The organism is Paramesorhizobium leguminum (assembly GCF_003217235.1).
Taxonomy (GTDB): Bacteria; Pseudomonadota; Alphaproteobacteria; order Rhizobiales; family Rhizobiaceae; genus Paramesorhizobium; species Paramesorhizobium leguminum.
This window is the reverse complement of record NZ_QJTF01000009.1, coordinates 57672-115342: the sequence shown is the minus strand read 5'-3', so window position 1 is coordinate 115342 and position 57671 is coordinate 57672. Positions and strand designations below refer to the sequence as shown.

55 protein-coding genes and 2 tRNA genes (1 of these 57 only partly in view) are annotated in these 57671 nt (G+C 60.3%); 37 read left to right on the top strand and 20 right to left on the bottom strand.

The annotated features are described in order from the left end of the window. Positions 1–13: 13 nt before the first annotated feature. The 4 genes from C7477_RS09715 to C7477_RS09705 all read right to left on the bottom strand — a co-directional run bounded on the left by C7477_RS09715 (position 14) and on the right by C7477_RS09705 (position 4770). A tRNA-Ser gene (locus C7477_RS09715) sits at positions 14–103 on the bottom strand. Positions 104–259: 156 nt separating this feature from the next. After that, on the bottom strand, positions 260–1288 hold the full coding sequence (locus C7477_RS19425; RefSeq protein ID WP_342633269.1) for a DNA methyltransferase family protein: 1029 nt from the start codon (positions 1286–1288) through the stop codon (positions 260–262). A gap of 74 nt (positions 1289–1362) precedes the next feature. Beyond that, a complete protein-coding gene (locus C7477_RS09710) occupies positions 1363–3672 on the bottom strand; it encodes a class I SAM-dependent DNA methyltransferase (RefSeq protein WP_342633268.1) in 2310 nt (769 codons plus the stop codon). Between the two features lie 99 nt (positions 3673–3771). Beyond that, complete coding sequence (locus C7477_RS09705; RefSeq protein ID WP_245411793.1) at positions 3772–4770, bottom strand: restriction endonuclease; 999 nt, start codon at positions 4768–4770, stop codon at positions 3772–3774. A 214-nt stretch (positions 4771–4984) separates the two neighbouring features. Here C7477_RS09705 and C7477_RS09700 point away from each other — a divergent pair, with 214 nt between their 5' ends. Beyond that, positions 4985–5479 carry a hypothetical protein gene (locus C7477_RS09700; RefSeq protein ID WP_110751510.1) on the top strand — a complete coding sequence of 165 codons (495 nt, stop codon included), beginning with the start codon at positions 4985–4987 and terminating at the stop codon, positions 5477–5479. Between the two features lie 18 nt (positions 5480–5497). Here the strand turns inward: C7477_RS09700 and C7477_RS09695 are convergent, their stop codons facing one another. Next, on the bottom strand, positions 5498–6067 hold the full coding sequence (locus C7477_RS09695; protein ID WP_110751508.1) for a hypothetical protein: 570 nt from the start codon (positions 6065–6067) through the stop codon (positions 5498–5500). Between the two features lie 224 nt (positions 6068–6291). On the opposite strand from C7477_RS09695, the gene C7477_RS09690 reads away from it, so the two are divergent. Next, on the top strand, positions 6292–6870 hold the full coding sequence (locus C7477_RS09690) for a recombinase family protein (protein WP_110751580.1): 579 nt from the start codon (positions 6292–6294) through the stop codon (positions 6868–6870). A gap of 9 nt (positions 6871–6879) precedes the next feature. Here C7477_RS09690 and C7477_RS09685 read toward each other — a convergent pair whose 3' ends face one another. Together C7477_RS09685 and C7477_RS09680 are read right to left on the bottom strand one after the other, a co-directional pair. Next, entirely contained in the window at positions 6880–7428 is a 549-nt protein-coding gene (locus tag C7477_RS09685) for a hypothetical protein (protein ID WP_110751506.1), read from the bottom strand. A gap of 1247 nt (positions 7429–8675) precedes the next feature. Continuing rightward, entirely contained in the window at positions 8676–9668 is a 993-nt protein-coding gene (locus tag C7477_RS09680; RefSeq protein WP_110751504.1) for a site-specific integrase, read from the bottom strand. Between the two features lie 158 nt (positions 9669–9826). Here C7477_RS09680 and C7477_RS09675 point away from each other — a divergent pair, with 158 nt between their 5' ends. From C7477_RS09675 to C7477_RS18740, 3 genes are all read left to right on the top strand, one after another. Beyond that, the gene (locus C7477_RS09675) at positions 9827–10507 is read left to right on the top strand and encodes a hypothetical protein (RefSeq protein WP_110751502.1); all 681 of its coding nucleotides are present in this window, start codon (positions 9827–9829) and stop codon (positions 10505–10507) included. Between the two features lie 354 nt (positions 10508–10861). Then, a complete protein-coding gene (locus tag C7477_RS09670) occupies positions 10862–11401 on the top strand; it encodes a Panacea domain-containing protein (protein ID WP_181418386.1) in 540 nt (179 codons plus the stop codon). Next, complete coding sequence (locus C7477_RS18740; protein ID WP_146226085.1) at positions 11370–11750, top strand: hypothetical protein; 381 nt, start codon at positions 11370–11372, stop codon at positions 11748–11750. The genes C7477_RS09670 and C7477_RS18740 overlap by 32 nt, the downstream gene beginning before the upstream one ends. 122 nt (positions 11751–11872) lie before the next feature. On the opposite strand, the gene C7477_RS09665 is transcribed toward C7477_RS18740, so the two are convergent. Then, positions 11873–11962: transfer RNA gene (locus C7477_RS09665), tRNA-Ser, on the bottom strand. A gap of 342 nt (positions 11963–12304) precedes the next feature. Between C7477_RS09665 and rplU the strand changes: the two genes are divergently transcribed. The 13 genes from rplU (at position 12305) to C7477_RS09590 (ending at position 24165) form a co-directional block, all read left to right on the top strand. Next, positions 12305–12715, top strand: a complete 411-nt coding sequence (rplU, locus tag C7477_RS09660; RefSeq protein ID WP_110751498.1) for a 50S ribosomal protein L21 — start codon at positions 12305–12307, stop codon at positions 12713–12715. An 84-nt stretch (positions 12716–12799) separates the two neighbouring features. Next, the gene (gene rpmA / locus C7477_RS09655; RefSeq protein ID WP_110751496.1) at positions 12800–13069 is read left to right on the top strand and encodes a 50S ribosomal protein L27; all 270 of its coding nucleotides are present in this window, start codon (positions 12800–12802) and stop codon (positions 13067–13069) included. Between the two features lie 128 nt (positions 13070–13197). Beyond that, positions 13198–13794, top strand: coding sequence for a GNAT family N-acetyltransferase (locus C7477_RS09650; RefSeq protein WP_110751494.1), 597 nt, complete (start codon positions 13198–13200; stop codon positions 13792–13794). 120 nt (positions 13795–13914) lie between these two features. After that, positions 13915–14943 (top strand): GTPase ObgE, encoded by a 1029-nt coding sequence (gene obgE / locus C7477_RS09645; RefSeq protein ID WP_110751492.1) that lies wholly within the window; start codon positions 13915–13917, stop codon positions 14941–14943. Positions 14944–14952: 9 nt separating this feature from the next. Continuing rightward, positions 14953–16101 carry a glutamate 5-kinase gene (gene proB, locus C7477_RS09640; RefSeq protein ID WP_110751490.1) on the top strand — a complete coding sequence of 383 codons (1149 nt, stop codon included), beginning with the start codon at positions 14953–14955 and terminating at the stop codon, positions 16099–16101. A 4-nt stretch (positions 16102–16105) separates the two neighbouring features. Continuing rightward, positions 16106–17389, top strand: coding sequence for a glutamate-5-semialdehyde dehydrogenase (locus C7477_RS09635; protein WP_110751488.1), 1284 nt, complete (start codon positions 16106–16108; stop codon positions 17387–17389). A gap of 56 nt (positions 17390–17445) precedes the next feature. Further along, positions 17446–18033 (top strand): nicotinate-nucleotide adenylyltransferase, encoded by a 588-nt coding sequence (locus C7477_RS09630; protein WP_110751578.1) that lies wholly within the window; start codon positions 17446–17448, stop codon positions 18031–18033. Between the two features lie 92 nt (positions 18034–18125). After that, the gene (gene rsfS / locus C7477_RS09625) at positions 18126–18593 is read left to right on the top strand and encodes a ribosome silencing factor (protein ID WP_110751576.1); all 468 of its coding nucleotides are present in this window, start codon (positions 18126–18128) and stop codon (positions 18591–18593) included. 77 nt (positions 18594–18670) lie between these two features. Continuing rightward, a complete protein-coding gene (rlmH, locus tag C7477_RS09620) occupies positions 18671–19156 on the top strand; it encodes a 23S rRNA (pseudouridine(1915)-N(3))-methyltransferase RlmH (RefSeq protein ID WP_110751486.1) in 486 nt (161 codons plus the stop codon). A gap of 376 nt (positions 19157–19532) precedes the next feature. Beyond that, on the top strand, positions 19533–20903 hold the full coding sequence (locus C7477_RS09610) for a murein hydrolase activator EnvC family protein (RefSeq protein ID WP_110751484.1): 1371 nt from the start codon (positions 19533–19535) through the stop codon (positions 20901–20903). Further along, positions 20893–22218 carry a S41 family peptidase gene (locus tag C7477_RS09605; protein WP_110751482.1) on the top strand — a complete coding sequence of 442 codons (1326 nt, stop codon included), beginning with the start codon at positions 20893–20895 and terminating at the stop codon, positions 22216–22218. The genes C7477_RS09610 and C7477_RS09605 overlap by 11 nt, the downstream gene beginning before the upstream one ends. A 238-nt stretch (positions 22219–22456) precedes the next feature. Next, positions 22457–23611 carry a divergent polysaccharide deacetylase family protein gene (locus C7477_RS09595; RefSeq protein WP_110751480.1) on the top strand — a complete coding sequence of 385 codons (1155 nt, stop codon included), beginning with the start codon at positions 22457–22459 and terminating at the stop codon, positions 23609–23611. A 32-nt stretch (positions 23612–23643) separates the two neighbouring features. Beyond that, positions 23644–24165, top strand: a complete 522-nt coding sequence (locus tag C7477_RS09590; protein WP_110751478.1) for an RNA pyrophosphohydrolase — start codon at positions 23644–23646, stop codon at positions 24163–24165. A gap of 216 nt (positions 24166–24381) precedes the next feature. Here C7477_RS09590 and C7477_RS09580 read toward each other — a convergent pair whose 3' ends face one another. After that, positions 24382–25224 (bottom strand): amidohydrolase family protein, encoded by an 843-nt coding sequence (locus tag C7477_RS09580; protein ID WP_110751476.1) that lies wholly within the window; start codon positions 25222–25224, stop codon positions 24382–24384. Positions 25225–25257: 33 nt separating this feature from the next. After that, positions 25258–26034, bottom strand: coding sequence for an IclR family transcriptional regulator (locus C7477_RS09575; protein ID WP_110751474.1), 777 nt, complete (start codon positions 26032–26034; stop codon positions 25258–25260). A 165-nt stretch (positions 26035–26199) separates the two neighbouring features. Between C7477_RS09575 and C7477_RS09570 the strand changes: the two genes are divergently transcribed. From C7477_RS09570 to C7477_RS09515, 11 genes are all read left to right on the top strand, one after another. Then, positions 26200–27516 carry an ABC transporter substrate-binding protein gene (locus tag C7477_RS09570; RefSeq protein ID WP_110751574.1) on the top strand — a complete coding sequence of 439 codons (1317 nt, stop codon included), beginning with the start codon at positions 26200–26202 and terminating at the stop codon, positions 27514–27516. A gap of 179 nt (positions 27517–27695) precedes the next feature. Beyond that, positions 27696–28589 (top strand): carbohydrate ABC transporter permease, encoded by an 894-nt coding sequence (locus tag C7477_RS09565; protein WP_110751472.1) that lies wholly within the window; start codon positions 27696–27698, stop codon positions 28587–28589. Position 28590: 1 nt separating this feature from the next. Continuing rightward, positions 28591–29460 (top strand): carbohydrate ABC transporter permease, encoded by an 870-nt coding sequence (locus tag C7477_RS09560; protein ID WP_110751470.1) that lies wholly within the window; start codon positions 28591–28593, stop codon positions 29458–29460. A gap of 6 nt (positions 29461–29466) precedes the next feature. Beyond that, entirely contained in the window at positions 29467–30564 is a 1098-nt protein-coding gene (locus C7477_RS09555; protein ID WP_110751468.1) for an ABC transporter ATP-binding protein, read from the top strand. A 1-nt stretch (position 30565) separates the two neighbouring features. Then, positions 30566–31678, top strand: a complete 1113-nt coding sequence (locus C7477_RS09550; RefSeq protein WP_110751466.1) for a mandelate racemase/muconate lactonizing enzyme family protein — start codon at positions 30566–30568, stop codon at positions 31676–31678. Between the two features lie 3 nt (positions 31679–31681). Further along, complete coding sequence (locus C7477_RS09545) at positions 31682–32011, top strand: L-rhamnose mutarotase (protein WP_110751464.1); 330 nt, start codon at positions 31682–31684, stop codon at positions 32009–32011. A gap of 237 nt (positions 32012–32248) precedes the next feature. Next, positions 32249–33331, top strand: a complete 1083-nt coding sequence (locus tag C7477_RS09540) for a Gfo/Idh/MocA family protein (protein WP_110751462.1) — start codon at positions 32249–32251, stop codon at positions 33329–33331. After that, the gene (locus C7477_RS09535) at positions 33332–33784 is read left to right on the top strand and encodes a MaoC/PaaZ C-terminal domain-containing protein (RefSeq protein WP_110751460.1); all 453 of its coding nucleotides are present in this window, start codon (positions 33332–33334) and stop codon (positions 33782–33784) included. A gap of 2 nt (positions 33785–33786) precedes the next feature. Next, positions 33787–34521, top strand: a complete 735-nt coding sequence (locus C7477_RS09530) for an SDR family oxidoreductase (RefSeq protein WP_110751458.1) — start codon at positions 33787–33789, stop codon at positions 34519–34521. A gap of 116 nt (positions 34522–34637) precedes the next feature. Next, entirely contained in the window at positions 34638–35483 is an 846-nt protein-coding gene (locus tag C7477_RS09525; RefSeq protein WP_110751456.1) for a fumarylacetoacetate hydrolase family protein, read from the top strand. A 261-nt stretch (positions 35484–35744) separates the two neighbouring features. Beyond that, positions 35745–37022, top strand: coding sequence for an L-fuconate dehydratase (locus C7477_RS09515; protein WP_110751454.1), 1278 nt, complete (start codon positions 35745–35747; stop codon positions 37020–37022). A gap of 327 nt (positions 37023–37349) precedes the next feature. On the opposite strand, the gene C7477_RS09510 is transcribed toward C7477_RS09515, so the two are convergent. The 7 genes from C7477_RS09510 to C7477_RS09480 all read right to left on the bottom strand — a co-directional run bounded on the left by C7477_RS09510 (position 37350) and on the right by C7477_RS09480 (position 46236). After that, entirely contained in the window at positions 37350–38519 is a 1170-nt protein-coding gene (locus tag C7477_RS09510; RefSeq protein ID WP_110751452.1) for a Gfo/Idh/MocA family protein, read from the bottom strand. Between the two features lie 9 nt (positions 38520–38528). Then, positions 38529–39314 (bottom strand): ThuA domain-containing protein, encoded by a 786-nt coding sequence (locus tag C7477_RS09505; RefSeq protein WP_110751450.1) that lies wholly within the window; start codon positions 39312–39314, stop codon positions 38529–38531. 93 nt (positions 39315–39407) lie between these two features. Continuing rightward, positions 39408–39863, bottom strand: a complete 456-nt coding sequence (gene cueR / locus C7477_RS09500; protein WP_110751448.1) for a Cu(I)-responsive transcriptional regulator — start codon at positions 39861–39863, stop codon at positions 39408–39410. Between the two features lie 65 nt (positions 39864–39928). After that, positions 39929–41908: a Fe(3+)-hydroxamate ABC transporter permease FhuB gene (gene fhuB / locus C7477_RS09495; protein ID WP_110751446.1), complete on the bottom strand. Its 1980-nt coding sequence runs from the start codon at positions 41906–41908 to the stop codon at positions 39929–39931. Beyond that, complete coding sequence (locus tag C7477_RS09490; RefSeq protein WP_245411792.1) at positions 41901–42830, bottom strand: ABC transporter substrate-binding protein; 930 nt, start codon at positions 42828–42830, stop codon at positions 41901–41903. Before C7477_RS09490 ends, fhuB begins: the two co-directional genes overlap by 8 nt. A gap of 202 nt (positions 42831–43032) precedes the next feature. Further along, the gene (locus C7477_RS09485) at positions 43033–45231 is read right to left on the bottom strand and encodes a TonB-dependent siderophore receptor (RefSeq protein WP_245411791.1); all 2199 of its coding nucleotides are present in this window, start codon (positions 45229–45231) and stop codon (positions 43033–43035) included. 120 nt (positions 45232–45351) lie between these two features. Then, a complete protein-coding gene (locus C7477_RS09480; RefSeq protein WP_110751568.1) occupies positions 45352–46236 on the bottom strand; it encodes a helix-turn-helix domain-containing protein in 885 nt (294 codons plus the stop codon). A gap of 329 nt (positions 46237–46565) precedes the next feature. On the opposite strand from C7477_RS09480, the gene C7477_RS09470 reads away from it, so the two are divergent. The 8 genes from C7477_RS09470 (at position 46566) to C7477_RS09430 (ending at position 55650) form a co-directional block, all read left to right on the top strand. After that, positions 46566–47528 carry a sugar-binding transcriptional regulator gene (locus C7477_RS09470; protein ID WP_110751445.1) on the top strand — a complete coding sequence of 321 codons (963 nt, stop codon included), beginning with the start codon at positions 46566–46568 and terminating at the stop codon, positions 47526–47528. Positions 47529–47652: 124 nt separating this feature from the next. Continuing rightward, on the top strand, positions 47653–48969 hold the full coding sequence (locus tag C7477_RS09465) for an ABC transporter substrate-binding protein (protein ID WP_110751443.1): 1317 nt from the start codon (positions 47653–47655) through the stop codon (positions 48967–48969). Positions 48970–49197: 228 nt separating this feature from the next. After that, entirely contained in the window at positions 49198–50070 is an 873-nt protein-coding gene (locus C7477_RS09455) for a carbohydrate ABC transporter permease (protein WP_110751441.1), read from the top strand. Positions 50071–50072: 2 nt separating this feature from the next. Beyond that, the gene (locus C7477_RS09450) at positions 50073–50903 is read left to right on the top strand and encodes a carbohydrate ABC transporter permease (RefSeq protein ID WP_110751439.1); all 831 of its coding nucleotides are present in this window, start codon (positions 50073–50075) and stop codon (positions 50901–50903) included. Positions 50904–51093: 190 nt separating this feature from the next. Continuing rightward, complete coding sequence (locus C7477_RS09445) at positions 51094–52092, top strand: ABC transporter ATP-binding protein (protein WP_110751437.1); 999 nt, start codon at positions 51094–51096, stop codon at positions 52090–52092. Continuing rightward, complete coding sequence (locus tag C7477_RS09440; RefSeq protein WP_110751435.1) at positions 52089–52865, top strand: L-iditol 2-dehydrogenase; 777 nt, start codon at positions 52089–52091, stop codon at positions 52863–52865. The genes C7477_RS09445 and C7477_RS09440 overlap by 4 nt, the downstream gene beginning before the upstream one ends. Before the next feature lie 13 nt (positions 52866–52878). Further along, positions 52879–53655, top strand: coding sequence for an SDR family NAD(P)-dependent oxidoreductase (locus C7477_RS09435; RefSeq protein WP_110751433.1), 777 nt, complete (start codon positions 52879–52881; stop codon positions 53653–53655). A 414-nt stretch (positions 53656–54069) separates the two neighbouring features. Continuing rightward, complete coding sequence (locus C7477_RS09430) at positions 54070–55650, top strand: FGGY-family carbohydrate kinase (RefSeq protein WP_110751431.1); 1581 nt, start codon at positions 54070–54072, stop codon at positions 55648–55650. Here C7477_RS09430 and C7477_RS09425 read toward each other — a convergent pair. The 3 genes from C7477_RS09425 to C7477_RS09410 all read right to left on the bottom strand — a co-directional run. Then, positions 55607–57088, bottom strand: coding sequence for an FGGY-family carbohydrate kinase (locus tag C7477_RS09425; protein ID WP_110751429.1), 1482 nt, complete (start codon positions 57086–57088; stop codon positions 55607–55609). The genes C7477_RS09430 and C7477_RS09425 overlap by 44 nt on opposite strands. A 232-nt stretch (positions 57089–57320) precedes the next feature. Then, complete coding sequence (gene rhaM, locus C7477_RS09415; protein WP_110751427.1) at positions 57321–57638, bottom strand: L-rhamnose mutarotase; 318 nt, start codon at positions 57636–57638, stop codon at positions 57321–57323. Continuing rightward, a protein-coding gene (locus C7477_RS09410) for an ABC transporter permease (protein ID WP_110751424.1) crosses the window boundary here: on the bottom strand, positions 57635–57671 show its end. 965 nt of this gene lie beyond the right edge of the window; only the last 37 of its 1002 coding nucleotides appear in the window; its start codon lies off the right edge, out of view; the stop codon is at positions 57635–57637. The genes rhaM and C7477_RS09410 overlap by 4 nt, the downstream gene beginning before the upstream one ends.

Below are 57671 nucleotides of genomic sequence, written 5' to 3'. Positions count from 1 at the left end.
TAGCGTATAGCAATGGCGGAGAGGGAGGGATTCGAACCCCCGATGGAGTTGCCCCCATGCCGCATTTCGAGTGCGGTGCTTTCAACCACTCAGCCACCTCTCCGCGTAGGGTGGCCCGCACTTCGAAGCGCGCGCTGTCTTATAGTGGAAAACTGGCACCATCAGCCAACGAGAGACTCCCCACCTGGATGTGGCGAGGATGCGCCTCACTGCGATGAAGGTAGCGGCTCGCGCGGTTCATTTCGTGCTTGAGCGCCGGTCAAGCAGCCCGCCGGAGAGCAAAACTCTTACCGTCCACGGTGGATACCAGTCCCATGCGAAAAAGCGAAGCAAGGACAGCGGAGACGACGGGTAGGCATCTGCGGCCCTGCTTGAATTGTGCGGCAATCATTCCCGGCTCCAGCGCCCCTTCGGCCACCAGCAGCGCCTGGTGCACGGCAAAGGTCTGGTCGCGCTCGTCCTTGGGGAAGGCAGGCTTTTGACTCGAGCCCGTGGAGGTCACCGCCCCGTCGAAGTCCGCCTCCAACTGCTCGGCCTTTTCCTTGTCCGAGCCGAAACGCGGGATCTGGTAGTCGGGGCGCAGCCAGCGCACGAAGCCACGCTTTTCCTCCTTCGCTCGCTCCTTGTTGAGCGCGACGAGGCGGGTGAGCACCTCTTCTTCGGGCAGATCGACCGGCAAGTTATAGGCCTCCGCCACGGCAGAATCGAGCTTTTCGTGCAACTCCTTCAGAATTAGCACCAGCCCGTCGTCGAAGATGCGACGCTCCTTGATCGTAAGGTTATCCGGTTTCGCCCCCGCCTTCAGCCGCTCCAGCACATTGTAAAGGCCGGTCAGCGTCAAGTGGGGATGCTCGGCCAGCACGCGCTTGCGATGGGCATCGAGCTCCTCGGCAATGGCGCCAATGGCAGCTTTCTGGGCGTCGGTTGCGTCGGGGAATGGGAAGGGATCGAATGTTCGGGTTTTCGTGTAAACAGAGTCATTCCCCACACCCAACCAACCTCCAGCCCGCAGCGACCATAGGGCGTGTATGCGAGAGGAAAGGACACCCAAAATCAACAGCGATTCACTCGCCACAATCACAATTTTATCTACGCAGACAACGCTTGATGGCATCAATTGGAATATGCGGTGCTTAGCCGTGTCAACCGTTATAATGAAATTACTCAATCCCGCAATTGCGGGACGCAGTTCCTGCCTTGGTTTACCGAAAAGCCACCATAGGTCGAGGTAACCTTTCGAATCTTGTGTCGGCGACTTAGCATACTGCTTTTCTCGCTCGTTCTTCACTGTCGCCAAGAGGTGCTGGTAGATGGCGGGGAATCTTTGCCGGAGTTGCTGAGCGCTTAATCCGAAGGCATCAATCACCAAATGATTTTTGAGCGTTGCGCTACGTCCATACCGTTGCGATATGGCTTGATAATTTGGTCGGCAGCACCCTCAACATAGCCAAGATGCTCCGCTTCCGAGCGGCTTAAAACAAAACCTTTTCCATGGAGGTTTACTCCGTCATGGCCCAAGCCTTGGTTTGAACGTAGGCTTATAGCACTTGTCACATCCACCCCAACCGTCAGATCCGAATTGATCCTCCCCCGCTTCTCGTCGAACAGGATCACCGGGCTGTCGGTCTCCACGCCTTCCTCCGCCGTAATTTCCATCAACACCCCGTCATGCTTACCTGCTTGAGCCACTGTCATAGCGATCCGCACGGCGGCGCTGTCGCGGGTCACTTTCGTCCATGGATGATCCGGGATTGCCATGGTGATAGATAGCGGCTTCTTAGCGTTGAGGTGGGGCTCCATCACCCGGCGCTGGAACACCTGGCTGATGGAATTGGTGGTGACGAAGCCGAAGCGCTTCAGCGGACTCTTGGGTTTCAGCAGGATTTCGGCCGCACGGTCCCACCAATACATGACGAAATCGGCGCTTTCGTTCATGTGCTTGTGCGCCTTCCACAGGGCTTCTGTATAACCGGACCCCATGCGGGCGCGAATATCCTTGCCGCCGACGAAGGGAGGGTTGCCGACAATGTAATCTGCCTTTGGCCAGTCGGGCCGGCGGGCATTGGGGTAGGTTTCCTTGCCATCCACGACCTTTGGCAGCGGATAACCATCCCAAGTTAGCACCGCATCGCGATTCTCGATATTGTGGAAGGCTTTCAGAATCGGCTCGGACGGGGCAACGCCGCGATTGCGGAAATGCCATTGCAGATGGCCTATCCAGAGCACCAGCTCGGCAATTGCCGCCGCACGCGGGTTAATCTCAATTCCCAGGAACTGGTGCGGATCGACCGTGTGGCTTTCATATGCCAAGGCCTCCTGTCCGCCGAGATCATTCAGGGCCTCCAGCACCTCGCCTTCCAGCCGCTTCATCAGTTCCAGCGAGACATAGAGGAAGTTGCCAGTGCCGCAGGCAGGGTCGAGCACGCGGATATTGCACAGTTTGTCATGAAACGCTTGGACGGTTTTGATCGCGGCGTCACCCTTACCTTCAGACTTTTGCCGGTCGGCGGTGGTGCGAGCGTTGTCCCATTCACTCCGCAACGGATCGATCACGGTCGCGATAACAAGCCGCTCGACATAGGCCCGTGGCGTGTAATGGGCACCGAGACGGCGACGGTCGGTCGGGTCAAGCGCCTGTTCGAGAAAGGTGCCGAAGATTGCCGGTTCCACGTCCTTCCAGTCATAGGCTGCTGCTGCGGCAAGCTCGCCGATTTCTTCCTTGGCGAGGGGCAGCGCCCGGCGGTTGTGGAAGAACTCACCATTGAAGCGCTTGACCTTTTTACGGATGGTGGCGGTAAACCCGCCTTCGTCCATCGCGCGCCACAAGTCTTCCATCATAGCGGGAAAAATTTCCGGCTTCTCAGCACAGTCCTTCAGCAACTCCTTGAAGGAATCCTTCGGCAGCAGTTCCACATCCTCTGCGAACATGGTGAAGAGCACGCGCATCAGGAACATTGCCACCTCCTCGGTGGCATAGCCCTGCACTTCCAACGCCTTCGACACTTTGGCAATGCGCGTGGCGATCTCGCGTGTCACCTTGGCGGCGTAGCGCGACGGATCAAGCGATAGCGGATCAGTCCAGATCGCCTTTAACCGCGCGCGGATTTTCTCGTCCCGTAGGTCTTCCAGATAAATGCGGAAGGAGCGGCGATCCGGAAACTGATCATAGGCCTTTCCGTCGCGGCGGAAATTGGCGTAGACCTCGATGGCGTGACCGACATCGCAGACCAGCACGAAAGGCGGTGGCTCGTGCGAGGTGGGCAGTAGTCGCACATAGTTTTCTGCCTGCTGGCGAGCATTCATCATCAATACGTCCCAGGCGCGGTTTGCGCCAGCGCGACGACCTCGAGGTGCTGCAGCGGCGAACCCAAGCAATTGCGGCGCATCGAGCTTCTTGTCGCCTGCAAACCGGCTCTGCTTGGCCTCCAGGACGAAGCAGTCGCGTTTGTAGAGATCGATGCGCTTGGACGAAGTGGACCCGTCACGGGTCGTCTCCTTCACCGCCCGCTCGAAGACATAATCGTTGGCTTCGTGCGCGGCAGAGGCCGGGTCGGCATGTGGAAGCCCAAGCAGATCGCAGAGCTCTGTCAAGAACAATGCATAATTCGCCCTTTCTTGGCCACCATCCTGGTCTTGCCAGCGGGCAATGAAGGCTTCTACGTTTGGTTGCATAAACCAGCCCCATCTCGTTGCGGAGAATTTAAGCCTTGTGACGCTTCAGGCAAGAGAACAATTTCGATCATGAGATTGAGGTGTAAATTCGTCAGTCGCCTAAGGCCAAGCGGGCACAAAAATCCGCTTCAGCGGCACAAGCTGCTGGGTCTCGATATCCAGCTTGTCATATTGCTCCAAGAGGCTTTTCACTAGGTCATCGAGATCCATTAGCGCCAAGGGGATATTCGCCCGCTCTGCTTCGTAGCGGGCCTCACGGGTGAAGCCTCCCGTGCTGACGTAGAGTCCCGTATCCTGCGGATGCCTGCCGCCGAGGAAACTACGCACGTCAGGTGCGCCCATTGTTCCCTTACGGTGCTTTACCTCTACGACGATGCGCGGCGACTCGAAACCGAAGCCATCCGGTGAGGCGACGATATCCTTGCCGCGATCCGGCCCCGCCTCTGAGACGCGCGTCTTGTAGCCGAGAGAGCGCAGAAGCCCGGCGACCAGTTCCTGCATGTCGTCCCAGGTGAGCGCGTTGACTTTATCCTTGATGAATTCCCGCGCCCGGCTCTCCATTGACTTGAAGAGATCGTCCTCTATCGCTTCAGCCGCTGCGGTCGCCTCTGGTTTCGCCGACTGTCCCGAGGTCATTGCCTTTTTGAGTTCCGCAGCCACTTCGTTCGATATCCGGAACAGGGTGGAGATCGAACCCAGGCTATTACGGCTCTCGACCGAAAGAAGATCGCGGCTGACTTCGCCGTGCCAGCGCACGGGGCGGAACTGTGCATCTTCCGGATCGACCAATGTATCATAGCGATAAGGGCCGGTCACCTCGCCGACGAGATAGACGCGCCGCGACGGGTTGTAGGTTACGATCATATCCCCGACATCGATCTCATTTACAAAGCGGTATAATTGACCGGTCGCCATGGCGATGGACTGCGGTTTCATCTCCGGCCATGCCGCTGCGACGAGATCGGCAATCGCCTTCCTTGTCTTTACGTGAGACAGATCGCCGACTTCATTCCAACCAATCGCAACCGCCGACACATCCTTGAACGCATCGAACAGTCGTCCGTCGCGCTCGGCGCGCACCATCCAGGATTTACTCATAAGCTGTGCCCCCAATCTGCGCGGCAGAACATTTCGCAAATGTCGGCAAGTCGCAAGGGGGAAGTGGTCGTTCGCGTTTGGATCTGGTCCTAGACTTATCGAGGCTCACTGGCTGGTTCCGCGCGTTCACTTGTTGCCTTGCAGCTCCCAGCGTGCCAAACGCGCCAGACAGCTTCCCTGGTCGAATGGGCGACGATGCTGACTGGAAATAGAGATGGCAAAGAAGCAAGTGCGTGACAGCGCATATTATGAGGAGCGCCTCAAGCGGGATCACCCATCTGTCTATGCTGATCTTAAAAGCGGGAAACACTCCACAGTTACGGATGCAGCCATTGCTGCCGGGCTGAAGAAGGCGAGAACGCGGTTGCAGGAATTGAGGAACGCCTGGACAAAGGCAGATGCCGTCGAGCAAGCTGACTTTTTGCGATGGCTGGCAGCGTCCGGCGCGGGATCGCCAAGGATGTCACGTCCGGCTTCGATTGGCGTTACTTTCAAGGTAGCAGTTGACCGCAGGCTGACCGCCGAGGCGTCTCGGCGCATCAACGAAATCATGTCCAAGCGCCATCTCAAGCCCGGCGATGTCATGGCCGAGCTGGGTTATTCCCGGCTCAACGCCTCAGTGGGAATGGCCCTTGCGCGAGGAACGCAGCTCAAGCCAGACGTGATCGTCGCTTTGCAGAAATGGTTAGCCGCAAATGCGGGCGCGTAGTCCTTATGGATAATCTACCTAGCGCGCCAGAAGTTGGCAGAGCGCTACCGTCTTTGCTATCTTCTCGCGTGTGTCGGTGTTGGATGCTGGAGCCGCAACGATAAAACTGAGATCGCTCAGTCCGTTGTTAGGACGAACTGAAACGCGAACCGACATCCCGGTATTCCAGTGTCGGACAATCTCAGACACCTGGTTTCCGAGATCGACATACAAGATCCGTTCGCTTCCAACCTTCGTGGATAGGAGGCTCGCGCCTGGAATTTCGAGATCGCTGCCGAACGCTGCGACGTCGGCCTTTATGCGAAGTTCTTCGCTCTGTGTCGGCCAGACATCGTTTTCCGCGGGAATGGAGACCATGGCATATTGCCGACCATCATCGCCGCAGCGCAAAAGGAACGTTCCGGATTTTTGCAGCCGGTCATCACCGATCTGCATGTCTTCGAGATTGCTTGACCATGTCACCTCCGAAGCGGCTGCCTTCACTCGCATCTGATCAGCGCCGATGGACGCATGGACTTTCACCTCTTCCGCATAGGCCGACGAGGCGTGGGCAAAGGATGCGAACAGCACGAACGTGATGAATTTCATGGATACCCCCAAAGCATGCAGTTGGACCAGGCCGCTGCACGAAAGGGAACCCTTCCCCTATTGCTCCTGCTGCTGGTTTGCCGGGGCCGGAACTGTTTGATTTCCTTGTGATGGCGTCCGGCGGTCAACAGAAAAGCCACTCCGCACAAAAAGGTTCCTTTAAATCAATACCTTGGCGGGTATTCTACTCGGAATACCCGCTACGTATCGAGGCCGAGGATAGAATGAGTGTAAGGAACCTTGGATACGCTCGTATCAGCACGAGCGAGCAAAATCTGGATTTGCAGATTGCAGCGCTGCAGGCGGCTTGCTGCGACCAGATCCTGACCGACGAAGGATTCTCCGGAGCCGACTTCTCTCGCCCGGGATTGGCGAAAGTGCTCCGCGCGCTTCATCGGGGTGATACGCTCGTTGTCTGGCGAATCGACCGCCTTGGTCGGTCGCTGTTCGAACTGCTGAAACTGATCCGTGATTTGAACGAGCGCGGCGTCGAGTTCCGCTCGTTGAGCGAAAACCTCGACACCAGCACGTCGGCTGGACGGCTGCTTCTGCACGTCCTGGCGAGCATGGCCGAGTTCGAACGCTCGTTGATAAGCGAGAGAACAAAAGCCGGAATGGCTGCTGCCCGCGCTCGCGGAAGCCGGATCGGCAGGCGACCAGCGATGACGCCGGAGCAGCTTATCGCTGCGAAAGCCGCGATTGAGGGAGACAGGCGGTCCGCTGCAAAGGTTGCGGGTGAGTATAATATCCATCCGTGCACCCTGCTGCGCCTGCTGAAGCACGCGGTTCCTCTCCGGGAATAACAGCGAGGATCAAGTCGATACCCTCCGCGCCAAACGCTCCAATTCGCGGCTCCGTTGCGAAGCCTCCTTTTCTGCCTTCCATTTGGCGATCTTTCTGCGATGTTGTAATTGGTATACCGTGATGCCAAGCCGCGCGGCTTCGGCGGCTTGCCTTACTTCATAGGCTTTCTTCCGGGCGGCTGCCTTCTCCCGTGTGTAGAAATCAAAGGCCAGCATCTGAGCTAACGCAAGATCACGGTGCCGCTTGTTCCGCGCCTCATAGTCTGCGTGTGCCTCGCCGGGTAGCATTCCTGCAACTGGCTCTACCGGAAGCTGCTGCTTATATTCGCGCTCCCATGCGGCAACGAGTTCTACCTTGGCCGCGAGCGGCAGCATCTCAATTTCTGTGATGAATTCAATGACGTCTGGAGACGTAGGAGTCAAAATACTACTTGTCTTCGCCAGATCGCGTTTCTGTTTTTCCTTTTCTCGCATCTTCTTCATTCGAAGCCGCGCCTGCTTGTTCTTGTAGGTCTTCAACTCTGCTGGTGTGAGCCCGCTTAAATCCTTCCGCGCCATCTTTGGAATCTCCGTTACTCTTGTCGAGAGTTATAGCGGTGACACGGAGCGGCTGCATAAAAAGTCGGAATTTTTTGAAGGGGCCGAAAAAGTAATGTCCGAAACATGTGCGCCGGAAGCGTAACCAGATCCAGCGTTCGTAAATATGTATTTATTACTATCTTTTTAGTTAAATCATAAAATAGCACGAACGCTGGGAGTGGTTACGCTGATATCCTCCGGTTATCCGTTGAATGTCCCGGTGCCTCGTTATGCCTCCGGGCGGGAAGTATCCCATACCGGTAAGAGAGGGTCCCGGCCCGGTCGCTTCGCTCCCGGAACCTGTCTCCGGTCGGATGAGGACCGTTCCGGTCCATCGCCGCATTCGGCGATGGAACGACGCCTGCAGACAGCGCAACGTCGGAGCGAGAGAATAAGCCAGTGGCTTGGCGAAGCGGATCTCTTTCGGTCGAGGATTCGCATAGGCGCGATCCGTGATGCGAAATGCTGTTTGATGCGTCAAAACATGCCATGCTCACCGGTGATCTTCCCTGTCAATTTCCGGCATGGGAGGATAGGACCGCACACCAGTCGGGGGCACTGAACCCATCCCCTTAAAGCAATTTGACCCGCTCTAGGACTTCGATGTTGCTGCGCGGGGAGCGCTGCACCGTCATCCTCAGGTTCCAGATACTCAGGAGGTTGGGCGGCACCGGATGGAGGCGAACGAAAGAACGGCGCTCCTGGCGTCCTATCCGTCTTCCGTGCCATGCTATCCACATCGATCATCACCATGCTGACACTGAGGTCATCCACCAGGAACACACACGCGCTACCGGACGTAGATCGATCAACCGCTAAGGCCGGACGTATCCAAGACGGATATGTTTTCGGCGCTGGGGATCAAGGTGTCCCCGGTTTTAAGCCATGGCTTTCGTCACCGATATGAACCGGAGATGCTTTTTGAGGCTCCCGCAAAGACGACACAGCGCTGAGAGTGTGCGTTGTTACAACCTATGCCCGTCCGCAGCGCCTTTACAAAAAGGCAAAAAAGCTATTTGGAGCCGAATTTGTAAACTTCAGGGAAAGAAGCCGCAAGGTTGAACCGATTTTCGGAAGGAATTTCGACCTTCAAGGCAGGTTTACCTGCAACCAAAGATACATATTCGGGTGCGGTTTTGCGCTCAGCCTTGACAAAGGCAAGGCTCAGGCAGGGCCTTTGTCAAGGTTACGCAGGTCGGACGTAAAGGTTTGGGTGCGTTGATTGATTACCCGAGGCGGGCGACCAGATCATCGGCGGAGAGATGGGTGTAGCGCTTCAACATGCGAAGCTCCTTATGACCGGAGATGCTGCTGACCTCGATCATGTTCAGCCCACGCTCGAATAGCCGGCTAACGCCCTCGTGGCGCAGATCATGGAATCTCAACCCGGTGATGCCCGCACGGATGAGAAGCCGACGCCATGCCTGCTCCAGCGCGCCAGCGGTCATGGGGAAGACGGTAGATGCATCTACGTCAGTTCGCGACTTCCAATCCATCAACGCGTCGAAAGCGCGCTGAGACAATGGCACTTCGCGACCGGACCCGTTTTTGGTGAGCGCCAATGCGATTACCCGGCGATTGTGCGAGATATCGGACCACTTCAAACCCAGGATTTCTGATCGGCGCATCCCGGTCTGGATGGCGAGAATAACGAGCGTCTTGAGAAACGGAATCTGACCTGCATCGCAGCCGTCGAGCAGACGCTGCTCCTCGTTCCCGGTGAGGCGTCGACTTCGTTCGTTCCGGATGACCGGGCGGCGAACCAGTTTCACAACGTTGCGGCTCAGCGGCAGGCCCCAGTCGCGGATGCTTACCTCAATGACGTGGCTGAGAATCGCAAGCTCACGAACGACCGTAGATGGAGCTACGCTCTGGAGCCGTTCGTCGCGAAAGGAGGCGATGTCCTGCTGGCTCAACCCGATCATCGTCCGGTAGGCAAGCTCGTGACGCCGCAGAACGTCGATCCGCTGTTTTTCCTGCACGGCACCGCGCTTCATCGGCGACACCTCGCGCTGGTAGCGCTCCAGCAAGTCACCGAGCGTCGTGGTTTCGAGAATCTTCGTATCCGGAGCGGCACCGAACTTATCGACCTGGGCTTCCAGATCGCGCGCCCACTTCTCGGCTTCCTGCTTGATATCGAAGGACTTGCAGCGGGGCTTCATGCCGCGTCGGCGAACCTGTGCTTGCCAGCGTCCCCTGAGCTTCCGGATCGTCGCCATGTGATCTCCAACGGTTATTGTCGATCACGCGTAGGATGCCCCGAAAAGGGAGCCAAGGATTATCCCTTGGAAGATATTTGCATCGGCGCCTCTTTATGAGTGATGATTGAAATTATGGGGCGATTCGCGGATGAGTTTAGTCGGGTGGAGAGGCTGGTGTGTCGATTGAAAATATTCAACTTCGTAAACTTCTGAAACTGATGTTTCTGGACGGGAGGAAGAGACGTTCTGCACTACGAAGGGATATTCGGGAAGAAAGAAATAAGCAAATAGCAAGAGAAACAGGCGAAAGGGATGAAGGCGGAGGCGATTTCTATTCCCCTTTTTGGGCAGACGTTCGCTCTCATGTATTTGGCACTGCCGATCTTCATACCACTGTTCGGGATCGTATCGGGGCAAACGGTCGACGCTCCAGTCTTTATCCTCAACTGCGGGACGGCTTTCTAAGATGGTGGACGGAACGGCGGCGTTGGACAAACGAACCATTTAGGCAGGGTCGGCATCTGCGATCTCATTTAGATTTCACCGACCTTCAAGCTAGAGTTAAGGTCGATAGCGTTCTTTCCGTCCGGGATGCAAACGGGGTCGAGCACTATATTTATCCCTATTTCTTCCCAGAGCCGGCCATTACAAACGAGAGCGCCCGACTTGGGCTGTGGGTTCTGACGCAAGCTTTTAATGATGTTCCCCCGGATGAAATGCGCATTCTCGATGTCATTCGCGGGCGAACGTTCTCCATAGACCGTTCACCTTTATTGGGAAACGAGGAAGAGGAGTTCCGGGGACGCTATCGACGGCTGATTGAGGAGCGAGATGCCTTGTTATCTGAAGATGAGTAGGCGGCCCGATATGGTTTGGTGCGGCAGTGCCTTCTCGGCTTCGAGTTTTATGTCGAAGCTCTTGCAGCGCGGCTTCATGCCGCCTGCGAACCTGCGCTTGCCAGCGTCCCCCTGAGTTTCCGGATCGTCGCCATGTGATCTCCAACGATTGTTGTCGATCACGCGTAGGACGCCCCTAAGGGGTGCCAAGAATTATTTCGGCGCGACGCGAGCAGCTTTCCACAGTTTGATTCTATGAGAGTCAACCCCTTTGCTCTGGCAAATGGGCAGGAATCAACATATATTCTGCTAACATCAGCGCGGGAACATCTGTTTCGGCGCTATCTTTGTGATTCGCAGAAGGGAGGCCCTGACGTGGTAGATATCGCAGCGGAAGGCGCTCGGACCACTGCGGCGGCAGTGGCTAACGCCTTTCTTGATATTCAAGCGAGCGATAATTCAAATTTTCCGCTCATCGATCAGATGAAGCTTCAGAAGCTCGTGTTCTACGCTCATGCCTGGTGGCTCGCTCATACCGGCAGCCCGCTTTTTGGAGATGATGTTGAAGCATGGCCGTGGGGGCCGGTCGTCGGCGACGTCTATGGGAGTTTCAAAGAATTTGGACGGGAACCCATTCGCGGTAAGAAGGCGCGTATTCTCGTAAAGACGGGAGATGGACCATTCAATGTCCGCTTCGAAATACCGGAGCCACCTGATAACGACGTATTGGCTTTTCTCAGAAACGTGTGGGAAACGCATAAGGGTATGACGGGCATACAGCTATCTAACTCAACACATGCGCCTGGGGAACCATGGACAATAGTAAAAGAAAATTACGGATCACTGGATGCAAAGCCTCGTATTCCTAATACATTGATTCGTGATGTTTTCAGAAACAAACTCCGCGCAGCTTGAGAACGCTAAATCCCCGGCGGAATGGAGGGTTCCTTCTCCGCCGGTGCCGACGTCAGATCAACCAGATCGCGAAACACGCAAGGACCCTTCCTATACTGACGGGCATGCGCCAAATCAGGTTTTCCATTTTCAACGATGGGGCTTTTCGTATGGCACCGACGATAAAGGGCATGCAGCCGCGTTGACGCTGTCGGTCGCTATCTTGGCGCTCATTTTTCTAATCGTCCTAATTGGCTCGTGTCTTTCAGAAAGAGAATGGCTTGCCGATATACTGAAGGTTCTGGGAAGCGCTTTTTTGATTGTCGCAGGTATCGCGGTCGGAAAGTCGACAGCAAAGTCCGACGATTAGAATAAAATGGTTCGGAAGTGCCGCAAGTGTGGCCCCATATTACATGATTGCGTGAAATCTCAGCGGAACCTGGACGAGGCGCCCCGCCGATCCTGAATATCTCATTGAATTTATTGATAAACTGGCGGAGAGGGAGGGATTCGAACCCCCGATGGAGTTGCCCCCATGCCGCATTTCGAGTGCGGTGCTTTCAACCACTCAGCCACCTCTCCGCGTTATCAGCGGACAGTCGAAAATAGCTTTCTTCCATCCGTGCAGGATAAATTCCACGCGAGCTGAGTGCGCGGTGGGCTAGATAGCGGGTGGGGGCCCAATATACAAGAGCAAATTGGCGGAATGTTTGGGGAAATTTCTTGACTTGACGCCTGTTTCGCTTTTATAAGCGCGCGACTTTAGGCGTGAAGGAATCCGCGTCGATCGTTTTAAGCTGGCTGCCTGATTACCATACAGGAAATTCGGCGGCCTTTTCGAATAAATCTGTCACGACTGACAAAAAGACGGCCCGTGCGTTTTCACGCATGAGAGCTGGACCGAACGACCCGAAAGGACAAAAAATGTTCGCAGTCATCAAGACGGGTGGCAAGCAGTATCGCGTTGCCGCCAACGACCTTCTGAAGGTCGAGAAAGTTTCCGGCGAAGCCGGTGCCATCGTTGAATTCGCCGAAGTGCTCATGGTCGGCGAAGGCGCATCCGCCACGATCGGTGCGCCGGTCGTCGAAGGCGCTCTAGTGACGGCGGAAGTCGTCGAGCAGGGCCGCGCCAAAAAGGTCATCGCCTTCAAGAAGCGCCGCCGGCAGAATTCGAAGCGTACCCGCGGTCATCGCCAGGAACTGACGACGATCCGCATCTCGGAAATCCTCACCGGCGGCGCCAAGCCGTCGAAGAAGGCCGAGACCGCCCCCAAGGCCAAGGCAGCGCCGAAGAAGGCCGCAGCCAAGGCCGAGCCGGCCGCATCGGCCGAGTAAGTCTTGATTTTGGCCGCATGATCCTTGCCCGAAAAGTCTGCAACTTTTCGGGGGCATGCTAGAAAAGTTTAAAGGAGAACACCGATGGCACATAAGAAAGCTGGCGGTTCATCGCGCAACGGTCGCGATTCGGAATCCAAGCGCCTTGGCGTGAAGAAGTTCGGCGGCGAGCGCGTTCTCGCCGGCAACATCATCGTGCGTCAACGCGGCACCAAGTGGCATGCCGGCGACAATGTCGGCATCGGCAAGGATCACACGCTGTTCGCCCTGTCGAACGGTTCGGTATCCTTCCGCACGAAAGCCAACGGACGTACCTTCGTATCGGTAAACCCGATTGCGGAGGCTGCGGAGTAAGCCGGTAGCGCTTCAATACAAGCACCGGCGTCCCATCGGACCCGGTGTCTGGCATCCAAAGCCGAGAGATCAAAAAGGGGAGATGGGGCACCACCATCTCCCCTTTTTCGCATCTGGAGGAATGAAAAATGGTTGCCGAAATACTCGAAGACGATGAAGAAAGCTCGAGGCGGATCGATTGTCCCGTCCTTGTCACGGAGCGGCTGGTCCTGCGGCCCCCGCATGAGGAGGATGTGGATGCAATTGCCGATCTCGCCGACAATGCCCGCGTGGCGGAAATGCTTTCGCGCATGCCGCATCCTTATACGCGAGCCCATGCGGTGGATTTCGTCAATCGCGCCAAAACGGGCGATATCGGCAAATGCGTCTATGCCATCACGCAGGCGGAGACCGGCATTTTCATGGGCTGCTGCGGCATCCATTCCTACAAGCATGGCGAGGGATTGGAGATCGGCTATTGGCTGGGCCAGCCTTTCTGGGGGAGGGGCTATGCCACGGAGGCGGCGCATGCCCTGATCGATCTGGCCTTCCGCGCCACCGATATCGAGCGGCTGCACGTTTCCTGCCGGGTGTCGAACGCCGGCTCGCGCCGGGTCATCCACAAAAGCGGCTTCCAATATGCCGGCACGGGCATGATGGACTCGCTTGCCGCCGGCAATGTGCCGACGGAACGCTATACGCTCGACCGGCGGACCTGGGTGGGGCTCCGGAGCTGGCATAAGTGAGGGCAGTAAGGCAGTAGGTGCGTAGGCAGTATGTGGCGATAAAACATACTGCCCTACTGCCTTATTGCCCTACTGCCTTATTCCAAGTAAGGCGTCAGAGAACAAAAAGGTTGCGTCACCATGAAATTTCTCGATCAGGCAAAGATTTACATCCGCTCCGGCGATGGCGGGGCGGGGGCAGTGTCTTTCCGGCGCGAGAAGTTTCTCGAATTCGGCGGGCCGGACGGCGGTGATGGCGGGCGCGGCGGGGATGTCTGGGTCGAGGTCGTCAACGGGCTCAACACGCTGATCGACTATCGCTTCCTCCAGCATTTCAAGGCCAAGACCGGCATGCATGGCATGGGCCGCAACATGACCGGCGCCAAGGGCGCGGATGTCATCTTGAAGGTGCCTGCCGGCACACAAATCTTCGAAGAAGACAACGAGACGCTGATCTGTGACATGACCGAGGTCGGCCAGCGCTATCGCATCGCCAAGGGCGGCAATGGCGGTTTCGGGAACCTGCATTTCACCACCTCGACCAACCGCGCGCCGCGCCGGGCTAATCCCGGCCTCGAAGGCGAGGAGCGGACGATATGGTTGCGGCTGAAGCTCATCGCCGATGCGGGGGTGGTCGGGTTGCCGAATGCCGGTAAATCGACATTCCTGGCCAGCGTGACGGCGGCCAAGCCGAAGATCGCGGGCTATCCCTTCACCACGTTGCATCCCAATCTCGGCGTGGCGCGCGTGGACGGGCGCGAATTCGTCATCGCCGATATTCCCGGCCTCATCGAGGGCGCGCATGAGGGCGTCGGCATCGGCGACCGTTTCCTCGGCCATGTCGAGCGGACGCGGGTGCTGCTGCATCTGGTCTCGGCGCAGGAAGAGGATGTGGCCAAGGCGTATCGCACGGTGCGCGGCGAGCTTGAAGCCTATGGCCATGGGCTGATCGAAAAGACCGAGATCGTCGCGCTGTCGCAGATCGACACGCTTGACGCGGACGCGCGCAAGAAGAAGGCGGCTGCGCTGAAGAAGGCTTGTGGCCAAACGCCGCTATTGCTTTCCGCTGTCAGCCGCGAGGGGCTGGAACAGGCGCTTCGGGCGCTTGCCGCGATCATCGAAGAGGCGAGGGCGGTCGAGGCAGGTGGTGCCGCTGCGACGGGGGAGTAGACGGCAATCATGGCTAGACAAGCGCTGAAGCAATATCGCCGGATCGTGGTGAAGATAGGCTCGGCGCTGCTGGTCGACCGGGCGAGCGGGCTCAAACGCGAATGGCTGGAGAGCCTTGGGGAGGATATTGCGGCGCTCGCGGCGGCGGGCGTCGAAGTTCTGGTGGTTTCCTCAGGGGCCATCGCGCTTGGCCGCACCATTCTTGCCATGCCGAAAGGCGCGTTGAAGCTGGAAGAATCTCAGGCCGCCGCCGCTACGGGGCAGATCGCGCTGGCGCGGGCTTATGCCGATACGCTGGAGCGCCGTGGCATTCGCGCCGGGCAGATCCTGCTGACGCTTGCGGACACGGAAGAGCGCCGCCGCTATCTCAATGCGCGCGCCACGATCGAGACGCTGGTGAAGCTCCATGCCGTTCCGATCATCAATGAAAACGACACGGTGGCGACATCCGAAATTCGTTATGGCGACAATGACCGCCTCGCGGCGCGGGTGGCGACGATGATGGGCGCCGACCTGCTGATCCTTCTCTCCGATATCGACGGGCTCTATACCGCGCCGCCGCATCTCGATCCCAACGCGCAATTTTTGCCCGTCGTGGAGGCGATCACGCCTGACATCGAGGCGATGGCGGGGGCTGCAGCCTCGGAACTTTCACGCGGCGGCATGAAGACCAAGCTCGACGCCGGCAAGATCGCCAATGCGGCGGGAACGGCGATGATTATCACGTCCGGAACGCGGTTCAACCCGCTCGCCGCCATCGACCGGGGCGAGCGCGCGACGCTGTTCAAGCCGGCTACGCATCCGGTCAGTGCGTGGAAGACATGGATTTCTGGCAATCTCGAACCGGCGGGCCGGTTGGTGGTGGACGACGGCGCGCTGGTCGCGCTGCGCTCCGGCAAGTCACTTTTGCCTGCGGGCGTGCACCAGGTAAAGGGCAATTTCCAGCGCGGCGATACGGTGGCGGTCATGAGCCTCGAGGGGCGTGAAGTGGCGCGCGGCCTTGTCGCCTATGACGCGGCGGATGCGGTGAAAATCGCCGGCCACAAGAGCAATGAGATCGCAGCCATTCTGGGCTATGATGCGCGCGCGGCAATGATCCACCGCAATGATCTGGTGGTGCGCGGGACGATTGCGCGTGAGGAAGCGCGTGGAGGGTAGGATTATGTTGACCAAGGCAGGGACTGACACGGAAATCGCAAGCCTCATGGCGGAGATCGGGCGACAAGCGCGCGCCGCGTCCGGCCCGCTTGCCATCGCCTCGGCGGAGCGCAAGCATGCGGCGCTCATCGCCATGGCGGAAGCGCTGATCCGGCGCAAGGATGAAATCCTCGCCGCCAATGCGCTCGATATCGCCAATGCGGAGGAAGCCGGACTGACATCCGCCATGCTGGACAGGCTTAAGCTCGACAACAGCCGTATTCGAGCCATGGCGGACGGCGTGCGGGCGATTGCGGAGCTTAAAGACCCGGTCGGCGAAATCATCGCGGAATGGGACCGCCCGAACGGCCTGCATATCGAGCGTGTGCGTACTCCCCTCGGCGTCGTCGGCGTTATCTATGAAAGCCGTCCGAATGTGACGGCGGATGCCGGGGCGCTATGCCTTAAATCCGGCAATGCCGTGATCCTGCGCGGCGGTTCGGATTCGGCGCACTCGACGGCGGTTATCCATGCGGCGCTCATCGAAGGCTTGAAGGCGGCGGGGTTGCCGGAAGATGCGATCCAGATCGTTCCCACGACGGATCGCGCGGCGGTCGGTGAAATGCTGAAGGGGCTTCAAGGCAATATCGACGTGATCATTCCGCGCGGGGGCAAGAGCCTTGTCGCGCGCGTGCAGAGCGAGGCCCGTGTGCCGGTGTTCGCGCATCTGGAAGGCCTCTGCCATCTTTATATCGATGGCTCCGCCGGTCTCGCTATGGCGCGGCGTATCGCCGTCAATGCCAAGATGCGGCGTACCGGTATTTGCGGCGCGGCGGAAACGCTGCTGGTGGATCGCGCTGTTGCCTCCACGCATCTGGTGCCGATCCTTGAGGATTTGCATAAGGCAAGTTGCGAAATTCGCGGTAGCGCGGAGGTGCAGGCTCTGTTTCCCGATGCCAAACCCGCCAGCGAAGAGGACTGGTCAACCGAATATCTCGATGCGATCATATCCGTGGCGCTGGTCGATGGCGTTGGCGGCGCGATCAGGCATATCGACCGCTATTCCTCACATCACACGGAGGCGATCATCGCGGAGGATGAAAGGGCAGTGGAACGCTTCTTCAACGAGATCGATTCAGCCATTCTGCTGCATAATGCCTCGACGCAGTTTGCCGATGGCGGCGAGTTCGGCATGGGGGCGGAGATCGGCATCGCGACGGGAAAGATGCACGCGCGCGGGCCGGTTGGCGTGGAGCAGCTCACCTCGTTCAAATACCGCGTGCGCGGCAACGGCCAGACACGTCCGTGAGTGCGCGGTTGGCGCTTTCCCGGCAGTATGCCAGCGTAGACCCGGCCTATCTCCGGATGCCGTATGTCGAAAAGGGCATGGCGGTCGGCCTGTTCGGCGGCTCGTTCAATCCGCCCCATGCCGGCCATGCGCTGGTGGCGGAAATCGCGCTCAGGCAACTCGGCCTCGATCAGCTTTGGTGGATGGTGACGCCGGGCAATCCGCTGAAGGATGTGAATGAGCTGGCGCCGCTCGAACGCCGTCTGGCTGAGAGCCGCAAAATCGCCAAGGACCCGCGCATCAAGGTGACGGCGTTCGAGGCGGCTTATAATTTGCGCTATACCGCCGATACGCTGGCTCTCATCAAAGCGCGCAATCCGGGCGTCCGTTTCGTCTGGATCATGGGCGCCGACAATCTGGCCGGGTTCCACCGCTGGCAGCGCTGGCGGCAGATCGCGATGAATTTTCCCATCGCCGTCATCGACCGGCCGGGTTCGACGCTCGCCTATCTCTCGTCGCGCCTCGCCAAGACGTTTTCCCATGCCCGCATCGACGAAGCTGATGCGCCGCTTCTTCCCTATATTCACCCTCCGGCTTGGACGTTCATCCATGGGCCGCGTTCCTCGCTTTCCTCGACCGCCATTCGAAATGGGCGGCGGAAATAACAATTCTGCAAGGTGGCAGGTCTTGAAACCGTCATGGGACTCTGCCTATCTTTGAAGGGTACGGGGCTTCTACTTAATTGCATGACCTTGTCATGCTGGTCACCGTGCGGCGTTGTTCTTGTTGGAAAGGAAATACACTGAGAACAGCAATTCAGAAGAAGGACAGTTTTGCTCCTTCCACAGCTGGGGTCAGCGGGTATGCATCCGTATCCCATGCTTTCGAAATGGTCCTCGCCGGTCTCGAAGACTCCAAGGCGGAATCCATCGTCCCCATCGATATCAGAGGCAAATCGGCGCTCGGCGATTACATGGTGATCGCATCGGGCCGTTCGCACCGTCATGTCACGGCTGTCGCCGATCAGCTTCTGCGCACCCTGAAAGAGGCCGGATACGGCAATACCAGGGTCGAGGGGCTGGCGAATGGCGATTGGGTCCTGATCGATGCCGGCGATATCATCATCCATCTCTTCCATCCGGAAATGCGCGAGTTCTACAACATCGAAAAGATGTGGCTCGCGCCGGACATGGATGGAGAGTTCGGCATGGGAACCGTTCATTGATGCGTTGACCTTTATTTCAGCCGCATGATCTCTCATTCGGGATCATGCTGCAAAGGGTCGAGCGAAGCGGGAGAAGTATGCGTATTACCGTTTTTGCCGTGGGCCGGATGAAAGCCGGCCCCGAACGGGAGTTGGCTGACCGCTATTTTGACCGCTTCACCAAGGCCGGCCCTTCGCTCGGACTCGATTTTTCGGGCGTGGCGGAGATCACTGAAAGCCGCGCTGCGACGGCCGACCAGCGCAAGCAGGAAGAGGCGGCGCGATTGTTTGAGGCGCTGGATGGCGGCGGCGCCCGGCTGATCCTGCTTGACGAACGAGGCAAAGAGTTGAGTTCCGAAAATTTTGCCGGGCATCTTGGGCGCATGCGCGATGAGGGGCAACGGCAACTCATCCTCGCCATCGGTGGCCCGGACGGGCATGATCCACGGTTGCGCGCGCGGGCCGATCTTGTTTTATCCTTAAGCGCCATGACATGGCCGCACCAGATTGCCCGCATATTGATCGCCGAGCAGCTTTATCGCGCCGCGACGATATTGTCCGGGCATCCTTATCATAGGGTTTAACTGGAAACGTTGGTGGGGGCACTTCACCCCCCTCTGCCCTGCCGGGCATCTCCCCCTCAAGGGGGGAGAATGGCCTTCATAGACGTTCGGCACCAATCTCATACATTGCAGAATGAATGCCAGCGTTCATGTCAGCCAATCTCCCCCCTTGAGGGGGAGATGCCCGGCAGGGCAGGGGGGGTATTTCGCGATTCCATCAAAATTGAATTGCCACTGAGGCCCGTATTTTAGCCGGAATCCTCCCACAGGGAGACGGGAACAATATTTCTCGCCGCCCGGGTATTATGGTTGATGTTTCCTTAACGAAGCAGGGCATAATGTCGGCCACAGTAACCCCATAAATGATCGGGCCGCTTTCCAAGCGCGGCAAGTGCAGATGAGTCACCAGAAGCCCAGCGTATACGGGAGCGTTCCGGGAAGCCGCGCCTTGCGAAGCGTGGCGGCGACGGCATTTCTTTGTGCTGCATGGGTTGCCGGCCTAGGGCCGGGGCAGGCACAGGAGGCGCCGCTGGAAACCCGGCGCATCGAGACCAGCAGCGAGCTGGATCGGGTTGCCAGCGAGATGTCGCTGAGCCAGGAAAAGCTCGCCAGGCTGGACCAGGAAATCGGTGCATTGAAGAAGGATCAGGCGACGATCACCGCCGCGCTGATCCAGTCCGCCAAGACCGAAAAGAAGCTGGCGAAGGATATTGCCGAGATCGGCGAAAAGCTGACGTCGCTTCGCGAACAGGAGGACGGCATCAGGCTTTCTCTGCGGACGCGGCGCGGCGTTCTGGCGGAAGTGCTCGCCGCCCTGCAGCGCATGGGGCTTTCTCCGCCGCCCGCCATTCTGGTGCGACCAGATGACGCGCTCGCCTCGGTGCGCAGCGCGGTTCTCCTGGGCGCGGTGGTGCCAGAGATGCGCCAGCAGACCGAAGAACTGATGGCGGACCTCAAGGAAATGAGCCGTATAACTGCCTCGATCCGGCAAGAGCAGGCGCGGCTTGCCGGTACTCGCGAGACGCAGGTCGAGGAGCAAAAGCGGCTTTCGCTGCTGCTTGGAGAAAAACAGAAGCTCCATGCCCAATCGGAGGACCAGCTTGCCGTCGAAAGCCTCCATGCCGAGGAACTGGCGCGGAAGGCGACGAGCCTGAAGGAGCTGATCGCCGCGCTGGATAGCCAGATGCAAGGGGTGCGTCAGGCGGCGGAGGCCGCGCGCCTTGCTGAAGAGAAGCGTCTCGCCGAGGGCCAGGAACGGGCGGAAAGCCGCGATCCCGACACCAGCCGCCTGACGGCGCAGACTGATTTCGCCTCGCTGCGCGGTCAGCTTGTGCAGCCCGCGGCGGGGCGTCTCAGCCGACGTTTTGGCGACAAGGATGACATATCAGGCACAAGCATGGGAGAAATGCTTGGGACCGCCGCCAATGCCACGATTACGTCACCTTCCGATGGCGTTGTGCTTTATGCTGGTCCGTTTCGATCCTATGGACAACTCTTGATCCTGGACGCCGGTGGTGGGTATCATATCGTACTGGCGGGAATGAAGAGAATCGACGTATCGCAGGGACAGTTCGTATTGGCGGGCGAACCGGTCGGCGCGATGGGGGAGAAGCTTTTGGCGAGTGCTGCTTCCATGAGTGGGAAGAATGGGAGTGGGGACAATGGCGCGCCCATGCTTTACATAGAATTCAGGAAAGATGGAAAACCAGTCGATCCGGCCCCGTGGTGGACGGTGCGGCTTTCTGGAAGGACCGAAAATGATACGTAAACTATCGCTTCTCTTCGCGGGCGCCCTTCTGGGAGCATCGGCGATGGTTGTGGTGCAGGGGGCCCCGGCCTCGTCGGCCAATAATGCGGCTGGTAGCGATACTTATAAGCAGCTTGCGATCTTCGGCGATATTTTCGAGCGGGTCCGCGCTCAATATGTCACGCCGCCGGAGGACAAGAAGCTGGTTGAGAACGCCATCAACGGCATGTTGACCTCGCTCGATCCCCATTCCTCCTATTTGAACCCGGAAGCCGCGCAGGACATGCGCGTACAGACGAAGGGTGAGTTCGGGGGCCTCGGCATCGAAGTGACGATGGACAACGATCTGGTCAAGGTGATCGCGCCGATCGATGATACGCCTGCTTCCAAGGCAGGCGTGATGGCCGGCGACCTCATCACCCAGATTGACGGCACGGAAGTGCGCGGGATGAGCCTCAACGATGCTGTCGACAAGATGCGCGGCCCGGTGAATACGCCGATCGAGCTGACATTGGTGCGCCAGGGTGCGGACAAGCCGATCAAGCTCAAGATCACCCGCGATATCGTCAAGGTACGCGCCGTTCGCTACAAGGTGGAGAACGATATCGGCTATATCCGGGTGATTTCCTTCACAGAGCAGACCTATGAGGATTTGCAGAAGGCGATCAAGGACATCCAGTCCAAGGTTCCGAACGACAAGCTCAAGGGCTATGTGCTCGACCTGCGGCTCAATCCGGGTGGTCTCCTCGACCAGGCGGTGGCGGTTTCCGATGCCTTCCTCGACAAGGGCGAGATCGTCTCGACGCGTGGCCGCGATCCGCAGGACGTTACCCGCTTCGATGCGCGGTCAGGAGATCTGACCGACGGGAAGCCTCTGATCGTTCTGGTCAATGGCGGATCGGCCAGCGCTTCCGAGATCGTCGCCGGCGCCTTGCAGGATCACCGGCGCGCCACGATTCTCGGCACGCAGTCCTTCGGCAAGGGCTCCGTGCAGACGATCATCCCGCTTGGCGAAAGCGGCTCGCTGCGGCTGACTACGGCGCTCTATTACACGCCGTCGGGCAAGTCGATCCAGGGCAAGGGCATCACGCCTGACATCGTCGTCGAACAGCCGTTGCCGGCCGAGTTCAAGGATCAGGACGTGACGCGCGGCGAATCCGAGTTGAAGGGCCATATCAAGGGCAAAGAGGAAGACGACAAGGGTTCCGGTTCGCCTGCCTATGTGCCGCAAGACCCGAAGGACGACGTCCAGCTCAACGAGGCCTTCAAACTCCTGCGCGGCGAGATGGCCAACGCGGCCTTCCCGCCCAATCAGAACAAGGGTGTGCCGAACTGATCGCTAGAACAGTTTGCGGTTGATGGTGTTGCCAGGCACCCCCCTCTGCCCTCCCGGGCATCTCCCCCTCAAGGGGGGAGATTGGCTGACAGTACCCTCCGTTCCTATTCTGCAACGGTTGCGATTGGTGGCGGGCGTTGATGAAGGCGTAATCTCCCCCCTTGAGGGGGAGATGTCCGGCAGGACAGAGGGGGGTGTCCCGGCAGCATTCCTTATTCAGCCGAGGGCGCGCTAAGGCATGTCGGACATCCATAGCCCGCTGGGGCAGGGCAAAAAACGAAACAAGCGAGGGGGCAGCCGTTTCCGCGCTTATTCATGGATGGGACCGGCTGTCGTCGTAGCCGGTATCGCGGGTATTGCCGGGTTTCTTGCCAGGGGCAATGGCGGGATGTTCCGCAGTCCCGCACCGCCGCCTTCGCAAGAGAATGTCGCCGCGTCGTCAGTGATTTCAGCAAGCAAGCCGCGTTCGTCCATCGAGCGACCGAGCGGTTCGGCATCCGGCCCTGCCATCATCAAGGTGGCGCCGGACATGCCGGCATCATTCAACGGCGTCGGGATCAATGACCCGTCGAAAGCGGGGCAGAATTTGCGCGTGGCGCATCTTCCCGATGCGGAATTGATTGAGGTTTCTCCTGTCGGTCCGCTGCCGGTCCGGGGCGCGGATGGGCGGCGCCCGCTTGATGTCTATGCCAGAGCATGGTCGGGCGCTCGCGGCGCGCGCGTCGCCATTGTCATAGGCGGGCTTGGCCTGTCGCAGACCGGCACGCAGAATGCGATCCGCCAGTTGCCGGAGGAGGTGACGCTCGCCTTTGCGCCGCAGGGCAACAGCCTGCAACGCTGGATGCAGGCGGCTCGCCAGCGCGGGCACGAAATCCTGATGCAGGTTCCGCTGGAGCCGTTTGACTATCCGCGTGTCGATCCCGGGCGTAATACGCTGACGGTCGAGCGTGGCTCCGAGAAGAACGTTGCCGACCTCCATTGGGCGCTGTCGCGCGTCACCAACTATACCGGCGTGATGAACTATATGGGCGCGCGGTTCACGGCGGACGCAGGCTCATTGACGCCGGTGATGCGGGAGATCGGCCGGCGGGGGCTGCTTTATCTCGATGACGGAACCTCGGCGCGCAGCCAGGCCGACGCGGTCGCTGCTGAGCAGGCCACGCCATTCGCCGCTGCCGATCTCACTCTCGACGCGGCGCATGAGCGTGGCGATATCCTGAAAAAGCTGGATGAGCTGGAGCGTATCGCCCGCGCCAAGGGAACGGCCATCGCCACCGGCGCGGCCTTTCCCGCCACCGTGGAGGCGATAGCGCTATGGGCGAACGAGGCGAAGGCGCGCGGCATTGAGATCGTCCCGGTCTCCGCGCTTGTCCGCGATCCCGAAAGGGAATAGAGCGGGCTGCTGGTTTCTGGCGGAGATATCTCATGTCGAAGAACATTTTCGTGGATCCCGAGACGCTGCCTTACCGGCCCTGTGTTGGGATCATGGTGCTGAACCGCGATGGTCTCGTCTGGGCCGGGCGACGCATTGTCATTCCCGACGGAGAAATGGCAGGCGCTTCGCAGCTTTGGCAGATGCCGCAGGGCGGAATTGACGATGGGGAGGATGCGGAACTGGCCGCGCGGCGGGAGCTTTATGAGGAAACCGGCATCCGCTCGGTTTCGCTTCTCGCCGAGGCCCCGGACTGGATCCATTACGACCTGCCGCCGCATCTGGTCGGGATCGCGCTCAAGGGAAAATATCGCGGGCAGAAACAGAAATGGTTCGCCTATCGCTTCGAGGGCAACGAGAGCGAGATCGCGATCAATCCTCCGCCGGAAGGGCACACGGCGGAGTTCGATGAATGGGCGTGGAAGCCGATGGATGAACTGCCGTCGCTGATCGTGCCTTTCAAGCGCGGGCTTTATGAGAAGGTGGTGGCGGCGTTCAGGCATTTGGCGGGGTAGCAGTGTATTAAGCGGAAACGTCGGCGGGGCAGCGTACCCCCCTCTGTCCTGCCGGACATCTCCCCCTCAAGGGGGGAGATTGGCCTTCATCGGTGATGGTGCCTTATCCTGCTACGTTGGCGATTGGGCAAAGCGGCCCTACAGCCAATCTCCCCCCTTGAGGGGGAGATGCCCGGCAGGGCAGAGGGGGGTGTTTCGCGCTGCCGCTGAGTGAATTCAATCCGTCAGCTCCCAAATCCTCTGCGCATTCTCCGAATAAAGCTTCCGCCTCTCCCCTTCACTCACTCCAGCAAACAGCGCATGTGTCGCTGCAACCCATGTGGAAAGCCCGCCGCCCAGCGTGCAGACGGGCCAGTCGCTGCCCCATATCACGCGGTCCCAGCCGAAGCAGTCGATGACGTGCTCGACATAGGGGGCGAGCGTTTCGACTTTCCAGGTTTCCGCATCGGCATAGGCGATGACGCCGGAGATCTTGGCCACCACATTCGGACGCCTTGCGATATCCGCAATGTTCTCGCGCCACGGATGCTGGTCGCCGGCGGCAATGGCAGGAACGCCGCAATGGTCAAGCATGAATTGGGTGCCGGGGGCTAGATCAGCCAGCGCCGCCGCGCGCGGGATTTGATGCGGGAGGACGCAGAGGTCGAAGGTGAGGTCGCTGCCATCGAGCCGTTTCATATTTTCGCGAAACAGGGCCTGTTCGGAGAGTTCGTCGGGCATGACGTGCAACACGCGGCGGAATCCCCTAATGAAGGGGTCGGCTTTCTTGCGCTCCAGAAAGGCGGGGAAGCTTGCCTCTTCCGGGCGGCAGGCGGAGATGGCGCCGATGATCAAGCTGCCGGGCTCGGATGCAAGGGTGCGGATATAATCCGTTTCGGCATCGATAGCCTCAGGGGCGACATCGACCTCCATGTGCAGGGCAGCGGCGATGCCGACGCGTTCCGCCTCACGCGCATATTGCCGGTAGAGAAAATCACGGTCGAGCGCCGGAACCGCGGCAAGCCATGGGTAGGCAAGCGCCTGCCTGTCGATGATATGCAGATGGGTGTCTATGAACATGCCAGCCACTCCTCCCAGAGCTTTTATGGTTGTTTAAATATGCGTACCCGCGAGTTCGGAAAGCGCCTTGGCCGCATTTACCAGGAGTTCCGTGACTTGGCCGATATCGGGGGCGTCCGGCGCGTTGACGAGCCCGATGTAAGGGCAGGTGAGGGCGGCGAGCGCGCGTCCGTCGGGCGCGAGAATCGGCGCGGAGAGATTATAGACGCCCGCCGTCTGCGCGCTCGCCATGACCTCATAGCCGCGCTCGCGGATCGCATCGAGGCGGGCATCGAATTCCGCCGGCTGGGCGGTGTCGTCCACGCGCCGCTCATATTCCGATATCATCATCGCCCGCTCCTCCTGCGAGCGGAAAGCGAGCAGCACATGGCCGGAGCCGGTGTTGAAGAGGCCGATGTGGGAGCCGACGCGGACGGAAATGCCCCAATAGTCCGGTGCCTCCTGCTGGGCGATCACCACCGCCGCGCCCCGGTCGAACACCACGAGCTGGTTGGCCTGGCGCGTCTGCATCGCCAGCTCGCGCATGATCGGCGTCGCATAGGAGGCGAGACGGCGCACCGGCGCGTGAAGTTGGGCGAGGCCGAACAGCTTGAGCGTCAGCGAAAAGCGGTCACCGTCGAGACGGGTGACATAATCGCGGCGCACCAGCCGGTCGAGCATGCGATAGAACTCGTTCGGGCTGCGGCCCAGCTCCTTGGCGATTTCGGCCTGCGTCAGCCCGCCGTCGATGCCGGCGAGCAACTCCAGAATGTCCAGCCCCTTGTCGAGCGCCGGCGCGCGGTAGCGGTCGCTGTCCTCGTCTTCGGCCATCGCGTTCTCCTGTAAATTGATCCCCTCATATACGAAGAGCGGTTTATCGTAGAAGCAAATTCATCGCTTGACGACTGATAAATTAAGTGTTTGCATATGAATGAAGCGCTCGTTGATTGGGGCGTTGATGGGCATCGGGAGGCGGTGGCCCAAAGGGAGGAAATCATGAGGAAATTGCTTACTGCCGTTTCGGCAGTGGCCATCGCTGTCGCGACCAGCGGCGGCGTATCGGCCCAGAACCTGCCCGGCAAATTCGAAGGGCAGACGATCGACGCCAAGCTTATCGGCGGGCAGCAATATGAGGCGCTCTACCAGCGCATCGGCGAATGGGAAAAGCTGACCGGCGCCAAGGTCAATATCCTTTCCAAGAAGAACCATTTCGAGCTCGACAAGGAAATCAAGTCCGACATCGCGGCGGGCAGCCTGAACTGGTGCGTGGGGTCGAACCACTCGTCCTTCGCCCCGCAATATCCAGGCATCTATACCGACCTGACGCCCTATATTCCGAAATCGGAAATCGAGGCTTTCGTGCCTTCGGTGATCAAGGCGGCGACGCTTGACGGCAAGCTCGTCATGCTGCCGCGCGCGCAGTTCGATGTCTCGGCGCTCTATTACCAGAAGAGCCTCTATCAGGACGAGGCGAAGAAGAAGGCGTACAAGGAGAAATACGGCGAGGATCTCGTGCCGCCGGATACGTGGGATGAAGTGACGAGGCAGGCCGAGTTCTTCTCAAATCCGCCGACCTTCTACGGCACGCAGTTCGCCGGCAAGGAAGAGGCGATCAATGGCCGCTTCTATGAAATGCTGGTCGCGGATGGCGGTGAATATCTCGACGCCGAAGGCAAGCCGGCATTCAATTCCGAGGCAGGCGTCAGGGCGCTCGACTGGTTCGTCAATCTCTACAAGGCGAAGGCCGTTCCTGTCGGCACCACCAATTATCTTTGGGACGATCTGGGGCAAGGCTTTGCCTCCGGCTCCATCGCGCTCAATCTCGACTGGCCGGGCTGGGCGGGCTTCTTCAACGATCCGAAGACCTCGAAGGTCGCCGGCAATGTCGGCGTCAAGGTGCAGCCGAAGGGCTCGTCCGGCAAGCGCACCGGCTGGTCCGGCTTCCACGGGTTCTCGGTGACGGAGGCTTGCCAGAACAAGGACGCGGCGGCCTCGCTCGTCTGGTGGCTCACCAACGAGGACAGCCAGAAGCTCGAATCCGCCGCCGGTCCGCTGCCGACCCGCACCGCCGTCTGGGCATACAACATCGAGAAGGCGAAGGGCGATCCCTATCGCACGGAGGTGCTGACGGCATTCCAGGAAGCATCCAAATACGCCTTCCCCGTGCCGCCGACGGCGGAGTGGATCGAGATTTCCAACGCGGTCTATCCGGAACTGCAGGCGGCGATCCTGGGGGATAAGACGTCCAAGCAGGCGCTTGATGATGCGGCGAAGAAGGCGACGCAGATACTAGAGGATGCGGGGAAGCTGTAGGGCTCCGCTTTCCCTCCCCCTTGCGGGGAGGGTGGCCCGCAGGGCCGGGTGGGGGTGGTGCAGAATAGAGCGCAACCGGCTCCACCCCCATCCGCCCGCTGACGCGGGCACCTTCCCCGCAAGGGGGAAGGAGGGCGCTAAAATCCATGCCGCATGCCGATCAGGAGCAGGCCGTTTAAATGAAATCCAGACTCCCCGCTCCCGTCCTTCTCCTTCTGCCCGCCATCATCGTGCTTGTCGCGGTCATCGTGCTGCCGCTGCTCTTCTCCTTCTATTCGAGCTTCACCCCCTTCCGGCTGACGCGGCCTGATACGTTGTGGACGTTCATCGGCATCCGCAATTACGTCAATGTGCTCTCCAACTGGGATTTCTGGGTCGCGTTCGGGCGCACCATCCTGCTGCTCACCATCGCGCTCAACGCGGAAATGTTTCTGGGCCTCGGGCTGGCGATGCTGGTCAACAAGGCGACGCATGGGCAGCGGTTGTTGCGTACGCTGATGATGTTTCCGATGATGTTCTCGCCCGTACTCGTCGGCTTCCAGTTCAAATTCCTGTTCAACGACAATATCGGTCTCGTCAACAATGCGCTGCAATCGCTAGGGCTGACCGACCAAGCGATCCCTTGGCTGATCAATGGAAATCTGGCGCTGTTTTCCATCATCGTCGCCGAGGTCTGGTCGTCCACGTCAGTCTTCGCCATCCTCATCCTCGCCGGGTTGCTGGCCATGCCGCAGGAGCCGGTGGAGGCGGCGCGGGTGGATGGCTGCACGCCCTGGCAGACCTTTCGCTATGTCACCTGGCCATTCGTCATGCCGTTTGCCTTCATCGCCATGACGATCCGCTCGCTCGACGTGGCGCGGGCCTATGACATCGTCAAGATCATGACCGATGGCGGGCCGGCAGGGCGCACCGAGTTGCTTTGGACGCTGGTGGGGCGGACGGCCTATAGCGATGCGAGAATGGGCATGGCCAACGCCATGGCTTATGTCTCGATCCTGCTTTCGATCCTTTTCACTGTCTATTTCTTTAGGAAACTGGCCGCCGCGCGCCAGCAAATCGGAGCGGAGTGGTAAGATGGAAGGCAGCAACACCTCCTACCGCGTCAAACGCCGGCTATTGAGCGTCGCGCATTTCGTCGGTCTGTTCCTGGCGATGGCGGTCATCTGCCTGCCGGGCTTTTGGGTCATCCTGAATTCGCTGCGCCCGACGGTCGAGATCATGGCGAAGCCGCCGGTGTGGATTCCGACGCAGTTGTCGCTGGAGGCCTATCGCGCCATGTTCAGCGGCGCAGGCGCGGGCGGTGTGCCGGTGTGGGATTATTTCCGCAATTCGATCATCGTCTCCGTCACCTCGACGGTGATTGCGCTCGCCATCGGCATGGCCGGCGGCTATGCCTTCGCGCGCTTCCGTTTCAAGGGCAAGTCGGCGATCTTCCTTGGCTTCATGCTGACCCGCGCGGTGCCGGGCATCGCGCTATCGCTGCCTTTGTTCATGATCTATGCCCGCATCGGCATCATCGATACGCATTTCGGGCTGATCCTCACTTATGTCGCGCTCAACGTGCCTTTCACCATCTGGCTGATCGACGGCTTCTTCCGTCAGGTGCCGAAGGATCTCGCAGAAGCGGCGCAGATCGACGGCTGCACCCGCTGGCAGGCGTTCTGGCAGGTGGAATTTCCGCTGGCCGGGCCCGGCATCGCATCCGCCGGCATCTTCGCCTTTTTGACTTCGTGGAACGAATATGCGCTCGCCTCGCAACTCACCCGGTCGGTCAATTCCAAGACGCTGCCGGTCGGGCTTCTCGACTATACCGCCGAGTTCACCATCGACTGGCGCGGCATGTGCGCGCTCGCCGTCGTCATGATCGTGCCGGCGCTGATCCTCACCTTCATCATCCAGAAACATCTGGTCTCCGGCCTCACCTTCGGCGCGGTAAAAGGATAATCATAGATGGCCACCGTATCACTCAAAAAACTCGTCAAACGCTACGGCACTGTCGAAGTGGTGCACGGCATCGATCTCGATGTGAAAGATCGCGAGTTCGTCGCGCTGGTCGGGCCTTCGGGGTGCGGGAAATCGACCACGTTGCGCATGATCGCCGGGCTGGAGGATATCAGCGACGGCGCGCTGGAGATCGGCGGCAAGGTGGTCAACGATCTGCCGCCACGGGCGCGCAATATCTCGATGGTATTCCAGTCCTACGCGCTCTATCCGCATATGACGGTGCGCGAGAATATGGGCTTTTCGCTCAAGATCGCCAAGCGTCCGCAAAAAGAGATCGAAGAGCGCGTTGCGGCGGCGGCGAATATTCTTGAGCTGACGCCGCTGCTGGAGCGCCGCCCGTCGCAGCTTTCCGGCGGCCAGCGCCAGCGCGTTGCCATGGGGCGGGCCATCGTGCGCCAGCCGGAGGTTTTCCTTTTCGATGAGCCGCTTTCCAATCTCGATGCCAAGCTGCGGACGCAGATGCGCACCGAGATCAAGAAGCTGCACGCCAAGGTGCAATCGACGATCATCTATGTGACGCATGACCAGGTGGAGGCGATGACGCTTTCCGACCGCATCGTCATCATGCGCGACGGTTATATCGAGCAGGTGGGGACGCCGGATGAGGTGTTCCGCTTTCCCGCCACGCGCTTCGTCGCGGGCTTCATCGGCTCGCCGCCGATGAATCTCGATGAGGCGACTGTCGATGACGGCAAGCTGGTTTTCGCTTCCGGCGATAGCCTGCCGCTGCCGGCGCAGTTCCGCGAACATGTGACAGCGGGACAAAAGGTGGTCTTCGGCCTGAGGCCGGATGATTTCTATCCGACGGGGCACGGGCTTTCCTCCAGCGAAGCGGCGAATATCCATCAGATCGATTTGCCGGTCTCGATCACGGAGCCGCTCGGCAACGAGACGCTGGTGACGGTTGAATTCAATAAACGGGAGTGGATGTCGCGGATGCTCAATCCGAGGCCGCTGGCGATGGGAGAGAAAGTGGCGATGAGCCTTGATCTGTCGCAGGCGCATCTCTTCTCGGCTGAAACGGGCCGGACCTTGCGGGACTGACATGGCACGGATCGAAAAAGTCGAATTGCGCATGGTCGATCTGCCGCCCAAGACGTTGCGAACGGATGCCATCCAGAGCTTTGTGAGCCAAGAGACGCCCATCGTCACCATCACGGATTCCGATGGCGCGACGGGGACCGGCTATAGCTATACGATCGGCACGGGCGGCTCGTCGGTCATGCGGCTTTTGTCCGATCATCTCGCTCCGCGTTTGCTGGGCGAGGATGCGGACCGGATCGAGGCGATCTGGCGCAAGCTGGAATTCGCCACCCATGCCACGACGATTGGCCCGATCACCGCGCTGGCGCTGGCGGCCATAGACACGGCGCTGTGGGATATCAGGGCGAAGAAGCAGAACCTGCCGCTGTGGAAGCTCGCCGGGGGCGCCAGGGACCGCTGCCCGCTTTATACGACCGAGGGCGGTTGGCTGCATATCGAGAAACAAGCGCTGGTCGAGGATGCGCTGGCGGCGAAGGAAAAAGGCTTTCGCGGCTCGAAGGTGAAGATCGGGCGTCCGCATGGGTCCGAAGACCTCGACCGTCTCTCGGCCATGCGCGATGCGCTGGGACCGGGCTTCGAGATCATGACCGATGCCAATCAGGGTTTTACGCTGGACGAGGCGATCCGGCGTTCGCATGTGTTGCGCGATATCGATCTCGCCTGGCTGGAAGAACCGCTTCCCGCCGACGATATCGACGGCCATGTGCGACTATCGGAGCGGACGAGCACGCCGGTCGCGGTGGGTGAGTCGCTCTATTCGATCCGCCATTTCCGCGAATATATGCAGCGTGGCGCCTGCTCCATCGTGCAAGTGGACGTAGCGCGCATCGGCGGCATCACGCCATGGCTGAAGGTGGCGCATTTGGCGGAAAGCTTCGACATCCCCGTCTGCCCGCATTTCCTGATGGAACTGCATGTGAGCCTCGCCTGCGCGGTGCCGAATGGGAAATATGTCGAATATATCCCGCAGCTTGATGATCTGACGCAGAGCTCGATGCGGATCGAGGACGGTCACGCAATCGCGCCCGATGCGCCGGGTATCGGCATCGACTGGGACTGGGATGCGTTGCGGTCCCGCAGTATTCCTGAGTTTACCACCGAGATCAGGGCCTGAGCCATGCAGCGAATGGGAATGGTCATAGGGCTCAATCCGGAAAAAATCGCCGAATACAAGCGCCTTCACGCGGCGGTGTGGCCGGAGATATTGGCGCTGATATCGGCCTGCAATATCCGCAATTACTCGATCTTCCTGCGCGAGCCGGAGAATTTGCTTTTCGGCTATTGGGAATATCACGGAACCGACTTTGCCGCCGACATGGCAAAGATGGCTGCTGATCCGAAGAACCAGGAATGGTGGTCGGTGTGTATGCCCTGCCAGGTGCCGCTATCGAGCCGCAAGGAAGGCGAGTGGTGGGCGATGATGGACGAGGTATTTCATGTTGATTGAGGTTTTTGGGCAAGGGAACCCCCCTCTGGCTTGCCAGCCATCTCCCCCTCAAGGGGGGAGATTACGCTGTCATGGGCGCTTCCGCCAATCGCCAACATTTCAGAACAGATACCGCCATCGATGCAGGCCAATCTCCCCCCTTGAGGGGGAGATGGCTGGCAAGCCAGAGGGGGGTATTGGCCCGCAAACGTTTCAATTTAGAAGTAAAATGCAAAATCGCAAGAGAGGGGGCTCTCTATGATCTTCTCTCCTTCCACTCTCATCCAATCCTGGCCTGTGCCCGTCAATCCCCGCCCAATCGTCACCTTCGGCGCAGGCTCCATCGTCGGCGATGCGCATTATCCCGCCTACCGCAAAGGCGGCTTTCCGATTGCAGGCCTTTACGACCCGGATCAAGCAAAGGCGCGAAAACTTGCGGATAACTGGGATGTGACGGCGTTTTCTTCCATAGCGGAAGCGGCCACCGTCGAAAACGCCGTCTTCGATCTCGCAACCCCGCCGGGACGCCATGCGGACGTGTTAAGGGCGCTGCCGGATGGCGCGACCGTGCTTATCCAGAAGCCGATGGGCAATACGCTGGAAGAGGCGCGGGAAATCCTGTCCGTGTGCCGCGAAAAGAAACTCATTGCGGCGATCAATTTCCAGCTTCGCTTCGCGCCTGTCATGCTGGCGTTGAAGGATGCCATTGCCAAGGGATGGCTCGGCGACGTCATCGATTTCGACGCATGGCTGGCGCTCGATACGCCGTGGCAGCTCTGGCCGTTCCTGAACGGCTTGCCACGCGTCGAGATCGCGATGCATTCGATCCATTATCTCGATCTCATCCGGCAGGTTCTTGGCGACCCGCAAGGCGTTCACGCCAAGACGATGGGCCATCCCAACCACAATGTGGCGCAGACGCGCACCTCCGCCATTCTCGATTATGGCGATACCGTCCGTTGTTCGCTCTCGATCAATCATGACCATAAATTTGGCCGCAAATATCAGGCATGCGAGTTCCGCATCTGCGGCACCGAGGGCGCGGCTTATGTGAAGCTTGGCGTCAATCTCGATTATCCGCGCGGCGAGCCGGACGTGCTGGAGATTTATCCCAAAGGAGGCGATGGCTGGGTGGCGGTGCCGCTTGCGGGCGCCTGGTTCCCGGATGCGTTCGTGGGGCGCATGGCCAATCTGCAGCGCTTTGCGGCGGGTGAGGACAAGGAGCTCATCAGTTCCGTGGAAGATGCATGGAATACGATGGCGCTGGTCGAAAGCGCCTATCGGTCGAGCGCGGCGCCTTCAACCCCACTCGATCCGAGACCCGCGAAAGGCTTAAGATAAGTGGAACAAACCATCTATTTCGAAGACTATGAACTGGGCCATGTGCGCACTACCACGGGCCGCACCATCACGGAGACGGATTTCGTCGTCCATGCCGGGCATACGGGCGATTTCTTCCCGCATCACATGGATGCGGAATTCGCCAAGACCACGCCATTCGGCCAGCGCGTTGCGCATGGCACCATGGTGTTTTCCATCGGCGTGGGCCTGACGGCGAGCCTGATCAATCCGGTCGCCTTCTCCTATGGCTATGACCGATTGCGTTTCGTGCGGCCTGTGTTCATCGGCGATACGATCCACACGCGCGTCACCATCGCCGCCAAGGAGGACGATCCGAAGCGCCCCGGTTCGGGCCGTGTGGTCGAGCGGTGCGAGGTGATCAACCAGCGCGGCGAGGTGGTTCTTGCCGCAGATCATATTCTGATCGCCGAGCGGCGAGCGAAGGAGGACTGAAAATGAGCGAGAACTTCAAGGGCAAGACGGTTCTGGTGACAGCGGCCGGACAGGGCATCGGCAAGGCGACGGCGCTTGCCTTCGCGCGGGCCGGGGCGACGGTGCATACCACCGATATCAATGAGCAGGCGCTCGCCGCGCTTGAGGGCGAGCCGGGCATTTCGACGCGCAGGCTGGATGTGCTGGATAGCGCAGCCGTCAGCCAGGCTGTGGCTGACATCGGCGCGGTGGATGTGCTGTTCAACTGCGCCGGTTTCGTCCATTCCGGCTCGATACTGGAAATCAAGGACGGCGATCTTGATTTCGCCTTCGATTTGAATGTCCGCTCGATGGTGCGCACCATCCGCGCCGTGCTGCCCGGCATGATTTTCAATGGCGGCGGGGCAATCGTCAACATGGCCTCGGTGGCGAGCAGCATCAAGGGTGTGCCGAACCGGTTTGCCTACAGCGTCACCAAGGCGGCGGTGATCGGGCTGACGAAATCGGTTGCCGCGGATTATGTCGGGCAGGGGATTCGCTGCAACGCCATCTGCCCCGGCACGGTGGAAAGCCCCTCGCTGCAGGAGCGGCTTAAGGCAACAGGCGATTATGAAGCCGCGCGCGCGGCTTTCATCTCCCGCCAGCCCATGGGACGCATTGGAACGCCGGAGGAAATCGCCGATCTCGCGGTCTATCTCGCCGGCGCGACCTATACGACGGGGCAGGCCTATGTCATCGACGGCGGGTGGGTGAATTGAGGGAATAGTGAATAGTGAATAGGGTAGGGAATAGGGAATAGGGAATACATCCCAAATTTGCCTACTCCCTACTCCCTACTCCCTACTCCCTTTTCAAATCATACAAGGAGACAAACATGAAACTGCTGCGATATGGCGAAGCAGGACAAGAAAAGCCGGGCGTTCTGGACAAGGACGGCAAGCTGCGCGATCTTTCCGGCCATGTGGCGGATATTGCCGGCGCGGTGCTTGCGCCCGATGCGCTGGCTTTGCTTGGCCAGATCGATCCTGAAAGCCTGCCGCTCGTTTCCGGCAGTCCGCGCCTTGGGCCTTGCGTTGCCGGGACTGGCAAGTTCATTTGCATCGGCCTCAATTACGCTGACCATGCCGCCGAATCCGGGCTGGCGGTGCCGCCGGAGCCTGTCATCTTCATGAAGGCAACTTCCGCCATCGTCGGGCCGAATGACGATATCGTCATTCCGCGCGGGTCGCAGAAGACCGACTGGGAAGTCGAGCTTGGCATCGTCATCGGCAAGACGGCCAAATATGTGAGCGAGGACAATGCGCTCGATTATGTAGCCGGTTATGCCGTGCTGCACGATGTCAGCGAACGCGCCTTTCAGACCGAGCGCGCGGGACAGTGGACCAAGGGAAAATCCTGCGACACGTTCGGCCCGACCGGCCCGTGGCTTGTCACCAAGGATGAAGTAGCCAACCCGCAGAATCTGGCGATGTGGCTGAAAGTCAATGGCGAGACGATGCAGGATGGTTCGACCAAGACCATGGTCTACGGCGTGCGCCATCTGGTTTCCTATTTGAGCCAGTTCATGTCGCTCCATCCTGGAGACATCATCTCCACCGGCACGCCCCCCGGCGTCGGCATGGGACTAAAGCCGCCGCGCTATCTGAAGGCCGGCGACGTGGTGGAGCTTGGTATCGAGGGGCTGGGTGTGCAGAGGCAGCATGTGAGGGCGGATATTTAAAGGAAACGCTGTAGCGAGGCATACCCCCCTCTGCCTTGCCAGGCATCTCCCCCTCAAGGGGGGAGATTACGCCTTCATCAATGTTCGGCACCAATCGCAGATGTCGAAGGTTGAATGCGGAGTATGGCGTCAGCCAATCTCCCCCCTTGAGGGGGAGATGCCCGGCAGGGCAGAGGGGGGTGAGAACACAAACGACTCCATCAAAACAGAAAATAGCCTAACCGGCTTCATCTCCATAAATACCGATCAAAGAGGTTCCCCGTGGCCCGCATTACAGATCTTCGCGTTTTCGACCTGCGTTTCCCGACGTCGCAAAGTCTCGACGGGTCGGATGCGATGAATCCGGATCCGGATTATTCCGCAGCCTATGTCATTCTCGATACCGATCAGGACGGGCTTGAGGGACACGGGCTTACCTTCACCATCGGGCGCGGCAATGATATCTGCTGCCTTGCCATCGAGGCGATGCGACATCTCGTTGTCGGGCAGGAGCTGGACGTCATCCGTAAGAATCCGGGCAAGTTCTGGCGGCATCTGACGGGTGACAGCCAACTCCGCTGGATCGGGCCGGACAAGGGCGCGATGCATCTGGCCGTGGGCGCGGTGGTCAATGCCGTCTGGGACCTGCTCGCCAAGCAGGCGGGGAAGCCCGTCTGGCGGCTGGTCGCCGAGATGACGCCGGAGGAGATCGTCAGGATCGTCGATTTCCGTTATCTGACCGACGTGCTGACGCCCGAGGAGGCGCTGGCAATTCTTCAGAAGGCTGAAGCCGGAAAGGCGGAACGGATCGCCACGCTCGAACGCGAAGGCTATGCCTGCTACACGACCTCCGCCGGCTGGCTCGGTTATTCCGACGAGAAGCTGAAGCGGCTCTGCCAGGAAGCGGTCGATGCCGGGTTCAACCATATCAAGATGAAGGTCGGGCGCGATCTGGAGGACGACATCCGCCGCTTGCGCATCGCCCGCGAGAGGATTGGCCCGGACCGTTTCCTGATGATCGACGCCAACCAGGTGTGGGAGGTTAATCAAGCGATTGACTGGGTGAACAAGCTCGCCTTCTGCAATCCTTATTTCATCGAGGAGCCGACCAGCCCTGATGATATCGCGGGGCACCGCAAGATCCGCGAGGCTATCGCTCCGGTGAAGGTGGCGACGGGTGAAATGTGCCAGAACCGCATCATGTTCAAGCAGTTCATCGCCGAAGGGGCAATCGATGTCGTGCAGATCGATTCATGCCGCATGGGCGGGCTGAACGAGGTGCTGGCGGTGCTGCTCATCGCTGCCAAATATGGCCTGCCCGTCTGGCCCCATGCGGGCGGCGTCGGGCTTTGCGAATATGTGCAGCATCTGTCGATGATCGATTATATCGCCGTTTCGGGCACCAAGGATGGCCGGGTCATCGAATATGTGGATCATCTGCATGAGCATTTCGTCGATCCCTGCGTGATCCGCGATGCGGCCTATATGCCGCCGTCGATGCCGGGGTTTTCGATTGAGATGAAGCCGGAGAGTATTGAAGAGTATCGGTGGCGGGGGTAGGGCGGTTCATGGTTGGATGGAATCGCGAGGCATACCTCAGCTAGAGAGCTTCCTCTTTTGATGGAATCGCTTGGTGTCCTTTTGCGCCGTTGTCGTGAATGGATAGGTTGAGGCATGGATTCCTGTGACAAGCACAGGAATGACGGGTGGAATTTAGCCGTTAACAGCAGACCTTCCGTCATTCCTGTGCTTGTCACAGGAATCCATTCCTCTACGTCTTCATGACAACAACGACCCCAAAACTGAATTCAGGCGATTCCATCAAAACGAGAACCGCCCTATTGCCATTGCATAACTGCGCGGTATTTGCCCTACTGCCCTACTGCCCTACTGCCCTACTGCCCTGCTCGCCCACCGTCTCCGGCGGGGCTTGCGTGGTTTCTCCGCGCCGGCGGAGACCAGCTCCATCGCAACCGCTTCCTTCTCGTGCACGGGTACGATTTCCACCGGCGGCAGCAGGGTGAACTCACGGCGCTCCCTTTCCGAGACGATGGAAAGGTCGATCACCTTTTGCAGGTCGGCCGCGTGGCGGAAGCTTGGGTCGGCCTGTCTGCCCGTGGTCACCGCCTCGACGAAGCGCTCGTAGTTGGTCTGCACGGGAGGAACCTCGATGACCTTCCACGTCGCCGTTTCGATGTCGTCGCCGAGACAGCCGCGCAGTTCCGACTCCTCCGGCCTGTGGATGATCTCCAGGCTGCCGCGCTCGCCATAGATGCGCAGCTTCAGCTCGTTGAGGTGGCCTGTGGCCCAGCGGCTCGCATGGATGACGCCGAGCGCGCCATTGGAAAAACCCACGGACATGGTGAAACTGTCATTGGCGTCGAGCACATAATCGCCGATCTTGCCCTCCGGCGCCTTGTCGAAGGCCTTCATGCGCGAAAACACATAATCGATATCGGTTGCCGCGCCATAGGATGCGAAGTCGAGAATGTGAATGCCGACATCGCCGAGAACGCCGTTCGAGCCGTGTTCCGTCGATAGCCGCCAGAGCCAGCGCGATTCCGTGCGCCAGTCGCCCCAGGCGCGGGAGACGAGCCAGCTCTGGAGATAGGAGGCCTCGACGTGGCGGACCGTGCCAAGCTGGCCGGCCAGCACCATGCCGCGGGCATATTGCAGCTGCGGCACGTTGCGGTAGGTGAGATTGACCATGTTGATGATACCGGCGGCCTCTGCGGCCTCGGTCATCTCCATCGCGTCGGCATGGTTTTCGGCGAGCGGCTTTTCGCAGAAGACATGCTTGCCCGCCTTGATCAGCGCAAGCGAGGTCGCATGGTGCATCCGGTCCGGCGTGATATTGGTCGCCGCGTCGAACTCACCCCAGGTTATGGCTTCTTCGAGCGACAGGAAGCGCTTTGGTATACCGAACAGCTCGGCGAACTGGGTCAGCCGCGTGGGATCCGGGTCGACAGCGGCGACGATTTCGACGCCATCGATCATCTTGAAATGGCTCACCTGGTTTTCGGCCATCGAGCCTGTGCCAACAACGATCAGTCTCATTGATAGTCCTCACCGATAACCGGCTTCGCCGGCCTGATGCAGTTTCGGGCCGCGCTCGACGATCGGTTCGAGCGCCTTCTCCACCGGTACGTTCGGGGCATCGGTTATGTTTTTGAGCGGCGGTTGCGGATTATGCGCCCATTTCACCGCGTTGATCAGCACCTTCCGGACATTGGCGTCGTGATAGGTCGGATAGGTCTCATGGCCGGGGCGGAAATAGAAGATATTGCCGGCGCCACGGCGCCAGGTCATGCCGGAACGGAACACCTCGCCGCCCTGGAACCAGGAGATGAACACCGTCTCCAGCGGTTCGGGAACGGAGAACTGCTCGCCATACATCTCCTCGTTCTCGAGGACGAAGCTCTCATCCAGCCCGGCGGCGATGGGGTGGCGCGGATTGATGACCCACAGGCGCTCGCGCTCGCCCGCCTCGCGCCATTTGAGCGCGCAGGGCGTGCCCATCAGGCGCTTGAAGATTTTGGAAAAATGGCCGGAGTGGAGCACGATCAGCCCCATGCCCTCCCAAACCCGCTTGGCGATGCGCTCAACGACCTCGTCCGAAACGTCGCCATGCGCCTTGTGACCCCACCAGACGAGCACATCGGTTTGCGCAAGGCGTTCTTCGCTCAGGCCGTGCTCCGGCTCCTGCAGCGTGGCGGTGGTCGCCTCGATCGCGGGATCGCGGGTGAGCGCGCCGGCAATCGTCGTATGCATCCCGTCGGGATAGATTTCCCGGACGAGCGCATTGGTATTTTCGTGGATGTTTTCACCCCACACAATCGTGCGAACAGGCACTGGCGCATTCCTCCATTTGACCAATCGGAACGATGGTAGAATAGATGGTCTTCAGAGCGCAATCCGATAATATTTGTGTGTATTTGCCCGTGTTCAACCGGCTAAAGCACCTTTAAGCGCGCCGGGGCGCCGCAAGGGAGCGGCCCCAATGGCAGGCCCTTCGGCATGGGCCAAATCCTGAATGATCGGGCAATCGGGCCGCTCATCTCCGTGGCAATGGTTGGCCAGATGGCGCAGGGTATCCGCCATCGCGAGCAGTTCCCGCTGCTTGGCCTCCAGTTCCTGGACATGCTGAAGCGCGATGCGCTTCACCTCGGAGGAGGCGCGCTCACGGTCCTGCCAGAGGGCCAGCAGCGTGCGGATATGCTCGATGGAAAAGCCCAGATCGCGACTGCGGCGGATGAAGCGCAGGGACTCGATATCCCTGTTCAAATAAACGCGATAGCCGGACGCGGTGCGCTCCGCCGGCGTGATAAGTCCTATCGATTCATAATGGCGGATCATTTTTGCCGAAACGCCAGAGGCGGTTGCGGCTTGCCCGATGTTCATGGACGCTCTCCATAAGTCTCAGCCTTATATAAGGAGCCGCGCAGGCTTATGCCAAGAGCCCGTATTCAGGCGGTTTCGCGGCTTTCCCCTTTGCCCAGCATCCAGATCAGATAGGCGCCGCCGATGAGCGAGGCGAAGAGACCGAGCGGCAGCTGATAGGGAAAAGCGACCATGCGCGACAGCCAGTCGGAGAGGACCATCAGGCCGCTGCCGATCACAATAGCGCCGGCAAGTCCGGGCAGGGGCCGGTGAAGGCCGATAAGCCGCGCCAGATGCGGCGCGATCAGGCCTATGAAGCTCAAGGGGCCGACGAGCAGCGAGGCAACGGCGGTGAGGCCTGCGCAGAGGATGACGAGCAGGATCCGGCTCATCGTCAACGGCAGGCCGAGGGCGTGCGCCGCCGTTTTTCCCAAGGGCAAGATATCGAGCCAGCGCGAGGTGAAGAACAGCGGCGCGATGAGCAGCAGGGCGGCGATGCAGGCGAGGCGGGCTTCGCTGGCCGAGACTTCGCTGATGGTGCCGCTCAGCCATTCGAGCAGGCGAAAGGATTGCCGGTCGCCCGTGGCGATAGCTGCCGTGAGCACCGCGCTGCACAGCGCGCCCATGCCGATGCCGGCAAGGAGCAGACGCTCCGGCCCGAAGCCGCTGCGCGCGGCAATGGCGAGCATGATGGCGAGTACGGCGAGCGCCCCCGCTGCCGAGCCGGCAAGCTGCGCGGCCTCTCCAGGCATGGCGCTCAAATAGAGGACGGCGGCGAGACCGACACCCGCGCCGGTTCCGATGCCGAGGATTTCGGGGCTCGCGAGCGGATTGCCCGTCAGCCGCTGCATGATGGTGCCGGCGGCGGCGAGCATCGCGCCTGCGGCTGCGGCGACGGCGACGCGGGGCGCGCGGAAGGGGAGAAGGTCGTGCAGCAAAGCGCCTTGGGCGAGATTCCAGCCGGCCGGCCCGCGTCCGAGTATGAGCGCTAGGGCTATGGTGATGAGAGCAAGAACCAGAAGGAGGCCGAGCAGGAAGGCGGGGTTCGCCGCGCGGCGGGTGACGGGCGGTTTGGCGTTCAGTGATGGCCATTCGAGCATGCGCAAGCGCGGCAATAGCCAGAGGAGCAGCGGGCCGCCGAGAAGCGCCGTCGCAGCGCCGGTGGGGATGCGCTCGCCGCCGGAGCCGGCGAAAAGCTGCACGAGCCCATCGGCGAGCCAGAGGAGGATCGCGCCGATGAGCGGCGTGGCGATGAGTTTCTGGCGCGGCGTGCGGGCGCCGCTCAACGTGGCAAGCGCGGGGGCGGCAAGGCCGATGAAGCCGATGATGCCGACTTCCGCCGTCACGCTCGCCGCGAGCCAGACGGCGAGGCCGATCACCATGAAGCGGGTTGCGTAGAGCGCCACGCCAAGGTTGCGGGCATTGGATTCGTCGAGGCCGAGGATGGTGAGCGGGCGCAACAGCAGGAGCGATGCGCCGGCGACCAGAACCAGCCGCAATGCAATTGCGAGGGTCGGTTCCCAGCCTTGCTGGGCGAGGGTTCCGCCGCCCCAGATGAAGAGCGAGAACATATATTCGCCATTGGCGATGATGAGCGCGGCGCTTGCGGCGGTGGCCGTCAGCGATACCATCATGCCCGCGAGCACGACGGAAACCGGTTCAAGGTCACGCCGCCAGTTGAGCGCCAGGATGAGCCCCACCGCCGCCAGCCCGCCCGCCAGCGCCACACCCTCGCGGCCCGCTTCGAGGAGAAACGGCGCGTAGATGGCGGCGGCGGCCATGGCGAGTTGCGCGCCGGCGGAGATGCCGAGCGTCGAGGGTTCGGCCAGCGGATTGCGCAGCACGCGCTGGAGAAGCAGCCCGGAAAGGCCGAGCGCCGCGCCGCAAAGCATCGCCATCGCCGCGCGCGGCAGGGTGGCCTGAACCAGGATGACGCGCTGAAGCGTTGGCGTGGCGGCGCCGGGTGAAAGATGCTCCGTGATGACGACGAGGCAAAGAATGGCGGCGGTGAGCGCCAGCAGCGCCCAGAGAATGATGGGGCGGCGAGGGAGACTGGCTTCAGCCATTGGGATCAGCCAGAAATGATCCGGCTTGCCCGAGCAGGCGGACGAAGCGGCGGGCGGCGGGGAGGCCGCCGAAATGGTCTATTGCGTCGAGCATCGCAACGCGGCCTTCGCTGACGGCGGGCAGCGCGTTCCATATGGGGCTTCGCGGCAGGATTTCGCGCGCTTCGGGTGGCACGGGGCCGATGACGACGATATCTGCTTGCGGAATATTCGCCAGCGCCTCTATGCCGACAGGGGCGGTGGCTGAATAGCTTGTCGTGCCTTTCCAGGCGTTGGTTAGCCCGATTCGGCCCAGCACATCGCCGAACATGCTGTCGCCGCCGAAAGCGCGGAAATGGCTGATATCGCCGATGCTGATGAGGAGGACGGGGCGGTGGATGCGGTTTTTGACGCGTTGGCGCAGGCTTTCGATTTCAGCCTCTGTCGCGGCGATATAGTTTTGCGCGGCGGCTTCCAGCCCGAGCTTCCGGCCGAGCGCCAGCATGGCGTCGCGCGCGGGGTCGAAGGGCGGTGTGCCTACCTGATAGACGGTCGCGGAAAAGACCGGGGCGACGCGCTCGAAAGCCGCGCGCCGATATTCGTAGAAGCTGGAGCTCAGGATGAGATCGGGCGCGAGGATGCGCAGGAGCTCCATGTTCGGCGCGCCGCGCAGGCCCAGATCGGCAACGGTTTGCGGCACTTCCGGCTCGATGGCGATTTGGCGGAACTGGATGAGCTCAGTGGCCGCGACGGGAACGACGCCGATGGCGAGGGCGGTCTCCAGCATCGCCCAGTCGATCACCGCGATGCGGGGGAGGGGGGCGGCAGAGAGGCGGGCCGGCCATGCGAATGCGCCCGCTGTGAGGGCGAGGAGGGTGCGGCGGGTTATTTGGGGGCTTGGCAGGTTTACTCCCCTCTGGCTTTCCAGCCATCTCCCACACACCCCGTCATCCTCGGGCTTGACCCGAGGATCCACGGCAGAGAGGCAGGACCGGCATTGTCATCCGCAACGGGATAGTAAACACGGCAGTACAATACAATCATAGGCACGATGGATTATCGATCACGTTGCGGCTGACAGGAAAGCCGGCGCCCTCTTGCCGTGGATCCTCGGGTCAAGCCCGAGGATGACGGGGTGTGTGGGATCACCACTTCACATGCGCCTTCAGCAGCGCCTTGCGGCCTTCGCCATAGCCGCAGGAGAGCGTCGTCTGGCAGCCTGCCACATAGTCCTTGTCGAAGAGGTTGGTGACATTGAGATCGACGCCCCAATTGTCCTTCTCATAGCCGAGCTTGAGATCCACCAGCGCCACATCCGGCACCTTGTACTTGTTTTCCGCATCGGCGTAGGACGAGCCGACATAGCGGACACCGGCGCCGATCTGCACGCCTTCGAGCGCACCGTCAAGGAAGGCATACTGCGCGAAGACTGAGGCTTGTGTTTCCGGGACCAGAACAGGCTGATTACCGACGGCAGCGTGGAGGTCGCCCGGCGCTGCTTCATTTACTTCGAGTTTGTAGGCGGTGAAGGCCGCCGTCACGCGCCATGCCTCGGTGATATTGGCCTGTGCTTCCAGTTCGAAGCCCCGCGAATTGACCTCACCGACCTGTGTTTTGGACCCGTTTGGCCCCATAACTACATTCTGCTTAGTCAGGTCAAAGAACGAGGCGGTAATGAGACCGTCAAATGCCTCTGGACGGTATTTGACGCCTACCTCATATTGCTCGCCGGTTTCGGGCTTCGCCTGTTCTTTGGTAACCAGCGCGTCAAGGAGTGGGTTGAAGAAGGTGGCAACGCTGGCATAGGGCGTAAGGCCATTTTCGAATTCATAACCGATGCCGAAACGGCCGCTCGCCTTGCCTTCATGAACGTCATAAGACGGCAGGCCTTCGGATTTGTCCGATACATAATCGTAACGGCCATTGAGCGTCACGATCCAGCCATCGCCGAAGCGGAGTTGATCCTGCGCGTATATGCCGACCTGATTACGGCTTAGGTCCTGATTGATGTAGGGCTTTCCAAGCGTTTCTTGCGGCAAGCCGTAGACAGGATCGAAAGGACTGATCGGCGTGCCCGAGGCAGACTGTTGCATCTGATCGATGTTGAAATATTTATATTCGAGGCCGAAGAGCAGCGTGTGCTCGATGGCGCCAGTCGTAACCGTGCCCTGTAACTGATTGTCCACCAAGAAGGTGTTGACCGTTGTATCGTGGCGGAAATTGATGCGGGCGAGATCGTAATTGTCCCCTGATGGCTTCTCCGCGAAACCATAGCCATAAGGATAAAGGCTATGCTCCTTCACATGGGAAAAGCCGTAACGCAGGTTCTGGCGCACTGTCCAGTCATTGTCGAAGGTGTGTTCCAGTTCGTAGCCGATGGAGGCCTGCTCACGGTCGTAGCTGTCGATGGACGGTTCGGTGAAATTGCTTTTGCGGGAAATCCTGCCGAAGGGCGCATCCACTACCGTGCCGAAATAGGGCAGGAAGGCGCCGCCATTGTGGGTGGCGTCGAGATGGGTGTAATTGGCGAGGACGGTGAATTTCGTCGCTTCGTCCGGGCTCCAGGTGATGCTGGGCGAGATGACGCCGCGGAAATCTTCTGAAAAATCGGTGTAGCCGTCGCCGCCGGAGATGATGCCGTTGACGCGGTAATCGACGACGTCGGATGCCTTGTCGCCGATGTCGAAGCCCAGATAGCCGTTGCCATAGCTGTTGACGCCGGTTTCGACATAGCGCAGGCGCTCGCCGGTGGGGCGCTTGCTGACATAATTGACGATGCCGCCCGGATTGCCGCCGCCATAAAGCGCGGAAGCCGGGCCCTTCAGTACTTCGATGCGCTCAAGCCCGAAGCTGTCGATGAGGAAGCCGCCGAAGCCGTAGCTGAAGTTCTGCAGGCCATCGAGATAGGTGCCGGTCTGGGTGGCGTCGAAGCCGCGGATATAGAGCCAGTTGGTATCCTGGTCGGGGCCGAAGGGCTGGGAGAAGACGCCGGCGGTGTAACGCAGCGCCTCATCGATCTTCTGCGCGCCGATGTCGTCCATCTCCTCGCGCCCGACGACCGAGACCGGCTGCGGGATCTGCTCGATCGGTGTACTGGTCTTGGAGCCGGTGGCGGTGTTCTCAGGCACGAAGCCCTTGATCGGGCCGGTGGCGCTGCCTTTGGCCCCGCCTTTGCCGCTCTCGACGGTGATCTGCTGCAGCTGGATAGGCGCGCCGGCTTCCTGCGCCTGGAGCGGCGAAGAGAGAACGGGAAGCGCGGCTGCGCTGCCGAGGAGGACGCGGAGAGTGAGCTTCCGGCGCGATGCGGTCATGGCAATGAACCCCTGCTTGACGACGTTTCCCATGCCGTTTTCAGCGCGGCCATCGGAAACCTTGTTAACCCCTATCGAATAAGATGAGGGTTTATATCAAGATTATGCGCATGGATTGTCGTTTCTTGCGATTTATTGAACGCTTTTGGCTTTTTAATCGGTCTGCCCACGCAGCCATGCAGCCGGGGTCACGCCCACGAAACGCTTGAAAACCCTGGTGAAATGGGCCTGATCCGAAAAGCCGGTGGCTGAGGCGACTGATGTCAGCGAGATCGTCTTGCGGTTCATCAATTCGCGCGCCCTGTCGATGCGCGCCTGCATTTGCCACTGGTGCGGGGGCAGGCCGGTCGATGCCTTGAAGGCGTGGCTGAAATGGGTTTCCGACAGGCCGCAGAGATCGGCGAGGTCCTTTAGCCGGATGGAGCGCAGGCAGTTCTCTTCCAGAAAATCGATGACGCGGCGCAACTGGCGCGGCGAAAGTTGGCTGCGTTTTCTTGGCAATACCTGTCCGATCTTGAACAGATCGGCGAAGAGCGCCGCCACCAGCCCGTCGCCATAGAGATCATGCAGCGGATCGTCGTTCATGCATTCGGCTGCGATGAGGCCCGCGAGGCTGGCTATGCGTTCGTCGGAAAACATCAGGCGGGGCTGCCCGAGCTTTTCCATATCGAGCGCGCCGGCAAAGCGCCGGGACAGCGTCTCGATATCGAAATGCAGGTCGAGATGGCGGAGGAAGCCGGTGTTCTCCGCCTCGCTCCAGATATGCATTCCGGCGGGGATGTAGCTCATCCGGTTGGGAGCGGCGCTTTTTGGCGTAGGCTGCTGGCGCTCGCTCTGGCGGATGGCGAACTTGCCAACGCCGTCATTGTCGAGCACGACGAAAAGACGCGGTGCTCTCGAGACATATTGGCCTGAGGCGCCTTCCGAGCAGATGACGGACCAGACATCGGCAAGGACGCCATTCCAAGCGCGCCAGCGCAAACCATCCACGATGGACACGCCTTCTACTTTGCTTTTCATCTGGGGGTGGAACGTCATGAGGGGGAGCAAACAAAATATGTGGGTGGAAGTCAAGTTTATGATGGGTATCGATAAGGGGCGGCGCGAGGCAACATCCCCCTCTGCCCTGCCGGGCATCTCCCCCTCAAGGGGGGAGATTGGCCTGCATCGATGACGGCGCTTTATCTTGCGACGCTGGCGATTGGCGAAAGCGGTCCTCTCAGCCAATCTCCCCCCTTGAGGGGGAGATGCCCGGCAGGGCAGAGGGGGGTATCAGGCGCCAGCGTTTCATCCATAACCCAAGAGACAGTTGCGTCCGTCATCCGCCTGTCGCATTTTGAAAGCATTGCAGGCGAAAGGCGAAAAGCGTGGCTCCGAAGCGCGATAACAACAATACCAGGCTCGATGATGCGGCGCGGGCGGGGTGGCTTTATTACATAGCCGGCAATACGCAGGATGAGATTGCCGCCAAGCTTGGCGTCTCGCGTCAGTCGGCGCAGCGCATGGTTTCACTCGCGGTCACCGAGGGGCTGGTCAAGGTGCGGCTCGACCATCCGATCGCCAATTGCCTCGATCTTGCATCGCGGCTGAAGGCGCAATTCGGTTTGCGCTTCGCTGAAGTCGTGCCGACCGATCCCGCCTCGTCTTCGACGACGCTTGGTGTGGCTGAAGCGGGAGCGGAGGAGATGGCGCGGTGGTTGAAATCATCCGAGCCGATCGTGATGGCGATCGGCACAGGGCGCACGCTGAAGGCGGCAATCGAGCAATTGTCGCCGATGGAATGCCCGCAACATAAGGTCGTTTCTCTGACCGGTAATATCGCGCCGGACGGGTCCGCCGCGTTCTACAACGTCATCTTCAATATCGCCGACGCGATCCATGCGCGCAGCTTTCCCATGCCGCTGCCGGTCATCGCCTCGTCGCCGGAGGAGCGCGAACTCTTGCACACCCAGGCGATGATCCGCCCGGTGCTGGAACTGGCGGCGAGGGCGGATGTGACGTTTCTTGGCATCGGCGATCTTGGCGACGATGCGCCTCTTTATCTCGATGGTTTCGTTTCGCAGGCTGAGTTGAAGGCGCTGCAGAAGGCCGGGAGCGTCGGCGAAATCCTTGGCTGGTCGTTCGACAGCGAGGGTCGTATGCTGGAGGGGCTGACCAACGAGCGCGTCGCCAGCGCGCCTATTCCGAGCGGCGGGAATGCTCTCGTTATCGCGCTGGCCAAAGGCGCGAAGAAGCAGCCGGCCATCGCCGCGGCGGTGAAAGGCCGGCTGGTCAATGGCTTGATCACCGACGAGGCGACCGCCGCCGCGCTTCTTAAAAGCGAGCGGTAAGCTTCGCGGTTGAAGACGCTCCGTATTGTTGCATTGCGGCGACGAATGGGACTTGACACTTTGCGTTGTTTCGTGAGCAATTGCTCATACTGATATCAATTGCTCTAATGTTTGGGAGGAACAGATGAGATTGAAATCCTTGATGCTTGGCGCCTGCTCGCTGGCCGCAATGACGGTATGGGCGCAGGCCGAGACGCTGACCATCGCCACTGTGAACAATGGCGACATGGTCCGCATGCAGAAGCTTTCCGATGACTTCAAGGCGAAGAACCCCGGTATCGATCTGGAATGGGTGACGCTGGAGGAAAACGTTCTTCGCCAGCGCGTCACCACCGACATCGCCACCAAGGGCGGACAGTACGATATCATGACCATCGGCACCTATGAGGTTCCGATCTGGGCCAAGCAGGGATGGCTCCAGCCGCTCGACAAGCTGGTTGCGGATGATGATTACGACGTCAACGATCTGTTGCCGCCGATCCGTAGCGGCCTCACCTATGAGGGCAAGCTTTATGCCTCGCCGTTCTATGGCGAGAGTTCCTTCGTCATGTACCGCAAGGATCTGTTCGAGAAGGCCGGGCTGACAATGCCCAATGCGCCGACATGGGATTTCATCGGTGAAGCCGCGCGCAAGCTGACCGACAAGAGCAAGGAAATGTACGGCATCTGCCTGCGCGGCAAAGCAGGCTGGGGCGAAAACATGGCATTGCTCACAGCCATGTCCAACTCCTTTGGCGCGCGCTGGTTCGATATGGACTGGAAGCCGCAATTCGACCAGCCGGAATGGAAGGCGACGCTCGAATACTACGTCAATCTGATGAAGGATGCCGGACCTCCGGGAGCGTCCTCCAACGGTTTCAATGAAAATCTGGCGCTGTTCCAGTCAGGCAAGTGCGCCATGTGGATCGACGCCACGGTGGCGGCTTCGTTCGTCAGCGATCCGAAGGAAAGCCAGGTTGCCGACAAGGTCGGCTTTGCGCTGGCGCCGGACAACGGTTTGGGCAAGCGCGGCAACTGGCTGTGGGCATGGTCACTCGCCATTCCGGCCGGGTCGAAGAAGACCGAGGCAGCCGAGAAGTTCATCGATTGGGCCACAAGCCAGAGTTACACGCAGCTTGTCGCGTCCAAGGATGGCTGGCTCAACGTGCCGCCCGGCACGCGCACCTCGCTCTATGAAACGCCTGACTACATAAAGGTTGCGCCCTTTGCCAAGGCGACGCTGGAATCGATCAACTCCGCCGATCCGGACAAGCCGACGGTGAAGCCGGTGCCTTATGTCGGCGTGCAGTTCGTCGCCATTCCTGAATTCCAGGGGCTCGGCACGGCGGTCGGCCAGCAATTCTCGGCGGCGCTCGCGGGGCAGATCACGGTCGATCAGGCGCTGAAGAACGCACAGCAGTTGAGTGTGCGCGAGATGACGAAGGGCGGGTATATTAAGTAAGCCCGATCGCTGTTGGGGGCTGCCCCTCATCCGCCTGCCGGCACCTTCTCCCCGCACGCGGGGAGAAGGAAGAGGTGGCAACGTCTGCGCTCTCTGAGCACCGTGGGGAAGAGGATGGCCCGTGACGCTGGTGTCCCCCTCTCCCCGCTTGCGGGGAGAGGGTAAGGGTGAGGGGCAGGCTGGCCAGTTCCGCTTCCTTCTCATAAACCGAGAAATGGGGACCACACCATGGCAACGCTGCAAACGCGGTCCGCCGCGCGCCTGATGATGAGCCCGGCCGTTCTCCTGCTCTTCGCATGGATGATCGTGCCGCTGGCGATGACGCTTTATTTCTCGTTCCTGCGGTACAATCTGCTGATGCCGGGGATGGAAGAATGGGCGGGGACGCTCAATTACCACTATTTCCTCACCGATCCGGCATTCGGCACGGCACTGCTCAATACGCTGCTGCTGGTGGGCGGCGTTCTGCTGATTACCCTCGCCGGCGGCACGTTGCTGGCGCTTCTCCTCGACCAGCCCTTCTTCGGGCAGGGCATCGTGCGCCTTCTTGTCATTGCGCCGTTCTTCGTCATGCCGACGGTTTCGGCGCTGGTGTGGAAGAACATGCTGATGCACCCGGTCTATGGCATCTTCGCCTGGATCGCGCGGTCTCTCGGCTTGCAGCCGGTGGATTGGCTCAACAATCTGCCGCTGTTCTCGGTGACAATGATCGTCGCCTGGCAATGGCTGCCCTTTGCCACGCTCATCCTGCTCACTGCACTGCAATCGCTCGACGAGGAGCAGAAGGAGGCTGCCGAGATGGACGGCGCCGGTCCCATCTCGCGCTTTGTCTATATCGTGCTGCCGCATCTGGCGCGCGCCATGACGGTGGTCGTGCTCATCGAGACGATCTTCCTGCTCAGCGTCTTCGCCGAAATCTTGGTGACCACCAATGGCGGCCCCGGCAATGAGAGCACCAACATCACCTATCTCGTCTATGCGCAGGCGCTGTTGCAGTTCGACGTGGGCGGCGCTTCGGCGGGCGGCATCGTCGCTGTCATTCTCGCCAATCTCGTCGCCATCTTCCTCATTCGCCTCATCGGCAAGAATCTGGAGGCCTGACCATGGCCCGCGCAATCTCTACACGCAGGAAGCTGACTTTCACCGCCATCGGCTGGCTCGTCGGCTTCGTGATTTTCTTTCCGATCCTGTGGACCGTGATCACCAGCTTCAAGACGGAGGGCGAGGCCATCGCCTCGCCGCCGCATTTCCTGTTCTTCGACTGGACGCTGGATAGCTACGCGGAAGTGCAGAGCCGCTCGAACTATTTGAAGCATGTGATGAACTCGGTGATAATCTCCTTCGGCTCCACCTTCATTGCCCTACTCATCGCCATCCCCGCCGCCTGGGCGATGGCGTTTTCGCCGACCAAGCGCACCAAGGACATCTTGATGTGGATGCTCTCCACCAAGATGCTGCCGCCGGTGGGCGTGCTGGTGCCGATCTATCTCCTTTACCGCGATTGGGGCCTGCTCGACACGCGGCTCGGTCTCGTCATCGTGCTGACGATGATCAATCTGCCGATCATCGTCTGGATGCTCTACACCTACTTCAAGGAAATCCCCGGCGAGATCCTCGAAGCATCGCGCATGGATGGCGCCTCTCTTGCCAAGGAAATCATCTATGTGCTGACGCCGATGGCGGTGCCGGGGATCGCCTCGACGCTGCTCCTCAACATCATCCTTGCCTGGAACGAGGCGTTCTGGACGCTGAATCTGACGGCGGCCAACGCCGCGCCGCTCACCGCATTCATCGCGTCCTATTCGAGCCCGGAGGGCCTGTTCTGGGCCAAGCTTTCCGCGGCTTCGACGCTCGCCATCGCGCCGATCCTCATCCTCGGATGGTTCTCGCAGCGCCAGCTCGTGCGCGGACTGACCTTTGGAGCGGTGAAGTGAGTGAGGGATGGTTGAAAATGGGCAGCCAGTCGAAAGATGCCCCTCACCCTTACCTTCTCCCCGTGAAAAACGGGGAGAGGAGGGCGTCCGCGTTGCCGCTTTTTCCTTCTCCCCGCGTGCGGGGAGAAGGTGCCGGCAGGCGGATGAGGGGCATTCATGCCATTGCCTTGAGCAAAAACGGGAGGGTTTCATGGGTAGCATAACACTCGAAAAGGTCTCGAAATCCTTCGGAACCACCAAGGTCATTCCACAGATCGATCTTGATATCGCCGATGGGGAATTCGTCGTGTTCGTCGGGCCTTCGGGTTGCGGAAAATCGACGCTGCTGCGCATCATCGCCGGGCTTGAGGATGCCACTGACGGCACGATCCGCATCGACGGCGCGGACGCCACCCGCGAGGCGCCGGCGAAGCGCGGCCTGTCCATGGTGTTCCAGTCCTATGCGCTCTATCCGCATATGAGCGTCTACGGCAATATCGCTTTTCCGCTGAAGATGGCGGGCGAGGCGAAAGCCACCATAGACGACAAGGTGCGCGGCGCGGCCAAGGTTCTCAACCTCACCGACTACCTCGACCGCAAGCCGCGCCAGCTTTCCGGCGGGCAGCGCCAGCGCGTGGCCATCGGGCGCGCCATCGTGCGCCAGCCAAAAGCCTTCCTCTTCGACGAGCCGTTGTCGAACCTCGATGCGGCGCTGCGCGTCAACATGCGGCTGGAGATCAGCGAACTGCATCATCAGCTGAAAACCACCATGATCTATGTCACCCACGACCAGGTGGAAGCGATGACCATGGCCGACAAGATCGTGGTGCTGAATGCGGGCCGCATCGAGCAGGTGGGCTCGCCGCTCGAACTCTATCGCAATCCGAAAAACCTCTTCGTCGCCGGTTTCATCGGCTCGCCGAAGATGAATTTGATCAGCGGCGCGGCGGCGGCGAAGGAGAATGCCGCGACGATTGGTGTGCGTCCGGAGCATATCGGCCTGTCGAAGACCGAAGGCCCCTGGCAGGGAAAGGTGACCGTGGTGGAACATCTGGGCGCGGATACCTTTGTCCATGCCGATGTGGATGGCGTCGGGCCGGTGACGGCGCGGGCGCCGGGCGAGTTTCCGGTGAAGCATGGCGAACAGGTCTTCCTTACACCGGAGGCGGGCAAGATCTATCGCTTCGGAGACAACGGAGCGGCATTGTGAGCGGGCGTCTTGAAGGGAAATCCGCGTTCATCACCGGGGCGGCTCGCGGCATCGGTTTTGCCTTCGCCGAGGCTTTTGCGCGTGAAGGCGCCACCGTTGCGCTCGCCGATATTGATCTCGACCGGGCACAGGAAAGTGCCGCGAAGATAGGCGAACGCGCCTATGCGGTGCAGATCGACGTGACCGATATCGCGTCGATCGAGCGGGCCGTCGCGGAGGCGGTAGCCAAGACCGGCGGGATCGATATCCTCGTCAACAATGCCGCGCTGTTCGACATGGCGCCTATGGTCGAGATCACACGAGAGAGCTTTGAACGGCTCTACGCGGTCAATGTGCATGGTGTGCTCTTCACCATGCAGGCGGTGGCGCGGGCGATGATCGCGCGCGGGCGCGGGGGCAAGATCATCAACATGGCGAGCCAGGCGGGACGGCGCGGCGAGGCGCTGGTGGCGGTCTATTGCTCGACCAAGGCGGCGGTCATCAGCCTCACCCAGTCGGCAGGGCTCGACCTGATCAGGCATGGCATCAACGTCAATGCGATTGCGCCCGGCGTGGTCGATGGCGAGCATTGGGCAGGCGTCGATGCGCTGTTCGCAAAGCATGAGAACCGGCCGCTTGGCGAGAAGAAGCGGCTGGTGGGCGAGGCCGTGCCATTCGGGCGCATGGGCCGGCCCGAGGATCTGACGGGCATGGCGATATTCCTCGCCGGTCCCGAAAGCGATTACGTCGTCGCGCAGACATACAATGTCGACGGCGGAAACTGGATGAGCTGAAAGGGCATACCCAATGTATATGGATAAACTGAAACTCGATGGGCGCGTGGCTGTTGTGACCGGCGGCGGACAGGGTATCGGCGCGGCTTGCGCGCAGGCGCTGGGCGAGGCCGGCGCGACCGTTGTTGTCGCCGAGATGCTGCCTGAACGGGTCGAGGCGATTGTCGCGGAGTTGATTAAGCTTGGCATCAAGGCGCATGGCGTCACGCTCGACGTTACCAAGTCGAAAGACGTGGATGCGGTTGCCGCGCAGATCGTCAGGGAGCATGGCCGGGTCGATATCCTCGTCAACAATGCCGGTGTGGCAGTAAGCGATGTGCGGGCCGAGGATACGAGCGACGAGCACTGGCGCTTCCACATGGATGTGAATGTCGACGGCCTGTTCTGGTGCTGCCGCGCCTTCGGGCGGCAGATGCTGGAGCAGGGCAGCGGCGCCATCGTCAATATCGGCTCGATGTCCGGCTTCATCGTCAACAAACCGCAGCCGCAGTCCTTTTACAATGCGTCGAAGGCGGCTGTGCATCATCTGACCAAGTCGCTTGCCGCCGAATGGGGCGCGCGGGGTGTGCGCGTCAACGCCGTGGCGCCGACCTATATCGAAACGCCGCTCACCGCCTTCGGCATCGAGGAAAATCCCGACATGTACAAGACCTGGCTGGAAATGACGCCAATGGGCCGCGTCGGCCAGCCGGACGAAATCGCCTCGGTTGTGCATTTCCTGGCATCGGATGCGGCGAGCCTGCTGACGGGGTCGATCGTGCTGGCGGACGGGGGGTATACGTGCTGGTGATGCAGGGGCGATTCTTGTTTTGATGGAATCGCGACCCCTCCGGCTTCCCAGCCATCTCCCCCTCCTCCCACCGTCATCCTCGGGCTTGACCCGAGGATCCACGGCAAAGGGGCGGAAACGACGCTGTCGTCCGCGACGGGATCGTAATTCCCGAAGTGAGATATTAATCGGAGAACGGATGCTGTTCCTGCTTGCTGGAATGCATTGAGGCGGTGAAAAGATCAGCGCTCCCTAGCCGTGGATCCTCGGGTCAAGCCCGAGGATGACGACTGGAGGAAAAGGAGATGCCCGGCAGGGCAGAGGAGGCGCCTAGAACCAGCGTTCAATCCTGCATTCTACAAATCCTTCCACAAACAATTCCCACCTCTCCCAGCTATGCGCTATGTTCCCAGCGAAACCGGTGGGAGGTAGGCGATGGACAAGGTTGTGGCGGTGGATGTCGGGACAGGCAGCGCGCGGGCTGGCGTGTTCTCGCGGAACGGCGATCTCCTGGGCCGCGCCGAACATCCGATCCTGATGAACCGGCCGAAGCCGGATTTTGCCGAGCACGATTCCGAAGATATCTGGCAGGCGGTGTGCCGTGCCGTGCGCGCCGCTATCGCCAAGGCAGGGATTGTGGCGGGGGATGTGGCCGGGATCAGCTTCGATGCCACCTGCTCGCTGGTGGCGCGTGACCGCAATGGCGATCCGCTGACCGTTTCGCCCAGTAGCGAGAACCGCTGGGATACCATCGTCTGGCTCGACCATCGCGCGCTTGCCGAGGCCGACGAATGCACGGCGACGGGGCATCGCGTTCTCGACTACATCGGTGGCGTCATGTCACCGGAGATGGAAACGCCGAAGCTGATGTGGCTGAAGCGCAACCTCCCCGCGACTTGGGAGGAGGCCGGGTATTTTCTCGATCTTGCGGATTATCTCACCTGGCGGGCTTCCGGTTCGCTGGAACGCTCGCAATGCACGCTGACCTGTAAATGGGCCTATCTCGCCCATGAGGAGCCGGGCTGGAGCCAGGATTTCTTCGACAAGGTCGGCATTGCCGACATGCGGGCGAAGGGCGCGTTGCCGGAGAAGGCAAGCCCAATCGGCAAGGATTTGGGTCCGCTCACGGCGGGAGCGGCGGGAGAATTGGGATTGAGCGCCGCCTGCCGCGTCGGGGTGGGGCTTATCGATGCGCATGCCGGGGCGCTTGGTGTGCTTGGCGGCTATGCCGGCAATCTCGCTGAAATCCACCGGCATCTGGCGCTAATCGCCGGGACATCGAGCTGCGTCATGGCGCTGTCGCAGACGCGCCGCCCGACGCCGGGGGTGTGGGGGCCTTATCACGGCGCGGTGCTTGGCCGTTGCTGGCTGAACGAAGGCGGGCAATCGGCAACCGGGGCGCTGCTCGACCATATTATCCGCTGGCATGGAGCAGGCGGCGAGCCGGATGCTGCCATGCACGGGCGCATCATCGAGCGGGTGCAGCAATTGCGGGCCGAGGAGGGCAGCGGCTTTGCCGCGCGGCTGCATGTGCTGCCGGATTTCCACGGCAACCGCTCGCCGCTGTCCGATCCGCATGCGGTGGGCGTGATCAGCGGGCTGACGCTCGATGCCTCGTTCGACAGCCTTTGCCGCCTCTACTGGCGCACCGCCGTCGCCATCGCGCTGGGTGTCCGCCATATCCTGGAGGCGCTGAACGCCAAGGGCTATACGATCGACACGCTGCATGTGACCGGCGGCCACATCAAGAACCCGCTGCTGATGGAACTTTATGCCGATGCGACGGGCTGCACGGTGATCGAGCCGCAGGCGGAAGACGCCATGCTGCTCGGCACGGCGATGGTGGCGGCGACCGCTGCAGGGCTTTATCCCGATCTCGCCGCTGCCTGCACCGCGATGAGCAAGGGCGGGCTGGAGCGCAGGCCGTCACCGGAAATGCGCGGCGCGCTCGACCGGGATTACCGCATCTTCCTCATGATGCATGAACAGCGTGAGGTGTTGGATCAGATGGCGTGATATAGGCTCCCGTCTTGACAAGGCTCCGCCACTTTTCAGCATAGGCCTCAAAGGTTTGGGGCAGCATCAGATCATTGGGCTCCGGCGTGCTCGCACCCGGCTGCATCCCCGCCAGCATCGCTGCCCCAAGGCTGGTGCCGGTCGAACCGGGGAGGGCAAGCATTTCGCGACCCGTGAGATGGCCAAGGGCGGCGGTGTAGATGCTGTTTCTGGCGAAGGGGCCTTCGATAATGATGGGACCGTCCGCGCCGACGAGGTCGAGGCTCACCTCCGTCATCAGCGCGGCATAGAGCGCTGCGGCGGCATAGCGTTTGGCCGGGGTGAGGTTTTCCGCATTGAGCCAAGCCATCTCGCGCGTTGGGAAAGGCCCTGTGCCTTTGATGACGCTTGGCAGGACCATTGTTTGATCGCACACGACGTCTGGCAGTGCTTCGATAGCCTTTTCCAGATGGACAGGTGCAATGCTGTCCATCAGCATTTCAAACTCACGACCGCCCATGAAGCGGGCGGAAGGGACGGGGCGGCCATAGGCATCGACATTGATGAGCGTGTCGCGGTGCGAATCGAGCTTTTCAGCGCGGCCGCCGACGCCGAAGATGACGACCCATGTGCCGGTCGAAACGACGGCGAAGGGCGGCTTGCGCTGTATCAGATGCGGCAGGAGCGAGGCGTTGGAATCATGAATACCGCAATGGACCGGGATGGGATGGTCAAGGCCGATTTGGGTGGCGATTTCGGGCAAGACATGGCTGAGCACATCAAAGGCCGAGCGCACGGGGGCTAATAAGGGCGCGATTTCCAGTGTATCGACAAGCGAGGAGACGCAGCCGGTGTGCGGGTTCCAGAGATCGGTGTGGCAGCCGAGCGAGGTCGTCTCGCAGGCGGCGATGCCGGTTAGCCGCCATGCCCAATATTGCGGATAGGTGAGGATCGTGTGTACGCGGGCGAAAAGATTGGGGAAGGCGGTTTTCTGGTAGTGGAGTTGCGCACCGAGATTGAGGCCGCCGGAGAGGAGCGGCGACGCGGTTTCGCTGAAATCCGGGCGCAGGGCGGCGTAGTGCTCGCGGATGTCATCAGGATAGGCGTGCTCGTAGTCGAGGACCGGCATGGCGAGGCCATCTTCGATTTTATTATTACGCAAGTCCGGACGGAAAACCGCTTCACACTTTTCCTGGCCTTGCTTAAGAAGCGCCGCTGATGCGCCGTGGGTTGTGATGGAGATGGCGTCGAAGCCGGGGGTGCGGGTGAATTCGGTGAGGGCGGTGAGGAAGAAGCGCCACAGGGTTTCGATGTCGTAGTGCGGGTACGGTGGGCCTGATAGTACGCGGTTCGGCATGGTGCGGGTGGCGATTTCAGCGCCGGTTGCGGAATCGACGATGACGGCCTTGGCGTTGGTTTTGCCGACATCGAGGACGGCGATGTGGGAGGGGAATGTCATGGGACGCGCATCTCAGGTTTAAATTGAAATGCAGAGGGGGCAGTACCCCCCTCTGCCCTGCCGGGCATCTCCCCCTCAAGGGGGGAGATTGGCTGACCCAATCCGCAGCATCCATCCTGCAACGTTGGCGATTGGTGCCGAACACCGATGAAGGCGTAATCTCCCCCCTTGAGGGGGAGATGCCCGGCAGGGCAGAGGGGGGTGTTTGGCGCTTCCATCAAATTAGGCCCCTCTAGGCGAGATGAAACAGGGTGACAAGCTCGGACTGAACCGGCGAATTGTCCGGATTCGTCTCCATGATATCAGCCATGTGCGCCCACCATTTCTGCATCACGGGATGATCGGGTAGCGCCGCCATGCGGTGATCCGCATCCCGCGTCAGCACGCCGAAAAGCGTGTTGGTTTCGCGGTCGAGATGGATGGAATAGTCGGATACGCCCGCATCATGAAGAAGCTCCACCAGTTCCGGCCAGATCGCATCATGGCGGCGCTTGTATTCGGCTTCCATGCCGGGATTGAGCCGCATCTTGAAGGCGTATTTTTCGGTCATGCGGGGTTTCCGGATTTAATGCGGCGGATGAGG

Coding starts and splice junctions, on each gene's coding strand:
- C7477_RS09685 (WP_110751506.1), bottom strand. CDS start 7,428: ATGGCGCGGAAGGATTTAAGCGGGCTCACACCAGCAGAGTTGAAGACC.
- C7477_RS09545 (WP_110751464.1), top strand. CDS start 31,682: ATGCAGCGAATGGGAATGGTCATAGGGCTCAATCCGGAAAAAATCGCC.
- C7477_RS09455 (WP_110751441.1), top strand. CDS start 49,198: ATGGCAACGCTGCAAACGCGGTCCGCCGCGCGCCTGATGATGAGCCCG.
- C7477_RS09465 (WP_110751443.1), top strand. CDS start 47,653: ATGAGATTGAAATCCTTGATGCTTGGCGCCTGCTCGCTGGCCGCAATG.
- C7477_RS09710 (WP_342633268.1), bottom strand. CDS start 3,672: ATGCAACCAAACGTAGAAGCCTTCATTGCCCGCTGGCAAGACCAGGAT.
- C7477_RS09540 (WP_110751462.1), top strand. CDS start 32,249: ATGATCTTCTCTCCTTCCACTCTCATCCAATCCTGGCCTGTGCCCGTC.
- C7477_RS09630 (WP_110751578.1), top strand. CDS start 17,446: ATGCCGTATGTCGAAAAGGGCATGGCGGTCGGCCTGTTCGGCGGCTCG.
- C7477_RS09610 (WP_110751484.1), top strand. CDS start 19,533: ATGAGTCACCAGAAGCCCAGCGTATACGGGAGCGTTCCGGGAAGCCGC.
- proB (WP_110751490.1), top strand. CDS start 14,953: ATGGCTAGACAAGCGCTGAAGCAATATCGCCGGATCGTGGTGAAGATA.
- obgE (WP_110751492.1), top strand. CDS start 13,915: ATGAAATTTCTCGATCAGGCAAAGATTTACATCCGCTCCGGCGATGGC.
- C7477_RS09650 (WP_110751494.1), top strand. CDS start 13,198: ATGGTTGCCGAAATACTCGAAGACGATGAAGAAAGCTCGAGGCGGATC.
- C7477_RS09560 (WP_110751470.1), top strand. CDS start 28,591: ATGGAAGGCAGCAACACCTCCTACCGCGTCAAACGCCGGCTATTGAGC.
- C7477_RS09450 (WP_110751439.1), top strand. CDS start 50,073: ATGGCCCGCGCAATCTCTACACGCAGGAAGCTGACTTTCACCGCCATC.
- fhuB (WP_110751446.1), bottom strand. CDS start 41,908: ATGGCTGAAGCCAGTCTCCCTCGCCGCCCCATCATTCTCTGGGCGCTG.
- C7477_RS09595 (WP_110751480.1), top strand. CDS start 22,457: ATGTCGGACATCCATAGCCCGCTGGGGCAGGGCAAAAAACGAAACAAG.
- C7477_RS09690 (WP_110751580.1), top strand. CDS start 6,292: ATGAGTGTAAGGAACCTTGGATACGCTCGTATCAGCACGAGCGAGCAA.
- C7477_RS09525 (WP_110751456.1), top strand. CDS start 34,638: ATGAAACTGCTGCGATATGGCGAAGCAGGACAAGAAAAGCCGGGCGTT.
- C7477_RS09705 (WP_245411793.1), bottom strand. CDS start 4,770: ATGAGTAAATCCTGGATGGTGCGCGCCGAGCGCGACGGACGACTGTTC.
- C7477_RS09480 (WP_110751568.1), bottom strand. CDS start 46,236: ATGACGTTCCACCCCCAGATGAAAAGCAAAGTAGAAGGCGTGTCCATC.
- C7477_RS09485 (WP_245411791.1), bottom strand. CDS start 45,231: ATGGGAAACGTCGTCAAGCAGGGGTTCATTGCCATGACCGCATCGCGC.
- C7477_RS09575 (WP_110751474.1), bottom strand. CDS start 26,034: ATGGCCGAAGACGAGGACAGCGACCGCTACCGCGCGCCGGCGCTCGAC.
- C7477_RS09555 (WP_110751468.1), top strand. CDS start 29,467: ATGGCCACCGTATCACTCAAAAAACTCGTCAAACGCTACGGCACTGTC.
- C7477_RS09570 (WP_110751574.1), top strand. CDS start 26,200: ATGAGGAAATTGCTTACTGCCGTTTCGGCAGTGGCCATCGCTGTCGCG.
- C7477_RS09700 (WP_110751510.1), top strand. CDS start 4,985: ATGGCAAAGAAGCAAGTGCGTGACAGCGCATATTATGAGGAGCGCCTC.
- C7477_RS09435 (WP_110751433.1), top strand. CDS start 52,879: ATGTATATGGATAAACTGAAACTCGATGGGCGCGTGGCTGTTGTGACC.
- C7477_RS09565 (WP_110751472.1), top strand. CDS start 27,696: ATGAAATCCAGACTCCCCGCTCCCGTCCTTCTCCTTCTGCCCGCCATC.
- C7477_RS18740 (WP_146226085.1), top strand. CDS start 11,370: ATGTTTTCAGAAACAAACTCCGCGCAGCTTGAGAACGCTAAATCCCCG.
- C7477_RS09550 (WP_110751466.1), top strand. CDS start 30,566: ATGGCACGGATCGAAAAAGTCGAATTGCGCATGGTCGATCTGCCGCCC.
- rhaM (WP_110751427.1), bottom strand. CDS start 57,638: ATGACCGAAAAATACGCCTTCAAGATGCGGCTCAATCCCGGCATGGAA.
- C7477_RS09425 (WP_110751429.1), bottom strand. CDS start 57,088: ATGACATTCCCCTCCCACATCGCCGTCCTCGATGTCGGCAAAACCAAC.
- C7477_RS09680 (WP_110751504.1), bottom strand. CDS start 9,668: ATGGCGACGATCCGGAAGCTCAGGGGACGCTGGCAAGCACAGGTTCGC.
- rpmA (WP_110751496.1), top strand. CDS start 12,800: ATGGCACATAAGAAAGCTGGCGGTTCATCGCGCAACGGTCGCGATTCG.
- rsfS (WP_110751576.1), top strand. CDS start 18,126: ATGCTGGTCACCGTGCGGCGTTGTTCTTGTTGGAAAGGAAATACACTG.
- C7477_RS09530 (WP_110751458.1), top strand. CDS start 33,787: ATGAGCGAGAACTTCAAGGGCAAGACGGTTCTGGTGACAGCGGCCGGA.
- C7477_RS09445 (WP_110751437.1), top strand. CDS start 51,094: ATGGGTAGCATAACACTCGAAAAGGTCTCGAAATCCTTCGGAACCACC.
- rlmH (WP_110751486.1), top strand. CDS start 18,671: ATGCGTATTACCGTTTTTGCCGTGGGCCGGATGAAAGCCGGCCCCGAA.
- C7477_RS09605 (WP_110751482.1), top strand. CDS start 20,893: ATGATACGTAAACTATCGCTTCTCTTCGCGGGCGCCCTTCTGGGAGCA.
- C7477_RS09635 (WP_110751488.1), top strand. CDS start 16,106: ATGTTGACCAAGGCAGGGACTGACACGGAAATCGCAAGCCTCATGGCG.
- rplU (WP_110751498.1), top strand. CDS start 12,305: ATGTTCGCAGTCATCAAGACGGGTGGCAAGCAGTATCGCGTTGCCGCC.
- cueR (WP_110751448.1), bottom strand. CDS start 39,863: ATGAACATCGGGCAAGCCGCAACCGCCTCTGGCGTTTCGGCAAAAATG.
- C7477_RS09510 (WP_110751452.1), bottom strand. CDS start 38,519: ATGAGACTGATCGTTGTTGGCACAGGCTCGATGGCCGAAAACCAGGTG.
- C7477_RS09695 (WP_110751508.1), bottom strand. CDS start 6,067: ATGAAATTCATCACGTTCGTGCTGTTCGCATCCTTTGCCCACGCCTCG.
- C7477_RS09430 (WP_110751431.1), top strand. CDS start 54,070: ATGGACAAGGTTGTGGCGGTGGATGTCGGGACAGGCAGCGCGCGGGCT.
- C7477_RS09580 (WP_110751476.1), bottom strand. CDS start 25,224: ATGTTCATAGACACCCATCTGCATATCATCGACAGGCAGGCGCTTGCC.
- C7477_RS09590 (WP_110751478.1), top strand. CDS start 23,644: ATGTCGAAGAACATTTTCGTGGATCCCGAGACGCTGCCTTACCGGCCC.